Source organism: Streptomyces sp. PKU-EA00015 (assembly GCF_013387495.1).
Classification (GTDB): Bacteria; Actinomycetota; Actinomycetes; order Streptomycetales; family Streptomycetaceae; genus Streptomyces.
Window position 1 is genome coordinate 1 of record NZ_JABZEE010000004.1, and the last position, 57,671, is coordinate 57,671.

The 57,671-nt window shown below is 72.9% G+C and carries 44 protein-coding genes and 1 pseudogene (1 of these 45 running past the window's edge); 28 read left to right on the forward strand and 17 right to left on the reverse strand.

Going from position 1 to position 57,671, the window contains the following annotated elements; translation table 11 throughout:
* Positions 1 to 2,371 (forward strand): ATP-binding protein (locus HW130_RS03845; RefSeq protein WP_177147955.1); only part of this gene is annotated, 2,371 nt, incomplete at its 5' end.
* 111 nt (positions 2,372 to 2,482) lie between these two features.
* On the opposite strand, the gene HW130_RS03850 is transcribed toward HW130_RS03845, so the two are convergent.
* Positions 2,483 to 4,762 carry a PP2C family protein-serine/threonine phosphatase gene (locus tag HW130_RS03850; RefSeq protein WP_177147956.1) on the reverse strand — a complete coding sequence of 760 codons (2,280 nt, stop codon included), beginning with the start codon at positions 4,760 to 4,762 and terminating at the stop codon, positions 2,483 to 2,485.
* Between the two features lie 290 nt (positions 4,763 to 5,052).
* On the opposite strand from HW130_RS03850, the gene HW130_RS03855 reads away from it, so the two are divergent.
* A complete protein-coding gene (locus HW130_RS03855; RefSeq protein ID WP_177147957.1) occupies positions 5,053 to 5,376 on the forward strand; it encodes a plasmid stabilization protein in 324 nt (107 codons plus the stop codon).
* A gap of 104 nt (positions 5,377 to 5,480) precedes the next feature.
* Here the strand turns inward: HW130_RS03855 and HW130_RS03860 are convergent, their stop codons facing one another.
* Together HW130_RS03860 and HW130_RS03865 are read right to left on the reverse strand one after the other, a co-directional pair.
* Entirely contained in the window at positions 5,481 to 6,185 is a 705-nt protein-coding gene (locus tag HW130_RS03860) for an endonuclease (RefSeq protein ID WP_177147958.1), read from the reverse strand.
* Entirely contained in the window at positions 6,182 to 6,328 is a 147-nt protein-coding gene (locus HW130_RS03865; RefSeq protein ID WP_177147959.1) for a hypothetical protein, read from the reverse strand. Before HW130_RS03865 ends, HW130_RS03860 begins: the two co-directional genes overlap by 4 nt.
* 123 nt (positions 6,329 to 6,451) lie before the next feature.
* On the opposite strand from HW130_RS03865, the gene HW130_RS03870 reads away from it, so the two are divergent.
* Positions 6,452 to 6,694, forward strand: a complete 243-nt coding sequence (locus HW130_RS03870; RefSeq protein ID WP_177147960.1) for a DUF6158 family protein — start codon at positions 6,452 to 6,454, stop codon at positions 6,692 to 6,694.
* A gap of 56 nt (positions 6,695 to 6,750) precedes the next feature.
* Here the strand turns inward: HW130_RS03870 and HW130_RS03875 are convergent, their stop codons facing one another.
* The 4 genes from HW130_RS03875 to HW130_RS03890 all read right to left on the reverse strand — a co-directional run bounded on the left by HW130_RS03875 (position 6,751) and on the right by HW130_RS03890 (position 12,581).
* Entirely contained in the window at positions 6,751 to 7,308 is a 558-nt protein-coding gene (locus HW130_RS03875; RefSeq protein WP_177147961.1) for a type 1 glutamine amidotransferase domain-containing protein, read from the reverse strand.
* 191 nt (positions 7,309 to 7,499) lie between these two features.
* Complete coding sequence (gene meaB, locus HW130_RS03880; RefSeq protein ID WP_177147962.1) at positions 7,500 to 8,489, reverse strand: methylmalonyl Co-A mutase-associated GTPase MeaB; 990 nt, start codon at positions 8,487 to 8,489, stop codon at positions 7,500 to 7,502.
* Positions 8,490 to 8,493: 4 nt separating this feature from the next.
* Positions 8,494 to 10,698 (reverse strand): methylmalonyl-CoA mutase, encoded by a 2,205-nt coding sequence (gene scpA / locus HW130_RS03885; protein WP_177147963.1) that lies wholly within the window; start codon positions 10,696 to 10,698, stop codon positions 8,494 to 8,496.
* Positions 10,698 to 12,581, reverse strand: a complete 1,884-nt coding sequence (locus tag HW130_RS03890) for a methylmalonyl-CoA mutase family protein (protein WP_177147964.1) — start codon at positions 12,579 to 12,581, stop codon at positions 10,698 to 10,700. The genes scpA and HW130_RS03890 overlap by 1 nt, the downstream gene beginning before the upstream one ends.
* 205 nt (positions 12,582 to 12,786) lie before the next feature.
* Here HW130_RS03890 and HW130_RS03895 point away from each other — a divergent pair, with 205 nt between their 5' ends.
* The 6 genes from HW130_RS03895 to HW130_RS03920 all read left to right on the forward strand — a co-directional run bounded on the left by HW130_RS03895 (position 12,787) and on the right by HW130_RS03920 (position 21,188).
* The gene (locus tag HW130_RS03895) at positions 12,787 to 13,014 is read left to right on the forward strand and encodes a hypothetical protein (RefSeq protein ID WP_177147965.1); all 228 of its coding nucleotides are present in this window, start codon (positions 12,787 to 12,789) and stop codon (positions 13,012 to 13,014) included.
* A 126-nt stretch (positions 13,015 to 13,140) separates the two neighbouring features.
* Complete coding sequence (locus HW130_RS03900) at positions 13,141 to 15,000, forward strand: transketolase (RefSeq protein ID WP_177147966.1); 1,860 nt, start codon at positions 13,141 to 13,143, stop codon at positions 14,998 to 15,000.
* The gene (gene ligD / locus HW130_RS03905) at positions 14,997 to 15,902 is read left to right on the forward strand and encodes a non-homologous end-joining DNA ligase (protein WP_177147967.1); all 906 of its coding nucleotides are present in this window, start codon (positions 14,997 to 14,999) and stop codon (positions 15,900 to 15,902) included. The genes HW130_RS03900 and ligD overlap by 4 nt, the downstream gene beginning before the upstream one ends.
* Positions 15,903 to 15,990: 88 nt before the next feature.
* A complete protein-coding gene (locus HW130_RS03910; protein ID WP_177147968.1) occupies positions 15,991 to 16,485 on the forward strand; it encodes a DUF6328 family protein in 495 nt (164 codons plus the stop codon).
* Between the two features lie 116 nt (positions 16,486 to 16,601).
* Entirely contained in the window at positions 16,602 to 17,207 is a 606-nt protein-coding gene (locus tag HW130_RS03915; RefSeq protein ID WP_375256505.1) for an LAETG motif-containing sortase-dependent surface protein, read from the forward strand.
* Positions 17,208 to 17,723: 516 nt separating this feature from the next.
* On the forward strand, positions 17,724 to 21,188 hold the full coding sequence (locus HW130_RS03920; protein ID WP_309140314.1) for a phosphodiester glycosidase family protein: 3,465 nt from the start codon (positions 17,724 to 17,726) through the stop codon (positions 21,186 to 21,188).
* Positions 21,189 to 21,407: 219 nt separating this feature from the next.
* Here the strand turns inward: HW130_RS03920 and HW130_RS03925 are convergent, their stop codons facing one another.
* The 3 genes from HW130_RS03925 to HW130_RS03935 all read right to left on the reverse strand — a co-directional run bounded on the left by HW130_RS03925 (position 21,408) and on the right by HW130_RS03935 (position 25,028).
* Positions 21,408 to 22,364, reverse strand: coding sequence for a sigma-70 family RNA polymerase sigma factor (locus HW130_RS03925; protein WP_177147970.1), 957 nt, complete (start codon positions 22,362 to 22,364; stop codon positions 21,408 to 21,410).
* A gap of 29 nt (positions 22,365 to 22,393) precedes the next feature.
* Positions 22,394 to 23,593 (reverse strand): NAD(P)/FAD-dependent oxidoreductase, encoded by a 1,200-nt coding sequence (locus HW130_RS03930; RefSeq protein WP_177147971.1) that lies wholly within the window; start codon positions 23,591 to 23,593, stop codon positions 22,394 to 22,396.
* 382 nt (positions 23,594 to 23,975) lie between these two features.
* The gene (locus HW130_RS03935; protein WP_177147972.1) at positions 23,976 to 25,028 is read right to left on the reverse strand and encodes an enoyl-CoA hydratase/isomerase family protein; all 1,053 of its coding nucleotides are present in this window, start codon (positions 25,026 to 25,028) and stop codon (positions 23,976 to 23,978) included.
* A 177-nt stretch (positions 25,029 to 25,205) separates the two neighbouring features.
* On the opposite strand from HW130_RS03935, the gene HW130_RS03940 reads away from it, so the two are divergent.
* On the forward strand, positions 25,206 to 26,399 hold the full coding sequence (locus HW130_RS03940) for a serine hydrolase domain-containing protein (RefSeq protein WP_177147973.1): 1,194 nt from the start codon (positions 25,206 to 25,208) through the stop codon (positions 26,397 to 26,399).
* Between the two features lie 90 nt (positions 26,400 to 26,489).
* Entirely contained in the window at positions 26,490 to 27,713 is a 1,224-nt protein-coding gene (locus HW130_RS03945) for an acyl-CoA dehydrogenase family protein (protein WP_177147974.1), read from the forward strand.
* A 43-nt stretch (positions 27,714 to 27,756) separates the two neighbouring features.
* On the opposite strand, the gene HW130_RS03950 is transcribed toward HW130_RS03945, so the two are convergent.
* Entirely contained in the window at positions 27,757 to 28,167 is a 411-nt protein-coding gene (locus HW130_RS03950; protein WP_177147975.1) for a nuclear transport factor 2 family protein, read from the reverse strand.
* 124 nt (positions 28,168 to 28,291) lie between these two features.
* Between HW130_RS03950 and HW130_RS03955 the strand changes: the two genes are divergently transcribed.
* The 3 genes from HW130_RS03955 to HW130_RS03965 all read left to right on the forward strand — a co-directional run bounded on the left by HW130_RS03955 (position 28,292) and on the right by HW130_RS03965 (position 32,851).
* A complete protein-coding gene (locus tag HW130_RS03955) occupies positions 28,292 to 28,864 on the forward strand; it encodes a PadR family transcriptional regulator (RefSeq protein WP_177147976.1) in 573 nt (190 codons plus the stop codon).
* 117 nt (positions 28,865 to 28,981) lie between these two features.
* Complete coding sequence (locus HW130_RS03960; RefSeq protein WP_177147977.1) at positions 28,982 to 31,246, forward strand: serine/threonine-protein kinase; 2,265 nt, start codon at positions 28,982 to 28,984, stop codon at positions 31,244 to 31,246.
* Positions 31,247 to 31,318: 72 nt separating this feature from the next.
* Positions 31,319 to 32,851, forward strand: a complete 1,533-nt coding sequence (locus HW130_RS03965; RefSeq protein ID WP_177147978.1) for an NAD(P)/FAD-dependent oxidoreductase — start codon at positions 31,319 to 31,321, stop codon at positions 32,849 to 32,851.
* Positions 32,852 to 32,982: 131 nt separating this feature from the next.
* Here the strand turns inward: HW130_RS03965 and HW130_RS03970 are convergent, their stop codons facing one another.
* Complete coding sequence (locus HW130_RS03970; RefSeq protein WP_177147979.1) at positions 32,983 to 34,803, reverse strand: serine hydrolase; 1,821 nt, start codon at positions 34,801 to 34,803, stop codon at positions 32,983 to 32,985.
* Positions 34,804 to 34,952: 149 nt separating this feature from the next.
* On the opposite strand from HW130_RS03970, the gene HW130_RS03975 reads away from it, so the two are divergent.
* The 3 genes and pseudogenes from HW130_RS03975 to HW130_RS03985 form a co-directional block, all read left to right on the forward strand.
* On the forward strand, positions 34,953 to 36,062 hold the full coding sequence (locus HW130_RS03975; protein WP_177147980.1) for a nitronate monooxygenase family protein: 1,110 nt from the start codon (positions 34,953 to 34,955) through the stop codon (positions 36,060 to 36,062).
* Entirely contained in the window at positions 36,059 to 37,681 is a 1,623-nt protein-coding gene (locus HW130_RS03980) for an acyl-CoA synthetase (protein WP_177147981.1), read from the forward strand. Before HW130_RS03975 ends, HW130_RS03980 begins: the two co-directional genes overlap by 4 nt.
* Positions 37,682 to 38,286: 605 nt before the next feature.
* Positions 38,287 to 38,679: pseudogene (locus tag HW130_RS03985) on the forward strand (ionic transporter y4hA); the annotation flags it as partial.
* Between the two features lie 39 nt (positions 38,680 to 38,718).
* On the opposite strand, the gene HW130_RS03990 reads toward HW130_RS03985, so the two are convergent.
* Positions 38,719 to 41,094, reverse strand: coding sequence for a penicillin acylase family protein (locus tag HW130_RS03990; protein ID WP_177148138.1), 2,376 nt, complete (start codon positions 41,092 to 41,094; stop codon positions 38,719 to 38,721).
* A 145-nt stretch (positions 41,095 to 41,239) separates the two neighbouring features.
* On the opposite strand from HW130_RS03990, the gene HW130_RS03995 reads away from it, so the two are divergent.
* The 4 genes from HW130_RS03995 to HW130_RS04010 all read left to right on the forward strand — a co-directional run bounded on the left by HW130_RS03995 (position 41,240) and on the right by HW130_RS04010 (position 45,712).
* Positions 41,240 to 42,754 carry an acyl-CoA synthetase gene (locus HW130_RS03995; protein WP_177147982.1) on the forward strand — a complete coding sequence of 505 codons (1,515 nt, stop codon included), beginning with the start codon at positions 41,240 to 41,242 and terminating at the stop codon, positions 42,752 to 42,754.
* Positions 42,755 to 42,873: 119 nt separating this feature from the next.
* Entirely contained in the window at positions 42,874 to 43,299 is a 426-nt protein-coding gene (locus tag HW130_RS04000) for a contact-dependent growth inhibition system immunity protein (RefSeq protein ID WP_177147983.1), read from the forward strand.
* Positions 43,300 to 43,484: 185 nt separating this feature from the next.
* Positions 43,485 to 45,005 (forward strand): alpha/beta fold hydrolase, encoded by a 1,521-nt coding sequence (locus HW130_RS04005; protein ID WP_177147984.1) that lies wholly within the window; start codon positions 43,485 to 43,487, stop codon positions 45,003 to 45,005.
* Positions 45,006 to 45,178: 173 nt separating this feature from the next.
* The gene (locus HW130_RS04010) at positions 45,179 to 45,712 is read left to right on the forward strand and encodes a VOC family protein (protein ID WP_177147985.1); all 534 of its coding nucleotides are present in this window, start codon (positions 45,179 to 45,181) and stop codon (positions 45,710 to 45,712) included.
* An 81-nt stretch (positions 45,713 to 45,793) separates the two neighbouring features.
* Here HW130_RS04010 and HW130_RS04015 read toward each other — a convergent pair whose 3' ends face one another.
* Complete coding sequence (locus HW130_RS04015; protein ID WP_177147986.1) at positions 45,794 to 47,449, reverse strand: acyl-CoA synthetase; 1,656 nt, start codon at positions 47,447 to 47,449, stop codon at positions 45,794 to 45,796.
* 165 nt (positions 47,450 to 47,614) lie between these two features.
* Between HW130_RS04015 and HW130_RS04020 the strand changes: the two genes are divergently transcribed.
* The 6 genes from HW130_RS04020 (at position 47,615) to HW130_RS04045 (ending at position 52,759) form a co-directional block, all read left to right on the forward strand.
* Entirely contained in the window at positions 47,615 to 48,424 is an 810-nt protein-coding gene (locus tag HW130_RS04020) for a crotonase/enoyl-CoA hydratase family protein (RefSeq protein WP_177147987.1), read from the forward strand.
* Positions 48,425 to 48,546: 122 nt separating this feature from the next.
* Complete coding sequence (locus HW130_RS04025; protein WP_177147988.1) at positions 48,547 to 49,512, forward strand: Zn-ribbon domain-containing OB-fold protein; 966 nt, start codon at positions 48,547 to 48,549, stop codon at positions 49,510 to 49,512.
* Complete coding sequence (locus tag HW130_RS04030; RefSeq protein ID WP_177147989.1) at positions 49,509 to 50,564, forward strand: thiolase domain-containing protein; 1,056 nt, start codon at positions 49,509 to 49,511, stop codon at positions 50,562 to 50,564. The genes HW130_RS04025 and HW130_RS04030 overlap by 4 nt, the downstream gene beginning before the upstream one ends.
* 1 nt (position 50,565) lies before the next feature.
* Complete coding sequence (locus HW130_RS04035) at positions 50,566 to 51,732, forward strand: thiolase domain-containing protein (protein ID WP_177147990.1); 1,167 nt, start codon at positions 50,566 to 50,568, stop codon at positions 51,730 to 51,732.
* Between the two features lie 121 nt (positions 51,733 to 51,853).
* Positions 51,854 to 52,069 carry a DUF397 domain-containing protein gene (locus HW130_RS04040; protein ID WP_177148139.1) on the forward strand — a complete coding sequence of 72 codons (216 nt, stop codon included), beginning with the start codon at positions 51,854 to 51,856 and terminating at the stop codon, positions 52,067 to 52,069.
* Between the two features lie 48 nt (positions 52,070 to 52,117).
* A complete protein-coding gene (locus tag HW130_RS04045; protein ID WP_177147991.1) occupies positions 52,118 to 52,759 on the forward strand; it encodes an ABATE domain-containing protein in 642 nt (213 codons plus the stop codon).
* Positions 52,760 to 53,062: 303 nt separating this feature from the next.
* On the opposite strand, the gene HW130_RS04050 is transcribed toward HW130_RS04045, so the two are convergent.
* A complete protein-coding gene (locus HW130_RS04050; RefSeq protein ID WP_177147992.1) occupies positions 53,063 to 53,416 on the reverse strand; it encodes a hypothetical protein in 354 nt (117 codons plus the stop codon).
* Between the two features lie 233 nt (positions 53,417 to 53,649).
* On the opposite strand from HW130_RS04050, the gene HW130_RS04055 reads away from it, so the two are divergent.
* Positions 53,650 to 54,150, forward strand: a complete 501-nt coding sequence (locus HW130_RS04055; RefSeq protein ID WP_177147993.1) for a hypothetical protein — start codon at positions 53,650 to 53,652, stop codon at positions 54,148 to 54,150.
* Between the two features lie 72 nt (positions 54,151 to 54,222).
* On the opposite strand, the gene HW130_RS04060 is transcribed toward HW130_RS04055, so the two are convergent.
* Positions 54,223 to 56,421, reverse strand: a complete 2,199-nt coding sequence (locus tag HW130_RS04060) for a terpene synthase family protein (protein WP_177147994.1) — start codon at positions 56,419 to 56,421, stop codon at positions 54,223 to 54,225.
* Between the two features lie 183 nt (positions 56,422 to 56,604).
* A protein-coding gene (locus HW130_RS04065; protein WP_177147995.1) for a peptidoglycan recognition family protein crosses the window boundary here: on the reverse strand, positions 56,605 to 57,671 show its 3' portion. The gene runs 949 nt beyond the window's last position; only the last 1,067 of its 2,016 coding nucleotides appear in the window; the start codon falls outside the window, past its right edge; the stop codon is at positions 56,605 to 56,607.

Sequence of the window (57,671 nt, forward strand, 5' to 3'; positions counted from 1 at the left end):
CGACAACGTCAACTCCATGGCGAACAACCTCACCAACCAGGTGCGCAACATCGCCCAGGTCACCACGGCCGTCGCCCGCGGCGACCTCACCCGCAAGATCGACGTCGACGCGCGCGGCGAGATCCTGGAGCTGAAGACCACCATCAACACGATGGTCGATCAGCTGTCCTCGTTCGCGGCGGAGGTCACCCGCGTGGCCCGCGAGGTCGGCAGCGAAGGCCGGCTCGGCGGCCAGGCGGAGGTGGAGGGCGTCTCCGGCACCTGGAAACGGCTCACCCAGAACGTCAACGAACTCGCCGGCAACCTGACCCGTCAGGTACGCGCCATCGCCGAGGTCACCAGCGCCGTCGCCGAGGGCGACCTCACCCGCTCCATCACCGTCGAGGCCCCGGGCGAGGTCGGCGACCTCAAGGACAACATCAACGCGATGGTGGAGTCCCTGCGCGCCACCATCCGCGCCAACGAGGAGCAGGACTGGCTCAAGAGCAACCTCGCCAGGATGTCCGGCCTGATGCAGGGCACCCGCAACCTCTACGTCGTCGCCGAACGCATCATGGAGGAGGTCCCGCCGCTGGTCCGCGCCCAGTACGGCGGATTCTTCCTGGCCGAGGAGGGGGCCGACGGGCCCGAGCTCGTCATGATCGCCTCGTACGGCTCTCCCGAGGGCCCCGGGGAGCAGCCGCGCCGCTTCCGCTTCGGCCAGTCCCTCGTCGGCCAGGCCGCGCGCAGCCGCCGCCCCGTCGAGGTGCACGACCTGCCGCCCGGCTACGCCACCGTCACGACCGGCACCGGAAGCGCCGACCCGAGCCATCTGCTCGTGCTGCCCGTCGTCCTCGAGGAGCAGGTGCTCGCGGTCATCGAACTCGCCGCCGTCCGCCCGCTCACCGTCGTCCACCGCCACTTCCTCGACCAGTTCATCGAGACCGTCGGCGTCAATGTCAGCACCCTCCTCGCCAACAGCCGCACCGACGAACTCCTGGAGCAGTCGCAGCGGCTCACCGCCGAACTCAGCACCCGTTCCAGGGAACTGACGGCACGCCAGGAGGAGCTCCAGCGTTCCAACGCCGAGCTCAAGGAGAAGGCGGCTCTGCTGGCCGACCGCAACCGCGACATCGAGCGCAAGAACCTGGAGATCGAGCAGGCCCGACAGGAACTGGAGGCGCGAGCCCAGCAGTTGTCGCGGACGTCGATGTACAAGTCCGAGTTCCTCGCCAACATGAGCCACGAACTGCGCACCCCGCTCAACAGCCTGCTCATCCTGGCCCAGCTCCTCGCGCAGAACGTCGAAGGCAACCTGACCGAGAAGCAGGTCGACTACGCGCAGGTCATCCACTCGGCCGGCTCCGACCTGCTCCAGCTCATCAACGACATCCTGGACCTGTCGAAGGTCGAGGCGGGCAAGATGCCCGTCCACCCGGCCCCGTTCGCCCTCTCCGACCTCATGGAGTACGTCGAGGCCACGTTCCGTCCCGTCGCCGGCGAGCACGACCTCGCCTTCGAGGTGATCGCGGAGCCCGGCACCCCCGACCGCCTGACCACCGACGAGTCGCGGCTGCGCCAGGTACTGCGCAACCTGCTGTCCAACGCCCTGAAGTTCACCGAGCGGGGCCGGGTCGAACTGCGCGTCGCGAACGTCCCCGACGACGAGGTGCCCGCCCCGCTGCGCGGGACCGGAGCCGTCGTCGCCTTCCACGTCCGCGACACCGGCATCGGCATCCCCGCCGACCGGCTGGAGAGCATGTTCGGCGCCTTCCAGCAGGGCGACGGCACCACCTCACGCCACTACGGCGGCACCGGCCTCGGCCTGTCCATCAGCCGGGAGGTCGCCAGTCTGCTGGGCGGTGTGATCGAGGTGGACAGCAGCCCCGGACGCGGCAGCTGCTTCACCCTCTTCCTGCCGGTCCACGGGCGCGGCGGCGTCCTTGACGCGTCGGAGACCGGCATCGCTGCGCAGGAGACGGACGAGCCCGCCCGGGACACGTCCGCCACCGGCCACACCGTCCTCGTCGTGGACGACGACAGACGCAATGTGTTCGCCCTCACCGAGATCCTCGAGAGCGAGGGCATCAGCGTGCTGGCGGCCGACAACGGCAGGGACGGCATCGAACTGCTGCGGACGCACGACGAGATCGGGCTCGTCATGATGGACGTGATGATGGCCGGCATGGACGGATACGCGACCATGGCCGCCATGCGGGACCTCCCGCGTGCCGGGCACGTGCCGGTCATCGTCGTCACCGCCAAGGCCATGCCGGGCGACCGGGCCGACGCCCTCGCCGCCGGCGCCGACGACTACGTGGCCAAGCCCGTGGACGCCCTGCGGCTGCTGGCGAAGATCCGGGGCCTGTTGGGAGAGACACACAGCCCCTGACCGCCGGGCGGCGCGACGGACCGATCCTGTGCGGGGCGCCCACGTGTACGCGCAGGAGCCGCGGACAGGAGCGGGAGGCGGTGCCCGAGCGGCGCCACGGTCCGCCCGGTGTCAGGAGGGACGGATGGCGATCAGGCTGGTGTCGTCGTCCGTGTCGCCGGTGGCCTCGCGGAGGAGCCGGTCCACCTGCTCCTCGACGGAGCACGGACCGAGCTCCTCCGCGGTCAGGCGCAGGGCGTCCAGCCCCTTGTCCAGGCCGTCGTGGCGCCGCTCGATGAGACCGTCCGTGAACAGCAGCAACGTGTCACCGGGGACCAGGCGGGTCGTCCTCTCGCCGTACGAGGTCGTCGGCAGGGCGCCCAGCAGGATGTCGTGCGGCGGCTCCAGCAGCCGGGCCCTGCCCTCGCGGACCAGCAGGAGGGGCAGATGGCCTGCGCTCGCCCAGTGCAGGACGCGGTCCGACGGGTCGTACAGCGCGCACACGGCCGTGGCCGTGGGGTGCCCCGGCGCGTGCAGCGTCACCTCGTTGAGCCAGTCCATGAGCCGGCCGGGCGGATGCCCCGTGAAGGCAAGCCCCCGCAGGGCGTTGCGCAGGGCCACCATTCCCGTGGCCGAGTCGATCCCGTGTCCGGCGACGTCCCCGACCGCCACCAGCACCTGCCCGTCCGGCAGCGGCAGGATGTCGTACCAGTCACCGCCGACCCGGTACTCGGCCGCCGCAGGCCGGTAGCGGGCCGCCGCGCTCAGCCCCGGCAGCAGGGCCGGCGGCGGGATCTCCGGCACGATGGCCTGCTGCAGCTGGAGAACCAGCCGGTGCCGCAGAACGGCCTGCGCGCGCACCGCGTTGAGCTGGTCGAACGTCGCGGTGAGCGCGACCTCCGTGTGGTACTCGGCGGAGATGTCCTGGTAGACGCCGGTGATCCCGGTGAGCGTGGACTCGCGCAGCAGCGGCTCGGCGGCGATCCGCACATGACGGGGACCGCCGTCCTGCCGTACCACCCGGACCACGGCCGACGCGCCCTTGCGGCGCTCCATCACATCGGTGAGCAGCTCCGCGAGATCGTCCGTGTCCTCGGGATGCACGCGGGAACGCAGTTCGGGAAGGGGGACCGGCACCGCGTCCCGGGGCATGCCGAAGATCGCGTACGTCTGCTCGGTCCACGTCGTCCGGCCCGTCGTCAGGTCGTCCTCGAAGAGCGCGAGGCCCTGCAGACGCCCCACCGCGCGGCCGACCGCCGTGCGGCGGTCGCTCGCCGTGTGCCACAGGACGACGGCGCGGTCCCTGCCCGCCGGAAGGACCCGCACGTCCAGGAGCGGAGCCGGGGACTCGTCGCCGTGGTGCTCGGCGGGCAGCCGTGCCGCCCGCTGGAGGAAGCCCGCGTACTGTGCGCGCCGGGCCATCGCCGACAGGTCCCTGTGCACCAGGGGGAACGCCACCTCGATCGGGCGGCCCGCCACCCGGTGGGCCCCGCCGAGGGCCTCGGCCGCCTGCGCGTTCACGTGCTCGACCGTCAGGGCATAGTCGCCCGGGTCGCGGTGCAGCGTCATCGCGGGGCCGACCAGACAGTCCAGCAGGTCGTCGAGCGCGGGCAGTTCGGCGAGCGGCTCGGCCGCCGCCCCCAGCAGCCGGCCCGCGACCTCGACGAGCGCCGGCAGCGCGACACGCACCTGCTCGTCCAGCTCGGTGCTGTCCGGCCAGACGGCCAGGGCAAGACCCACCGCGGAGCCGCGCACGCGCAGCGGGACGACCGCCCGTGCGGCCCGCGCGAAGGGGCCGGGCAGCACGTCCCCGTCCGCAGGGCCGGACGGCAGCCAGACCGGCTCGCCCTCGGTGAGCGCCCTGCGCAGGGGCAACGGCGCGGCGGGCGGGATCCACCGCCACTGAGACGCCTCCAGGGCGCCGGCCCCCGCATGCCCCATGAGCTCCAAGCAGCCGGACTCCGTCTGCCGCCACAACCACAGCGCCTCCACCCCGAGCGGACGCAGGCCGCCCTCCAGCAGCGTGGCGGCACCCCTGGAGACGGACTCCTCGGCCTCCGCCGCGGCCGTGACCTGACGCAGCCGGCGGGCGTCGGTCCACAGGGTGCTTCCCTGCTCGCGGTCAGGGGCAGGAGGCGCGGAGACGGTGAGGGACCCGGCCACGCCGTTGACGATGTCGGCGGCGATGTCCTCCGGGCTCGACGCGGCGGCCCGCGCCAGCCGCGCCAGATGTTCCGCCGCCTCGGACGGCGAGGTCTGCAGCTGTGCGGCGAGGATGCCGGTGGCCACGTCGGTCAGATGCCGTCGGGTGATGTCGTCCCGCAGCGCGGCGTTCTCCGCGGTGAGCCGCTGGAGGACCGCCGGCGTGTGGTTCTGCCCGCCGCCGCCTTCGAAGGGCCCGTGCGCAGGCATGTGTCTCGACCACTCCCTCTCGGGCAGCGCGGGCGACCGGGAACGATCGCCGCCCCGCTGTGGAGTTTACGCGCGGCGGGGAGCGGCGGCACATGTGCGCATCGGCGGGTGTCCGGCGTGGCCCTGATCCGCCGGACACGCCCCGCAAGGACCGCCGGCGCCGGATTGTCGGCGGCGGGCGCGGGTACCCGCAGTACCCGATCGCCGCAGCGCTCGGCAGCGCGATTGCGGCACCGTCCGGTGCGACGCACGGTGGACGGGTCGGATCCGTCCCGGTCGAAGGAGTAGACATGCCCCGCGGTTCCAGCCCCAAGAGGGAACGGCAGTACGAGCACATCAAGGAGAGCGCCGAGCAGCGCGGCGAGAGCGACAAGCGCGCCAAGGAGATCGCGGCGCGGACGGTCAACAAGGAACGGGCCCGCTCGGGCGAGTCCCGTACGGCGAGCAAGACGTCCAAGCAGGACATGTCCTCTTCGAGCCGCGGCGGGAAGCGTTCGGGGAAGGGCTCCGAGGGTCCCACGTACGACCAGCTGTACGCGGAGGCGCAGCGTCGCAACGTGCACGGCCGCTCCTCCATGAACAAGGCCGAACTGAAGCGTTCCCTCGGCAAGTGACGGCCTTTCGGTCCGGTCCCTGCCAGCGGTCCGGCCGGCCGGGCGCACCCTCGTCACCCGGTCGGCCGAACCATGTTCCGGAGCCGTCGGTGACCGCGCGCCGTTCAGCTCTTCGCCGCCGCCTCGCCGGCCCCCGCCGCCACCGCATCGGCGACCTCCGTGTCCACCGCGGCCCGGACGAGCGCCGCCGCGAGATGGACCGGGTCGTTGTTCGGCGCGGACTTCAGGCCGCGGGCGGACTTCAGAAGGGTCTGCGCGTCGGCGGGCAGGCCCAGCCTGCGGGCACCGTCCAGGGCCTTGTCGTCCAGCAGCGGACCCGCCTCCGGCCACACGCCCTGCACCTCGCGCAGGAAGATCTCGACCCCGGCCGGTCCGAGACCGGGCACCTCCCGCAACAGCTTCCGCAGCTCCCCGGCGTCCCTGCCGGCCGCCTCGCGCATGCGGCGCAGGTCTCCGCCGTACTTGTCGAGCACCAGCTCAGCCGCCTTGCCCAGCTGCGTCGCCGTGCTCTCGTCGTAACGCCGGTAGCCGCCCCTGCCGAGGGCGTCGACCCTGTCCTGCCAGGACGCGTCGGCCATGGCGCGTGCGCTGCGCATGCCCGCACCGCTGAGCTCCCGCGCGGAGGCGACCGCGGCCGAGCTGCGGATGCGGGCGCTCAGCAGACAGGTGAGCACGAGCAGCCGGTACAGCGGCTGCGGGGTGTCCCGCAGCCGGATGCCCGCCTCCTCGGCGTAGGTGCTGCCGTGCTCGTCGAGCAGCGCCCGCAGGACCTCGCGCTGCTTCGCGGGGGACGCGGTCCGCGCGGTCATGTCCGCTCACCGTTCCCGTACGGCCGGTGCAGCGGCGCGTCGCGCCGGCCGCCGACGGACTCGTCCGTCCAGGCCGTGTCGACCTGCAGGCTCCCCCGCGGTCCGGGACGCTCGGGGAGAGGGGTGGGAATCGCCGGCTCCATGGTCTTCCTCCCTCGGAGGCCGGATATCGCGTCACGAGCGGGTACCCGCTGGGTGGGCGGCGACACGCCGTCCCGCGCCGAGGCGGCGCGGGACACAGCGACGAACGGAAGGGACGGTCGGCCGTGAACGAGACCGAGCGCCAGGGCATCGACCCGGCACGCCTGGACGAGCAGGATCTGCTGCGCGAGCTGGAGAGCATCCACCGCAGCCGTCACGACACGCTGCTGTACGGGTCGGCGGCCGCGTTCACGGCGCACGACGCGCGCATGAAGGAGCTGGAGGCCGAGTACCTGCGCCGCCACCCCGAGCGCCCGGTCGCCCCGGGCCGCACGCGCGAGGGCGCCCGCGCCCGCGGGCACAGCTGACCGAGGGCAGGGCCTCGCGGCACCGGGGCCGGCGCCCGGCCCCGGTGCCGCATCGATCAGCGGCCGGCGGCGACGCCGGAGCTGCGCGCGAACTCGGCCGTGAACGCCGCGCAGAACGCCTTGAGATCTGCCGGCTTGCGGCTCGTGATCAGAGTGCTCGGCGCCGCCTGGCAGACCTGCACCTGCTCGTCCACCCAGTCGCCGCCCGCGTTGCGGATGTCGGTGCGCAGGCTGGGCCAGGACGTCAGGGTGCGCCCGCGGACGACGTCTGCCTCCACCAGCGTCCACGGGCCGTGGCAGATCGAGGCGACCGGCTTGCCCGCATCGAAGAAGGACTTGATGAAGGCCACCGCCTTCTTGTCCATGCGCAGGGCGTCCGGGTTGGCCAGCCCGCCCGGCAGCACCAGGGCGCCGTAGTCGTCCGCGGACGCCTCGGAGACCACTTGGTCCACCGGGAAGGTGTCCGCCTTGTCGAGATGGTTGAAGGCCTGGACCCGGCCCGGCCGTGTCGAGATCAGCCGGGGCTCGTGGCCCGCGTCCTTCGCCGCCTGCCACGGGTCGGTGAGTTCGATCTGCTCCACGCCCTCGTGGGCCGTCACAAACGCGATCAGCATGATGAACGCTCCTTGCTGTGTCCCCTCGCTGCTTCGCCCCGCCGGGTACCCGGAGCCCCCGGCGCCGACACCATCGCCCTCGGCAGGTTTGGAGCGGACACAGCGGGGGACCCGGCCGTCCGGTCGAGCGGCCGATGGGATGAGGCCGGGTGCGGACGGCGGACCGCACCCGGCTCGCCTCTCGCGCGGGCCTACTGCGGCCGTGCGAACGCTTCGAGCAGGCGTTCCGCCGCCAGCGTCGCGGTCAGCGTGCCCTCCCGGACCCGGCGTTCGACATCCGGCGCGAGTTCCCGTACGGCCGGGTGCCGGTGCAGCCGCTCCGCCAGCGCGTCGCGGACCATGGCCCAGGTCCAGTCGATCTGCTGGTCACGCCGTTTGGCCGCCAGCCGCCCCGTCGACTCCAGCACCGTCCGGTGCTGCTCCAGCCGCTCCCACAGCGTGTCGAGCCCGGTGCCCTCGCGGGCGCTGCACGACAGCACCGGAGGGGTCCACGCGGCGTCGGCCGGATGCATGAGCCGCAAGGCGCCGGCCAGTTCCCGGGCGGCGGACCGGGCGTCGCGCTCGTGCGGGCCGTCCGCCTTGTTCACGGCGATCACATCGGCGAGTTCCAGAACGCCCTTCTTGATGCCCTGGAGCTGGTCCCCGGTCCGGGCGAGGCTCAGCAGCAGGAACGAGTCGACCATGTCCGCCACCGCGGTCTCGGACTGGCCGACACCGACCGTCTCGACCAGTACGACGTCGTACCCGGCGGCCTCCATCACGATGATCGTCTCGCGGGTCGCCTTCGCCACACCGCCGAGCGTGCCCGCGCTGGGGGAGGGCCGCACGAAAGCGGCCGGATCCGTCGCGAGCCGCTCCATCCGGGTCTTGTCGCCCAGGATGGAGCCGCCGGTACGCGTGGACGACGGGTCGACCGCGAGGACGGCGACCCGGTGGCCCAGGCCTGTGAGCATCGACCCGAGCGCGTCGATGAACGTGGACTTGCCGACGCCGGGCACACCGCTGATGCCCACCCGCCGGGCCGCGCCCGCGTACGGCAGCAGCTCGGTGAGCAACTGCTGCGCGAGCACCTTGTGGTCGGCGCGCGTGGACTCGACGAGCGTGACGGCGCGGGCGACGTAGGCCCGCGACCCGCCCCGCACGCCCTTGACGTAGGCGTCGATGTCGATCTTCGGCGGCATGGGCCTACAACTCGTGGCCGAGGGAGCCCGCGAGCGTGTGCACCAGGTCCCTCGCCGCGTCCGGGATCACCGTCCCCGGCGGGAAGACCGCCGCGGCGCCCGCGTCGTGAAGTGCCTGGACGTCCTGGGGCGGGATCACACCACCGACGACGATCATGATGTCCTCGCGGCCCTCGGCCGCCAGCTCCTCGCGGAGCGCGGGCACCAGCGTCAGATGCCCCGCGGCCAGCGACGAGACGCCCACGATGTGCACGTCCGCCTCGACCGCCTGCCGGGCCACCTCGGCCGGCGTCTGGAACAGCGGGCCGACGTCCACGTCGAAACCGAGGTCGGCGAAGGCGGTCGCGATCACCTTCTGGCCGCGGTCGTGACCGTCCTGCCCCATCTTGGCGACCAGGATGCGCGGCCTGCGGCCCTCGGCCTCCTCGAACGCGTCCACCAGGGCACGGGTGCGGTCCACCGCGGGTGACATGCCTGCCTCGTTCCGGTACACGCCCGAGATCGTACGGATCTGGCCCGAGTGCCGGCCGTAGACCTTCTCCAGGGCGTCGGAGATCTCCCCGACGCTCGCCCTGGCGCGCGCCGCGTCCACGGCCAGCGCCAGCAGATTGCCCTCCAGGCCTCCGCCCTGCGCGGGCCCGGCCTCCGCGGCCGCCGTCAGCGCGCGCAGCGCGTCCTGGCAGGCCGCCTCGTCACGCTCGGCGCGCAGCCGGCGCAGCTTCTCCACCTGCTGCGCCCGCACCTGGGAGTTCTCGACCTTGAGGACGTCGATCTGCTCGTCGGACTCCACCCGGTACTTGTTGACGCCGATCACCGGCTGGCGGCCGGAGTCGATCCGGGCCTGGGTGCGCGCCGCCGCTTCCTCCACCCGCAGCTTGGGGATGCCCGCGTCGATGGCCTTCGCCATGCCGCCCGCCGCCTCGACCTCCTCGATGTGCTGCCAGGCCCGGCGCGCCAGATCATGGGTGAGCTTCTCCACGTACGCGCTGCCGCCCCACGGGTCGATGACCCGGCAGGTGCCCGACTCCTGCTGGAGCAGGAGCTGGGTGTTGCGGGCGATGCGGGCGGAGAAGTCGGTCGGCAGGGCCAGCGCCTCGTCCAGGGCGTTGGTGTGGAGCGACTGCGTGTGCCCCTGCGTGGCGGCCATCGCCTCGACGCAAGTGCGCGTGACGTTGTTGAACACGTCCTGAGCGGTGAGCGACCAGCCCGACGTCTGCGAATGCGTACGCAGCGAGAGCGACTTGGGGCTCTTCGGGTCGAACTTCTTCACCAGCTTCGCCCACAGCAGGCGCGCCGCGCGCAGCTTGGCGACCTCCATGAAGAAGTTCATGCCGATCGCCCAGAAGAACGAGAGCCGCGGCGCGAACGAGTCCACGTCCAGTCCCGCCGCGATACCGGCCCGCAGGTACTCCAGGCCGTCGGCCAGCGTGTACGCGAGCTCCAGGTCGGCCGTCGCCCCGGCCTCCTGGATGTGGTAGCCGGAGATGGAGATCGAGTTGTAGCGGGGCATCTTCTGCGAGGTGTACGCGAAGATGTCCGAGATGATCCGCATCGAGGGAGCCGGCGGGTAGATGTAGGTGTTGCGGACCATGAACTCCTTGAGGATGTCGTTCTGGATGGTCCCGGCCAGCTTCTCGGGCGGTACGCCCTGCTCCTCGGCGGCCACGATGTACAGCGCCAGCACGGGCAGCACCGCGCCGTTCATCGTCATCGACACGCTCATGCGGTCCAGCGGGATGCCGTCGAACAGCTGCCGCATGTCGAGGATCGAGTCGATCGCCACACCCGCCATGCCGACGTCGCCGGTCACCCGCGGGTGGTCGCTGTCGTAACCGCGGTGCGTCGGCAGGTCGAAGGCCACCGACAGGCCCTTCTGCCCGGCGGCCAGATTGCGCCGGTAGAAGGCGTTCGACTCCTCGGCCGTGGAGAAACCGGCGTACTGACGGATCGTCCAGGGCTGGTTGACGTACATCGTCGGGTACGGACCGCGCAGGAACGGAGCGATGCCCGGATACGTGCCGAGGAAGTCGACACCCTCCAGATCGCCGTCCGTGTACAGCGGCTTGACCGCAATGCCCTCCGGCGTCTCCCACACCAGCTCGTCCGCGTCCTTGCCGGTGGCCGCCTCGACGGCCGCACGCCACCGGTCCGCACCGGCCGTGCCCACGGCGGACCCCAGCTCGATCCCCGCGAAATCCGGGATTCCCATCACGCCACTCCGATCCGGTCGAGCACCGAGGTCAGGACGGCGACCGCGTCACCGCCCGCGACGACGAACTCGTCGACCCCGGCCTTCTCGTACATCTCACGCTGCTCACCGGGGCGGCCGGCGAGGAACACCCGCCGCGCGCCCGCCGACTTGAGGGCCTCGGCGACCGGCCCGGCCTGCTCCGCGTACCCGGCGTCGCTGGAGCAGAGGCACGCCACCTGCGCACCGCTGTTGGTGAACGCCGACGCGGCCGACCCCGCATCGACGCTCACCGGCTCGTGGACCGGCTCGATGCCGCCGGCCTGGAACAGGTTGGCGGCGAACGCCGCCCGCGCGGTGTGCGCGGAAGCCGGCCCGAGGGCCGCGAGGAACACCTTCGGCCGCGCGCCCGTGGCCGCCAGGTGCGCGTCCGAACGGGCCCGCAGTGCCTCGAACGCCTCGTCGCGGCGCACCACCGGCAGGCCGCCCGACGGCCGCGCCGGAGCGGCGTCGCGCTCCACCGGCGCCTCGGCGAGCAGCGGGAACTCGCTGACCCCGGTGACCGGTTCGCGGCGCGTGGCGAGCCGGCGGCTGCGGCTCTCCCACGCGGCGCCGATCCGCTCGCCGACCAGGCCGCCGCGGAGTGCGGCCGCCTGGCCGCCGGCACGCTCGATCTCCTGGAACCACGCCCACGCGGCCTGTGCCAGCTCGTCCGTGAGCCGCTCCACGTACCAGGAGCCGCCCGCCGGGTCGATCACCCGGCCCAGGTGCGACTCCTCCAGCAGGATGGTGGAGGTGTTGCGCGCGATCCGGCGTGCGAACGCGTCCGGCAGGCCCAGCGCGTGGTCGAAGGGGAGCACGGTCACCGAGTCGGCGCCGCCCGCACCGGCGGCCAGCGAGGCCACGGTCGTGCGCAGCATGTTCACCCACGGATCGCGGCGCGTCATCATCACCGACGACGTCACCGCGTGCTGGCGCTGCGCCCCGGCGCCGTCGGCACCGCCGCACACCTCGGCGACACGGGACCACAGCCTGCGCGCGGCCCGCAGCTTCGCGATCGTCAGGAACTGGTCGGCGGTGGCCGCGTACCGGAACTCCAGCTGCCCGCAGGCTGCGTCCACGCCCAGCCCCGCGCCCGTCAGCTCACGCAGCCACGCGACACCGGTCGCCAGGGAGCAGCCCAGCTCCTGCGCAGTCGTCGCGCCGGCCTCGTGGTACGGCAGGGCGTCCACGGTCACCGCACGCAGGCCCGGGTACGACGCGTCGCACCGGACGGCGAGAGCGGCGGCCGCGGCCATCCGGGCGTCGAGACCGTCGTACCGGCCGGTGCGGGCGGCGAGACCGAGCGGATCGGCGCCGAGGTTGCCGAGCGCCGCCGCGGGGGCCACGCCGCGCTCCTCGTACAGCCGCAGCAACGCCTCGGCCGCGGCCTCGAAGTCCTCGCCCGCCTCGATGACGACCGGAGCGAGATCGAGGAGCACACCGTCCAGCGCCGCGCCCAGCGCGTCGACCGGCAGCCCGGACGCGCCGACGGTCAGCCACAGCGAGGTGACGCCGTTCTCCAGGTCGGTGAGCACCGCCTCGTTGGCCACCGCCGGGTCGGGCGGGTCGTGGCGCTGGCGCACGTCCCAGCCGGACACCACGCCGCCCTCGGGCCTGCCGCCCCGGGTGAAGGGGGCGAAGCCGGGAAGACCGGAGCCGTCGGCACCGCCGCCCGCCGTGTACAGGGGACGGGTGGTGATCCCGTCCTCGAGGGCCGTGGACAGAGCTTCCTCGGCCGCCGTGCCCTGGGCGTCCTTGCCTGCCTTGCGCAGCACGCCTTCGACCAGGTGCTGCCACTGCTCATGGGTGGCATCCGGGAACTCGGCGGCCAGTGAGAACCCGTCATCGGGGAGGACCGTCATGCTCGGATGTTAGGACAGCGGCGCAAAGGTGCAGCAGGGGAGAAGGCTGTGACCTTGCCCTCTCCGGTCCGCTCTTGATCCTTTGCACAGTGTGAACTATCCGGCGCATGTCCGTACCGCGGTCGGGTACCCGCATCGGACCAGTGAATCAGCGCGAAACGGAACAGAAGACGCGCGCAACGCAAGAACGGAAGAGGTGAGTCACATGGGTCTGGGCGGGTGCATCATCCTGATCGCCGCCGGGGCAATACTCACGTTCGCCACCGACTGGGAGGTCAAGGGCGCGAATCTCGACGTCATCGGCGTGATCCTCATGGCCGTCGGCTTCATCGGCGTGGCCACCTTCACGAGCATCGCCAAGCGCCGCCGCGTCGTCGTACCCCCCTCGACACCGGTCGTCGAGGACAGGCCGAACCCCCGCACCTACGAGTGACCTGCCCTTTTCGCCCCCGCAGGGGAAGGGTGCCCCAGCCGGTACCGGTTTGACCGCCGGACCAGCGGGCACCCGCACAGCGCTCGCCACGTCCGCGTCCGCGGCCCCCTCCCAAGGAGCGAAGAGATGCGTGTCTCATCAGCCCAAGCCGAACAACTGGCCGAACTCGGACAGCAGTTGCGCGTCGACGCGGTACGCGCGGCCGACGCCGCGGGCTCCGGACACCCCACGTCCTCCATGTCCGCGGCCGACATCGGCGCCGTGCTCCTCGCGAGCCATCTGCGCTACGACTTCACCCGGCCCGAGCATCCCGGCAACGACCGGCTCGTGCTCTCCAAGGGCCATGCGTCGCCCCTGCTGTACGCCCTCTTCCGGGCCGCCGGGGCGATCGACGAGGACGAGCTGCTGACCTTCCGCAAACGGGACAGCCGTCTCGAAGGGCATCCGACACCACGCCTGCCCTGGGTCGACGTGGCCACCGGGTCCCTCGGGCAGGGGTTGCCGGTCGGCGTCGGCATGGCGCTCGCCGGAAAGAGGCTCGACCAGATCCCCTACCGGGTCTGGGTCCTCTCCGGTGACAGCGAGATGGCGGAGGGGTCCGTGTGGGAGGCCGTCGCGCACGCGGCGTACGAGGAACTCGACAACCTGACCCTGATCGTCGACGTCAACCGGCTCGGGCAGCGGGGCCCCACCCGGTTCGGCTGGGACCTCGAGGCCTACGCCCGCAGGCTGGAGGCGTTCGGCTGGCACACGCTGCGCATCGACGGGCACGACGTCGCGGCGATCGACGCCGCGCTCACCGACGCGGCCGCCACGACCGGCCGCCCCACCGCCGTGCTCGCCCGGACCCACAAGGGACACGGGGTGGCCGCCGTGCAGGACCAGGAGGGCAAGCACGGCAAGCCGCTCCCGGACGCGGAAGAGGCCATCAGGGAACTCGGCGGCGTCCGCGACGCCCGGATCGAAGTGGCGCGCCCGCCCGAGGTGCGTGTTCTCCACCGGCGCGGCGGCGGACTGACCCTGCCGGTGTACGAGATCGGTGACCAGGTCGCCACCCGCACCGCCTACGGGCAGGCCCTCGCCGCCCTCGGCTCCGCGCGGACCGACGTCGTCGCCCTCGACGCCGAGGTCGGCGACTCCACCCGCACCGAGCTGTTCGCCAAGGAGCACCCGGGTCGCTACTTCCAGTGCTACATCGCCGAACAGCAACTGGTCGCCGCCGCCGTCGGCATGGCCGCCCGCGGCTACGTTCCCTTCGCCTGCACCTTCGCCGCCTTCCTCACCCGCGCGCACGACTTCGTCCGCATGGCCGCCGTCAGCCGCGCCTCGATCAACCTCGTCGGCTCGCACGCCGGTGTCGCCATCGGCGAGGACGGTCCCTCGCAGATGGGCCTCGAGGACCTGGCCATGTTCCGCGCGGTGCCGGGCAGCACCGTGCTGTATCCCTGCGACGGCCCGCAGACCGCCCGGCTCGTCGCCGCCATGGCCGACCTGCCGAACATCAGCTACCTGCGCACCAGCCGCTCCGACATGCCGGTGCTCTACGGCCGGGACGAGGAGTTCCCCGTCGGCGGCTCCAAGACGCTGCGCTCCTCCGGCCGCGACCGAGCCTGCGTCATCGCCGCCGGCGTGACCGTGCACGAGGCGCTGGCCGCCGCCCACGCACTCGAACGGGAGGGGATCGCGGTCCGAGTCGTGGACGCGTACAGCGTCAAGCCCGTCGACACCGCGACCCTGCAGACGGCCGCCGACGACACCGGCTGCCTGATCACCGTCGAGGACCACCACCTCGAGGGCGGTCTCGGCGACGCGGTGGCCGAGGCGTTCGCCGACGGGCGCCCCTCGCCCCGGCTCGTACGCCTCGGGGTACGCGGAGTGCCCGCGTCCGCCACGTCCCGCCAGCAGTTGCACGCGGCGGGCATCGACGCCGAGTCGATCGCCGCCGCCGTGCGGCTGCTCGTCGCGGAGGCGATGGTGAGCCCATGAGCACGCACCGGGTGGCGGCGGGCGGCCGCAGCGTCGAGATCAAGCGCCCCGACAAGCTGCTGTTCCCCGACGACGGGATCAGCAAGGCGGATCTCGCCGCCTACTACCGTGCCATCGCGCCGTACATGCTTCCCCACCTGCGCGGCAGGCCGCTGATGCTGGAGCGGCATCCGGACGGTGTCGGCGGCCCCCGGTTCATGCAGAAGCACACCCCGGAGCACTACCCCGACTGGGTGGGCAGGGCGGAGGTCGAGAAGGAGGGCGGCACCGTCGTGCACACCGTGTGCGACACCACCGCCACACTCATGTACCTCGTCGACCAGGCGTGCGTCACCTTCCACCGCTGGCAGTCCCGGGTGAAGCGGCCGGGCCACCCCGACCGGCTCGTCTTCGACCTCGATCCGCCCGGCGACGACTTCGAGGCGGTGCGCAGGGCCGCCCGCGGGCTCGGGGAACTGCTCGGCGAACTGCGGCTGCCCGCCCGGCTGATGACCACCGGGTCCCGCGGACTGCATGTCGTCGTTCCGCTGTCCGGCACCTCCGGCTTCGACGAGACCCGGGCCTTCGCGCAGGAGGTGGCCGAGACGCTCGCCGCCCGCGACCCCCGGCACCTCACCACCGCGGTGCGCAAACAGGCGCGGGGGGACCGGCTCTACCTGGACGTGCAGCGCAACGGATACGCGCAGACCGCCGTGGCCCCGTTCTCGGTGCGGGCGAAACCCGGCGCCCCGGTGGCCGTGCCCATCGGCTGGGACCAGCTGGACGACCCCGGACTCACCGCACGGCGCTGGACGATCGCCGACGCGCCGGACCAGGCGCGCGCCGAGCCGTGGAAGGCGACCGCGGACGGCAGCAGGTCACTCGGCCCGGCCGGCCGCCGGCTTGCGTCGTTGCGCCGCTGATCCGTTTCGTGGGCGGTTTGCCGGTCACCCCGGCCCGGCAGGTGCTGTGCAGGCGCGAGCACACCGCCCGACCCGAAGGGAGCCCGTGATGGAAGAGACCAGCGGAGGCGGCCGGCGGGGCCGTGACGAGACGGAGGAGGAGCGGGCGGACCGCCGGTTCGGCGAACTGCTCCAGGAGTTGCGCGTCGCGCAGACCGGCGTACAGATCCTCTTCGGTTTCCTGCTCACGGTCGCCTTTCAGCCACGCTTCACGGAGCTCACGAGCACCGACCGCATCATCTACACCGTGACCGTCCTGCTGGGCGCCGCGACCACCGGGGTCCTCGTCGGGCCGGTCTCCTTCCACCGCCTGCTGACCGGCAAGCGTCTCAAGCCGCAGACGGTGGCCTGGGCGTCCCGGCTGACCATGCTGGGCCTGGTGCTGCTGCTGTGCACGATGGCGTCGGCGCTTCTGCTCATCCTGCGTGTCGTGGTCGACGACGCGCACGCCGCCTGGCTCGTCGTCGGCATGGTGGTCTGGTTCGTCGTGTGCTGGTTCGTCCTGCCCGTCTGGACGCGCATGAAGGAACGGCCCAAGGGCTGACACGAATTCAGCCGTCTTCCTCCACAGGGTTTTCGGGCGCGTGCGATTCTCCGGTGCCCCGGCTGTACTCTGCGCCCACACGCCGGCAGTGGAGGCGTGTCACCCATGGAGGAACAGTGACAGAAATCAGCAGAACGCGGTGGCGTTCCGGGGCTCTCATAGCCGCCGCCGCGGTCGGCGCGCTCGGGGTCGGGCTCGCTGCCGCCCCCGCGGTCGCCCACACCCCCACGTGGTCGGTGACCTGCGACGAGGTCAGCCTCGAACTGACCAACTACGGCCACAACGCCCGGAACACGGTGACCGTCACGGTCGACGGCAAGGACCTGCTGCCGACCGAGACGTTCACGAACGACTTCAGCAGGACGCTGAAGCTCCCCGAGCACGACAAGGAAGTCTCCGTCCGCCTCGTCATCACGGCGAGCGACGGCGACCAGTACGGGCGCGACGAGACGAAGACGGCGCCCGTGTGCGAGGACGAGTCCCCCACCCCCACCCCCACCCCGACGCCTCCTTCGCCGACGCCGAGCGACACGCCCAGTGAGACGCCGAGCACCTCGGCGCCCGCCACGCCGGCGCCCGCGCCGAGCACCTCCTCGCCCGGCCTGGCCGAGACCGGTTCGTCGAGCTCGACGCCGCTGATTGCGGCGGCGGCCGCCGTGGTCATCGCGGCCGGCGGTGGCATCACGTGGGCGGCGCGCAGGCGCCGCGGCGTCCAGGACTGACGCACCGCGACCCGCAGGGGCTGCCGGGCCGGCAACGGCCCGGCAGCCCCCGCTCTTTCCCCGGACGGACGACCGCCTGCCCCCACGGGCGCGCCTCGCCGCCCTCGCTCGCGTAACCACTCCCGCCGTCGACGCACACCCGGGGCGAACTCACCTATGAACAGGCGGCGTTGACGGGCCACCGTCCGCGCCGACTCCCTCGCCGTCGTCCACCGGCCCGCCACGGCGCTGTTCCGGACAGGGCGACAACCGACCCCCAACCGGTGCAACGCCTCGCGCCGCATCGCGTGGTGACGACCCGTCGGCGTGCCCGTCGGGGCGAAGGCGCCCCGGTGAAGGCCCGCTCCGCCGCCTCGTCGACGATCACGACAGCCACCGTTCTCCCGCGCGTTGCCCGCACACTCTGGTGCGCACGCCCGCGCGCCGCGATGCTGTGCGCCGACAGCGCTTACTACGAGCTCAACCAGCCTGACTCCGGGAGAAGTTGTGGGCCTTGGCAGAGCAAGACACACCGTCGTGCTCCTCGCGACGCTGTCCGCACTGGTGGCCGGGGCGAGCGTCCCCGCCGCCGCCGACCCGACACCTGACCCGCCGCCCCGCGAGACTGCCGAGATACTGCGGCCCATCGCCCCGCCGCCCGCCAGCAACCCCGGCGGAACGCATGCCGCGGTGGCCGACGAGGACGGCATCGAGACCGCCCGCAGCCGGCGGCCGGTCGCGCCCGGCGTCGAACTCACCTCCTACGACCGGCTCGGGGCGGCCAAGTGGCTGCGCGTCGACGAACTCTCCGTCGACCTCGGCGGCGCCGACGTCCGGGCCGACTACCTCTCCTCCGGCAAGGTCGCGGACCGCAACAGCGTCTCCGATCTCGCCGCGCGGCACGACCCCGGCCCGGGCAGGCGCACCGTCGCCGCCATCAACGCCGACTTCTTCGACATCAACCAGACCGGCGCGCCCCAGGGCGCCGGCATCCGCGACGGGCAGCTCACCCACTCGCCCGCACCGGGCGCGCACCGTGCCGTCGGCATCGGGCCCGGGGGCGCGGGACGGGTCCTCCAGCTGTACTTCGACGGCACCCTGACCGTCCCCGGCGGCGCCCACCCCCTCGGCGCCTACAACGCCGCCAACGTCCCGGCAGGCGGCATCGGCGCGTACACCGCCGCCTGGGGCGAGGCGGACCGGGCCCTCACCGTCGACGCCGCGACCCCCGTCGCCGAGGCCGTCGTCCGCGAGGGCAAGGTCGTCGCTGTGCACGACCGGCCCGGCAGCGGGCCCGTCCCCGACGACACCACCGTCCTCGTCGGCCGCGAGGCAGGGGCCGCCGTACTCGCGGCGCTGCGGCCCGGCGACCCGGTGTCGGTGGCATACCGGCCACGCACCGACAGCGGACCCGTACCGCGCACGGCCGTCGGAGGCCGCGAACTCCTCGTCGTCGACGGCGTACCCCAGAACCACGACGGCGCGGGCAACAACGCCACCGCGCCCCGTACCGCCGTCGGGTTCTCGCGGGACGGCCGGTCGATGCACGTCGTCACCGTCGACGGGCGGCAGGCCGACAGCGGCGGCGTCACCCTCACCGAACTCGGCCTGATGATGAAGAAGGCCGGCGCGCACAACGCCCTCAACCTCGACGGCGGCGGCTCCTCCACCCTCGTCGCCCGCGAACCCGGCAGCGACGCCCTCCAGGTGGAGAACAGCCCCTCCGACGGCAGCGAACGCGACGTCCCCAACGGACTCGCCCTCACCGCCCCCGACGGCAGCGGAAAGCTGCGAGGCTACTGGGTGGAGACCGCGATGCCCGCGGCCGGCGCTCCCACCGCCGACCCCGTCAAGGGCGGTCACCCGGAGCGGGTGTTCCCCGGCCTGACCCGCCGCCTCGCCGCCGCCGGGTACGACGAGACGTACGGACCCGCCGCCGGCACGCCCCACTGGCTCTCGGTCGACGCGTCCGTCGGGCGCGTCGACGACCAGGGCGTCTTCCACGCCCGTGACAGCGGCGACACCGAGATCCGCGCCGCACGCGCGGGCATCCACGGCAGCATCCGCCTGACCGTCCTCGACGATCTGGCACGCATCGAACCGACCGTCCGGCGTGTCGGACTCGCCGACGCCTCCGCCACCGGCACGTTCGGCATCGTCGGGTACGACGCCCAGGGCAACAGCGCCCCCGTCGAACCGGACGACGTCCGACTCGACTACGACCGCGAACGGTTCACCGTCCGCGCCGAGCGCAGCGGCTCCTTCACCGTCAGTTCCCGTACGGGCGGCGACGCCGCGGGGCGGATCACCGCGACCGCAGGCGGCGTCACCACCGTGCTCGCGGTGAGCGTCGGCCTCGCCGAGCAGGCCGTCAGCTCCTTCGACGACGCCGCGCAATGGAAGTTCAGCCACGCCCGTGCGGGCGGCTCCCTCGCCCCCACGCCCGACGGGCACAGCGGAACCGGACTGGAGATCCGCTACGACTTCACCCGGTCGACCGCGACGCGCGCCGCCTACGCCGCCCCGCCGCAGCCGATCGCCGTCCCCGGGCAGCCGCAGACCTTCACGCTCTGGATCAAGGGCGACGGCAACGGTGCATGGCCGACCCTGCATGTGAAGGACGCCGCCGGGTCCGACCAGCTGCTGCGCGGCCCCTACGTCACCTGGACCGGCTGGCGGCAGGTCACCTTCGCCGTGCCGCCCGGCGCCGCCACGCCGTTGTCCGTGTACCGCTTCTATCTCGCCGAGACCGCCGCGAACCGGCAGTACACCGGCCGGATCGTGATCGACGGACTCGACGCCCAGGTACCGCCCGGCGTGGACCTGCCCGACCCGCCGCGCGTCGCCGACCCTCTCGTCGACTCGGCGGCCGTGACCGGCGCACGGGACTGGCGCTTCGCCGTCATGTCGGACGCGCAGTTCGTCGCCCGGGACCCCGACAGCCCCATCGTCGGCCAGGCACGCAGGACGCTCAGGGAGATCAGGGCCGCCCGTCCCGACTTCCTCGTCGTCAACGGCGACCTCGTGGACGAGGGCTCCCCGGCCGACCTCGCCTTCGCACGCCGCGTGCTGACCGAGGAACTCGGGGACGCCCTGCCCTGGTACTACGTACCGGGCAACCACGAGGTGATGGGCGGGAGGATCGACAACTTCGTGACCGAATTCGGCCCCGCGCACCGGGTGTTCGACCACCGCGGCACGCGCTTCGTCACGCTCGACACCTCCAGTCTGAGCCTGCGCGGCGGCGGCCTCGCCCAGATCAAGGCACTGCGCGCCCAGCTCGACGCCGCGGCCGCCGACCCCGGCATCGGGTCGGTCATGGTCATCGAGCACGTGCCGCCGCGGGACCCGACCGTCCAGAAGGGCAGCCAGCTCGGCGATCGCAAGGAGGCCGCGCTGGTCGAGGACTGGCTCGCCCGGTTCCGGCGTACGACCGGCAAGGGGGCCGGACTGATCGGCAGCCACGTCGGGGTCTTCCACGCCGCGCACGTCGACGGCGTTCCCTACCTGGTCAACGGCAACTCCGGAAAGGCCCCTGCCGGTCCGGTGGACGAGGGCGGCTTCACCGGCTGGTCCCTCGTCGGTGTCGACGAGGTCTCCCGAGCCGACCAGGCTGCGGGCCGCCGCGCCCCGTGGGGCCCGCGCCCCGACTGGGTCTCGGTCCAGACGCGGGCCCACGCGGACGCGGTGACGCTCGACGCGCCCGCCGTGCTGCAGCCCGGGGAGAGCGGCGACGCGCGGGCGACGGTGCAGCAGGGCGCGCGCCGCGTACCGGCGGCGTGGCCGATGAGCGTGGACTGGTCCGGCTCGCCGAACCTGCACATCGGCCGCACGCAGGACGCCCGGCCCCGGCACGCGGCGTCGTTCGACCCGTCGACGGGCCGGCTCACGGCGCTGCGCCAGGGCAGCGTCACGCTGGCGGTGACGGTGAACGGCGTGACGCACACGGTCCCGGTCACGGTGACGACCGCGGCGGAATCCCGCCACCGCGACGCGGCGTGACGCCCGGCCCGCCCGGGGCCGACAGGGCCCCGGGCGGGCCCAGGCTGCAGGGGGTGGGGGCGGGTTCACCGTCGAGACCGCCCCAGCCATGGGTGGCTCCTCCGTCTTCTAGGGCTCCGCCTCAAGTCACCGCACAACCGGCAGTTGTGACAGCACGTCAGCCGGCTCGCCCCCTCGGCGGTGACCGGCGTGCTGCGCCTGGCAGCGGCCGGCGTCGGGTCACCACTGGGCGATGAGCGGCGTGTCCGGTTCGTGCTGCCGCCAGGCTTCGGTGAGGCGGACGAGGCGGGTGCGGGCGGCGATGCCGCGCACGGTTGCGATCTTGCCGTCGGTGATGTCGAACGTCACGGCGCCGACGACCTGGTCGCCGATCACGAAGAGGATGGCGGGGGCGCCGTTGACGGGCGCGTAGTGGATGGCGGGCGTGCCGCCGGCAAGTCGCCGTTTCGCGGGTGTGGGTCTGAAGCCGGCCCGTGCGACGGCGGCGATGCGCTGCGGAGTGTCGAACTGCAGCAGCCTCTCTCTCAGGCCGGCGCCGTCGGAGATCGCGGTCGCGTCGTCGGTGAGCAGCGCCACCAGCCGTTCGGTGCGGCCCGAGGAGGCAGCGGCGAGGAATTCCTCGACGATCCTGCGGGCGGATGCCGGGTCGACTTCGCCGCCGCCGCGGTGGCCCGCGGCAGTGATGCGGCGCCGGGCCCGGTGAAGGTGCTGCTGGCTCGCGGACTCGGTGATGTCGAGGATCTCGGCGATCTCGGCGTGGCTGTAGGAGAACGCTTCGCGCAGGACGTAGACGGCCCGCTCGAGGGGGGAGAGGCGCTCCATGAGAGTCAGCACGGCGAGGGAGACCGATTCGCGCTGCTCGAAAGTGTCGGCCGGGCCGAGCATCGGGTCGCCGTCGAGGAGCGGTTCGGGCAGCCAGGCGCCGGCGGTGCGTTCGCGGCGGGCCTGTGCCGAGCGGAGCCGGTCGAGGCACAGGTTGGTGACGACCTTGGTCAGCCATGCTTCCGGCACCTTGATCCGCTGCCGGTCCGCGGCCTGCCAGTGCAGGAACGCGTCCTGTACGGCGTCCTCGGCGTCGGTGGCGGAGCCCAACAGCCGGTACGCCAGCGAGGCCAGCCGGTTCCGGCTGGCCTCGAACCGACTGGTGTCGAAGCGATCAGTGGCGGTGCTGTCCACGCGAATCACCCTAGGCGGCTACGAGGCGGCTACGCGACCGCCTTCTCGGCGGACGTGTCCGGCGCGGCGGCCAGGCGGTGCTTGCGCTTGGGCAGCCCGAAGGTCGGGTGGGAGCTGGCCCACAGCGACATCCTGAGGATGCCCGCCTTGATCCGCGCGGCCTTCCGGCCGCCCACGTACTTCGGCCTTGCGTGCGCTTCGTCGTCGACCATCTGCAGGATCCCGTCCCGCCGCCCGAGGCTGATGTGGTTGCCCAGGTACTCCAGCTTGGTGTTCGCGACCTTGCGGCCGGTCAGGCGTCCCACGATCGCGGCCGTGGCCTGCATGCCGGTGTAGCCGGCCGAAGCGCAGGACATCGGCAGCGGCCGGCCGTTGTCGCCGATGGCGTAGGCGCTGTCGCCGGCGGCATAGACGTTCGGGTGCGAGACCGACCGCATGGTGCGATCGACGACGATCCGACCGTTCTCGGTGACCTCCAGCCCGCCGGCGGCGGCGATCGGGCTGACCGCGAACCCGGCCGTCCACACGGTTGCGTCGGACGCCAGGGCGGTGCCGTCGGCGCACAGCACCCGCGTCGCTTCGACGGCTTCGACGCTGGTGTGCTCCAAGGCGGTGATGCCCAGCCGGTCGCAGGCCTGGCGCAGGTGGCTGCGGGCTCCTGCGGAGAGCTGGGCGCCCAACTCGCCGCGGGCGACCAGCGTCACCGACAGGCCGGGCCGGGACTCGGCGATCTCGGTGGCGGTTTCGATGCCGGTCAACCCGTCGCCGACGACCAGCACACTCCCGCCTTCGTCCCGCCTGCTCAGGCTGTCCAGGCGCTCGCGCAGGCGCAGCGCGGAGGGCCGGCCGGTGACGTCGAAGGCGTGCTCGGCCACCCCGGGGACGCCGTGGTCGGCGACGTGGCTGCCGAGCGCGTAGAGAAGCGTGTCGTAGCCGAGCTCGCCGCCGCCGTCGGCGTCGGCCACGGCGACGACCTGGCGCTCGGGGTCGACGGCGGTGACACGGGCCAGGCGCAGCCGTATCCCCGTGCCCGCGAAGACGTCGGCGAGCTGTGGAGTCTCGATCTCCTGGCCGGCCGCGAGCTGGTGCAGCCGCAGCCGCTGGACGAAGTCCGGCTCGGCGTTGACCACGGTGATCTCGATGTCCGCCGGGGACAGCCGGCGGTCCAGGGTCCCGGCCACGTAGGCCCCGGCGTAGCCGGCGCCGAGGACGACGATGCGGTGCTTCATGTGATGCTCCTGTCGGTTCGCTTGCTGCTGCCGGTGACTTGAGCGGAACAGCGCCCCGATTGCTGACAGGAACCGCATGTGGCATGGGTCACATAGCGGCAGGAGCGCGCTCGACGCTGCCCAGTCGCCGCGCACCGGCGTCCAGCACGCCACCACGTCCTCGGACGACCACTCCCGGCGCATGCCAACTCCCACCCCTCCGCCGACGATCCGTCCGGCCTGACGAAGGGGCGACCCCGGAGCAACGGGCCGTCAGGAGCCGTGGTGGCTGCTGTGCGCCGTGGGTCACGGACAGGAGGCCGTTACGGGAAGGGGCGAGGGGAAAGCGCCCCGCCCCACCCCGTCGTGCGGGACGCCCCCGCCGCGACCCCGCCCGGCCGCGTCAGCGCGCGAGCCCGAGGCCCTCGACCGCCGGTGGGGCGAAATGGCGTTCCACCTCCGACCGCGTCACCCCGCTCAGCTCCGGCGGGGACCAGCGCGGGCAGCGGTCCTTGTCGACGACCTGTGCCCGGATGCCCTCCACCAGGTCGGGCGAGGACAGGGCCGCGCACGAGACACGGAACTCCTGCTCCAGCACCGGCTCCAGCTCGCCCAGCACCCGCGCCCGGCGGATCGACTCCAGCGTCACCTTCAGGGACCGCGGCGAGCGGCCGAGGATCGTCTCGGCGGTCTCCTTCGCCTCGCTCTCCCCGGACGCGAGGAGGCGATCGACGATGTCCTCCACCGTGTCCGCCGCGTAGCAGTGGTCGATCCACGCGCGCGCCCCGGCGAGCCGGCCGGCCGGGGCGGGCTCCGCGTACCGCCGCACCGCCGCGGTCACGTCCTCGGACGCGACCGCCGCCGCGAGGTCCGCCAGCCGGGCGGACGGGACGAAGTGGTCGACGAGACCGAGCAGGAGCGCGTCGCCCGCGCCGACCGCCTCTCCGGTGAGAGCCAGGTGCGTGCCCAGTTCGCCCGGCGCCCGCGCCAGCAGGTGGGTGCCGCCCACGTCGGGGACGAAGCCGATGCCCGTCTCCGGCATCGCGATCCTGGAGCGCTCGGTGACGACGCGGACGCTGCCGTGGGCCGACACCCCGACGCCGCCGCCCATCACGATGCCGTCCATGAGGGCCACGTACGGCTTGGGGAAGCGGGCGATACGGGCGTTGAGCCGGTACTCGTCGCGCCAGAAGCCGACCGACGCCCGGCCGCCCGCTCGCGCGTCGTCGTGGATGGCGCGGATGTCGCCGCCCGCGCACAGTCCCCGTTCGCCGGCTCCGGAGACCACCACGGTCGCGACGGCGTCGTCGCTCTCCCAGCCGGCGAGCGCGGCGTCGATCGTGCGGACCATGGGGTGGGTCAGGGCGTTGATCGCGCGCGGGCGGTTCAGCGTGATGTACGCGGCACGGCCCTCGGTGCGCAGCAGTACGGGGGCGTCGTGCTCTTCGGGGGCCATCCGGTCGTCCTTCCAGGGCGGAACGTGTGCGGCGCTGCGGGCGTCCCGCCCATCCTCGCTCACCCGCCGGCCCGCTCCGCACGACCCCTTCCCCTTCAGTCCGACCGGTCGGTATGTTGCCTCTGGGCTGGGCACGGCGGCCCTCCCGCGACAGGATCCAGGCGACGGAGGTTTCCCATGGCGGTTCGCGGCGACGACGGCGCACTCGGGGACGACGCATCCCGGGTCGAGGGCCACTGCGACGAGCGCTTCGCGGCCGTGCGCGCCGCCTTCGAGGACAACTTCCGTGAACGCGGCGAGCTGGGCGCCGCCGTGACCGTGCTGGTCGGCGGTGAGACGGTCGTCGACCTGTGGGGCGGCTGGGCGGACCCCGCCCGCACCAGGCCCTGGGAGCGCGACACGCTGGTCAACGTGTGGTCGACCACCAAGGGCCCGACGGCCCTGTGCGCGCATCTGCTCGCCGACCGGGGGCAGCTCGACCTGGACGCGCCGGTGGCCTCGTACTGGCCGGAGTTCGCCGCGGCGGGCAAGGAGAAGGTGCTCGTGCGCCACCTGCTGTCCCATCGGGCCGGGCTCGCGGGCTTTCGCGCGCCGCACTCGCTCGACGAGCTGTGCGACTGGGAGCTGACCTGTGACCGGCTGGCCGCGACCGAGCCCTGGTGGGAGCCGGGCACCCGTTCCGGCTACCACGCGCTGACGTACGGCCATCTGGTCGGCGAGGTCGTCCGGCGGATCACGGGAGTGCTGCCGGGTGACTTCCTCCGCCAGGAGATCACCGGGCCGCTCGGCATCGACTTCACCCTCGGGGTGCCCGGGGAGGAGACCGGCCGCGTCGCGGAACTGGAGCATCCGCGCGTCCCGCCCACGGCGGAACAGGCCGCGGTCTTCCAGCAGCTGTCGCCGCTCGCGCTCGCCGCCCTGCTCAACCCCGTGGTCGGCGCGGACGGGGCCAACTCGCCGCAGTGGCGCGCCGCCCAGGTGCCCGCGGCCAACGGACACGCAACCGCACGCGCCGTCGCCGCGCTGTACGGGATCTTCGCCGGGCGCGGAGTGCTCGGCGGCCACCGGGTGCTGAGCGCGGAGGCCGCGGAACGGGTCCGCGAGGGGCAGGGAAGCTGCCGCGACCTGGTGCTCGGTCCGGGATTCGCGCACGACACGGAGGTCGGGCTCGGCCTGTGGCTGAGCGGCGCCAACGGCTCGTACGGGCCCAACCCCCGCGCGTTCGGCCACGACGGCTTCGGCGGCTCGTGCGGCCTCGCCGACCCCGAGGCCGGACTCAGCCTCGGGTACGTCATGAACCGCATGGGCCCGCGCGTCGCCGACGACCCGCGCAAGATGGCGCTCGTCGACGCGGTGTACCGCTCGCTGTAGGCCGCGCACGGCCCTTCCGGATTCCTGCAACACGTTCTACTGTGTGCGCGCCGCCGCGCAAGGGACGACCGCGAGACGCCTGGAGGGGCCGTGCACCTTCGCTACACCCCGCAGCAACAGCAGTTGCGCGCCGAACTGCGCACCTACTTCGCCGAACTGGTCCCCGACCACGCCCACACCCTCCCCCGTGGCCCCCAGGGCACGGGAGGTGCCCCCACCGCCGATCCGGCCGCGCGCAAACGCTTCTACCGCGAGACGATCCGCCGCCTCGGCGCGGACGGCTGGCTCGGCGTGGGCTGGCCGAAGGAGTACGGCGGCCGCGGCCTGAGCCCGATGGAACAGTTCATCTTCTTCGACGAGGCGGCCCAGGCGGGCGTACCGCTGCCGCTGATGGCACTGAACACCGTCGGCCCGACGATCATGCAGTTCGGCAGCGACGAACAGAAGGCACGCTTCCTGCCGGGGATCCTCTCCGGCGAGATCGACTTCGCCATCGGCTACAGCGAACCCGAGGCGGGCACCGACCTCGCCTCCCTCAGGACCCGCGCGGTGCGCGAGGGCGACGAGGCCACCGGCCACTACACGGTGAACGGCCAGAAGATCTGGACCACGAACGGCGACACCGCCGACTGGGTGTGGCTCGCCGTGCGCACCGACCCCGAGGCCCCGCCCCACAAGGGCATCACCATGCTCCTCGTTCCGACGTCCGACCCCGGCTACTCGTGCACGCTGATCAACACCCTTGCCTCCCACGACACCACCGCCAGTTACTACGAGAACGTCCGTGTCCCCGTCTCCCACCGCGTCGGCGAGGAGAACAAGGGCTGGCGGCTGATCACCAATCAGCTCAACCACGAACGCGTCACCCTCGCCGCGCACGGGACCACGGCCATCCGCGCCCTGCACGACGTCCAGCGCTGGGCCGCGGACACCAAGCTCGCCGACGGCCGCCGCGTCATCGACCTGGGCTGGGTGCGGGGCCGGCTCGCCCGTACCCACACCCGCCTCGACGCCATGAAACTGCTCAACTGGCAGATGGTGAACGCCGTCCAGGACGGCACCCTCACCCCGCAGGACGCCTCCGCCGTCAAGGTCTACGGCTCCGAGGCCCGGCGCGACGCCTACGCCTGGCTGATGGAGGTCGTGGGAGCCGCCGGCCCCCTCAAGGAGGGCTCCGCGGGAGCCGTCCTGCACGGCGAACTCGAACGCGGCTACCGCTCCGCGGTCATCTTCACCTTCGGCGGCGGCAACAACGAGATCCAGCGCGAGATCATCTCCTGGATCGGACTGGGGATGCCGCGGGTACGCCGCTGAAAGGCATGACAGCCGGCGCCGGCCACGATCGCGTCGTAGCCGCTCAGACCTGTTCCGCCTCCGCCGTGCCGGTGGCCTCGCGGGTGATCCGGTCGAACTGTGCTCCCATGGCCTCTGCCAGCGCCTGTGCGGCGGAAAGGGGGCGGACCATCACCGTGAAGTCGTCGATGAGTCCCTGCTCGTCGAGGTGCAGGAAGTCGCAGCCGGTGATCTCCCGGTCGCCGACCTTGGCCCGGAAGACCAGGGCATGGTCGCGTCCGCCCTGACCGGTGATCTCCCGCACGTAGTGGAAGTCGGTGAACACGCGGGACACCCCGCGCAGGACGGCTGCCGTGATCGCCTTTCCCGCGTAGGGCTTGAAGGCCACAGGGCTGGTGAAGACGACCTCCTCGGCGAGGAGCGCCTCGATCGCGGCGTGGTCGTTCGCCTCGACGGCTCGGCGGAATGACTTCATGGTCGCCTCCACGAATAGTCAACAAAGTGAGTAGGTGCGAGGAGGCTAGTGGTCGCACGCGTGGCGCGTCCAGGCTTGAGTACTCACTTTTTTGATTACTCACGCGTGCTGCTAGCGTCAGGCCATGGCACTGCGCAACGCCGTTCTCGCGGCCCTGCTGGAAGGCGAAGCGTCCGGCTACGACCTGGCCAAGGGCTTCGACGCGACCGTGGCCAATTTCTGGGCCACCACCCCGCAGCAGCTCTACCGCGAGCTGGAACGCATGGAGACCGAGGGCCTGATCGCCGCCCGTGTGGTGGTTCAGGAGCGACGCCCCAACAAGCGGGTGTACTCGCTCACCGAGGCGGGCCGGGTGGCCCTCAGACGGTTCACCTCCCAGGTCCCGAAGCCCAGCGCGATCCGTGACGAACTCCTTGTCCAGGTCCAGGCCGTCGACGACGGCGACCTCGAAGCCGTGCACGCATCCGTCGGCGACCTGCTCGACCGGTCGCGAGGCAAGCTCGCCCGCTACGAGCGCCTCCGTGACCGGCTGCTCCGTGGCGCGGACGAGACCGATCACCTCACGCATGCCGAGCGCGTGGGGCCTTACCTCACCCTGTTGCGCGGCATGGCCTTCGAGCGCGAGAACATCCGCTGGGCCGAGGAGGTGCTCGATGTGCTCGCGAGACGATCGGGCGGTTCCGCCTCACGGGAGTGAGGCGGAACGACGACTCGAGCCCGCATCGCGCCCCACCCCGTACAAACTCCGCAGACAGGCCGCCATACTGGACGGGCCGGGGAGGGCGCAGGACAGCGACGGGGGCGACAGCACGAGATGGCGGAAACCAGGCTGATCCACGGCCGGTACCGACTGCTCGATCTCATCGGGCGCGGCGGCATGGGCGAGGTGTGGCGGGCCCGTGACGAGTCGCTCGGCAGGCGGGTGGCGGTCAAGTGCCTGAAACCGATGGGCACCCACCACGACCAGTCCTTCTCCGACGTCCTGCGGGAGCGGTTCCGCCGCGAGGCCCGGGTCGCGGCCGCGCTCCAGCACCGCGGCGTGACCGTCGTCCACGACTTCGGCGAACACGACGGCGTCCTCTACCTCGTGATGGAGCTCCTGGAGGGCCGCAACCTCAGCCAGCTGATGGAGGACAACAAGCAGCAGCCGCTGCCCGTCGGCGACGTCATCGACATCGCCGACCAGATCGCCGACGCCCTCGCCTACACCCACGACCAGGGCATCGTGCACCGCGACCTCAAGCCCGCCAACATCATGCGGCTGAGCGGCGGAGCGGTGAAGATCTGCGACTTCGGCATCGCGCGCCTGGGGGAGGACATCGGTTTCACCGCCAAGCTGACCGGCACCGGCATCGCCATGGGCACGCCGCACTACATGTCGCCGGAGCAGATCGGCGGCAGCGCCGTGGACCACCGCAGCGACCTGTACTCGCTCGGCTGTGTCCTGTACGAACTGGCCACCGGCGCGCCGCCGTTCGACCTCGAAGACACCTGGTCGATCCTCGTCGGCCACCGGGACACCGCGCCGAGACCGCTGCGCGAGGTACGGGAGGAGGTCCCCGGCTTCCTGGAGCGGATCGTGCTCGACCTGCTCGCCAAGACGCCCGAGGAAAGGCCCCGGGACGCGGGCGACCTGCGCCGCCGCATCGGCGCCGCCCGCCGCCCGGGTGACGGCGGCCCCCCGGCCGTCCCGGTCCCGCGCCTGCCGGAGGCGTCCGCAGGCGGCGAGCCCTCGCTGCCCGACTGGACAAGGGGTATGACGACCGGTCACAAAGCCGTGGGCACGACCGCCGTGCGGCCGCCCCTGCCCGACCACACCGCCGCGCTGACCGGGGCCTGGACCAACCCGCCCGCGATCCCCCGTGTGCCCGCGCAGGCCGGCCCGCCCTCCGTCACCTTCCACGGCGGCGGCGAGCGCCCCACTCCGCAGCCCGAACTCCTCGCCGTCCTCGCCAGCCGCCACAGCGCGGGCCTGAGCCTCGGCCGGCTCGGCCGCTGGGACGAGGCCGGCGAGGTGCACCGCGCGGTCGCCGAGGAACGGGCCGCGCTGCTCGGCCCGGACCATCCCGACGCCCTCGCCAGCCGGTACGAGATCGCCTTCACCCTCAGCAGGACCGGCCGGGCGGCCGAGGCGCTGACCGAGTTCGCGTACGTCGGCGAGGGCCGGGAGCGCGCACTCGGCCCGGACCACCCCGACACGCTCGCCGCCCGTCAGGAGACCGCGTACGTGCTGGGCCGGCTCGGCCGGTACGCGCAGGCGCGCGACGTGTACGAGGCGGTCCTCGCCTCCCGCGAGCGGACCATGGGCCCCGACCACCCCGACACCCTGCGCTGCCGGCACAACCTGGCGTTCAATCTGAGCCGCCTCGGCCTGATCGAGGAGGCGTACCGCATGGCCGACGACGTGGCGACGGCGCGCGCCCGCGTCCTCGGGGCCGGTCACCCCGACACGCTCGTCACCCGCTACGAGGTCGCCCATGCGCTCGGCCGGCTCGGCCGCTGGGCCGAGGCGCTCGCCACCTACCGGGACGTCGCCGCCGCCCGTGCGCAGGCGCTCGGTCCCGACCACCCGGACACGCTCGCCGCGCGCTACGAGGCCGGTATAAGCCTCGGCCGCCTCGGGCGCAGCGCCGAAGCCCTGGACCTGTTCCGGGCGCTCGTCGACGACCGCACCCGGGCCCAGGGCCCCACCGACCCCGAGACGCTGCGCGCCCGGCACACCCTCGGGGTCAACCTGGGCCGCCTCGCCCGCTGGCCGGAGGCGCTGGGGGAGGCGCGCGAGGTGTGCGCGCTGCGCGAGCGGGTCCTCGGCGCGGACCACCCCGACACGCTCGTCAGCCGCCGCGAGGTGGCCGTCGCCCTCGGCTGGCTGGGCCGCTGGCACGACGCGTACGCCGTCTACCGGCACGTCGCCGAAGCGCGCGAGCGGGTCCTCGGCCCCGGCCATCCCGACGCCCTGGCCAGCCGCAACGACGAGGCGCACTGCCTCGAACAGCTCGGCCGCCACGCGGAGGCCGTGGAGGTGTACCGGCGGGTCGCGGCGCTCCGGCAGCAGCGGAGCGGCGCACCCGGAGGCTGACCTGGGCGTCGTCACAGGATCATGCCGACAGCAGGGGGCGCGCCGGGGGCCGGGAGGGGTTAGGGTCCGGCCATGCCCGCACACGCCTCGTACGACGCCGTCATCGTCGGCGGCGGCCACAACGGCCTGGTCGCCGCCGCCTACCTCGCCCGCGCCGGACGCTCGGTCCTGCTGCTGGAACGCAGCGGGACCACCGGAGGAGCGGCCGTCTCGACCCGTCCCTTCCCGGGCGTCGACGCGCGCCTGTCCCGGTTCTCGTACCTCGTCTCGCTGCTGCCCGACAAGATCGTCCGCGATCTCGAACTGGACTTCGCCGTCCGCAAGCGCACCGTGTCCTCGTACACCCCACGCGGCAGCGGCGGACTGCTGGTCGGCGGGCCCGGAACGGCGCAGTCGTTCGCCGGCACCACCCGCGGCGAGCGGGAGTACGCGGCCTGGCAGGAGTTCTACGGCCTCACGCGCGAGGTCGCCGGGCGCGTGTTCCCGACGCTCACCGAGCCGCTTCCCTCACGGCAGGAACTGCGCGAGCGCGTCGGCGACGAGACCGCGTGGCGGATGCTGTTCGAGGAGCCGATCGGCGTCGCGATCGAGAAGCGGTTCGCCGACGACCTCGTCCGGGGCGTGGTGCTCACGGACGCGCTGATCGGCACGTTCGCCGACGCCCACGACCCGTCCCTGCCGCAGAACCGCTGCTTCCTGTACCACGTGATCGGCGGCGGCACGGGCGACTGGGACGTGCCCGTCGGTGGCATGGGGGCGCTGACCGACGCGCTGGCCGCCGCGGCCCGCGCGGCCGGCGCGGAGATCGCCGTCGCGCACGAGGTCACCGGTGTCGAGACGGACGGCGCACGGGCGGAGGTCACCTTCCGCACCCCCGACGCGGAAGGGACGGTCGCCGCCCGGCACGTACTGGTGAACGCCTCCCCGCAAGAACTCGCCGCCCTGCTCGGCGAGGAACCGCCGGCAGCCCCGGAGGGCGCCCAGCTGAAGGTGAACATGCTGCTGCGCCGGCTGCCGCGGCTGCGCGACCGCGGCGTGGACCCGAAGGACGCGTTCGCCGGGACCTTCCATGTCTCCGAGGGCTACGAGCAGTTGGCGACGGCCTACCGGGAGGCGGCGGCGGGCCGGCTGCCCAGTGCCCCTCCCTCCGAGATCTACTGCCATTCGCTGACCGACCCGTCGATCCTCGGACCGGAGCTGGTGGCCGAGGGCCACCAGACGCTGACCCTGTTCGGACTGCACACCCCGGCGCGGCTGTTCGCCGCCGACAACGACGCCGTGCGCGCCGAACTGCTGGCCGCCACGCTCGCCGAGCTCGACTCGTACCTGGAGGAGCCGATCTCCGACTGCCTCGCCCTCGACGCGAACGGCGAGCCGTGCATCGAGGCGAAGACCCCGCTCGACCTGGAGCACGAGCTGCGGCTGCCCGGCGGGCACATCTTCCACCGGGACCTGTCGTTCCCCTACGCGACGGACGAGACGGGACGCTGGGGTGTGGAGACGGCGCACGCCAACGTCCTGCTGTGCGGCGCGGGCGCGGTACGCGGCGGCGGGGTCAGCGGCGTGCCCGGCCACAACGCCGCGATGGCGGCACTGGGCCGGTGAAAGCCTGACGCCGGGTTCCGGGACGGAGCGCGGCCTGTTACCGGCCCGGGACGGTTCGCGGCCGGGATCTCGGTCCCGGGACGCCCGCCGCCCCGGGGATGGGCGCGCGCGGCCCGTCGCGATGCCGTCGCTCAGTCGCGGGACGGCGCCCAGCCGACCGCCTCGAGCCGCGCGGCGTCCGAGGGGCGCGCCTCGTCGAAGAGCGCGCGGCCGTGCTCGTCGTCCACGCGCATCGCGTCCACGTACACCCCGCGCCCGACGTAGAGACGGTCGGTGGTGTACCGCCAGCGCAGGCGCACCTCCGCGCCGCGCCACGCCGACAGGTCCGCCGACAACCGGTGCCAGACGCGCCCCGACCAGCCGGTCGCCGTGCCCGCGGGATGCTGCTGCTCCCCTTCGTCGGGGTGCGTGGTCGTGAACGGCACCGGCTGCCAGCTCGCCCCGCCGTCCGCCGACGCCTCCAGGAACACCCGGTCCGCGCCGGGCTCGGTGTCCCACCACAGGAAGCAGCCGAGCCGTCCGGCCGCGGGCCCGAGCGGTGGCAGGGTGAGGGTGGCGGTCGTGGCGCCCGCCATGCCGCCGAACCAGGCGGTGCGCCCGTGCGCCGGACGTACGGCGACGGCGCGCGCGAGGTTGTTGGCGGCCGCCACGCGGGGCGCACTGCCCGAACGCCAACTGCGCACGGGGTGGACGGAGTTCCCGAGGACGACCAGGAACGAGTCGGTGGTCGGGTCGAGAACCAGGCTGGTGCCGGTGAATCCGGTGTGACCGGCGGTCCGGGGCGTGGCCATGGCGCCCATGTACCAGTGCTGGTGCAACTCGAAGCCGAGGCCGTGCTCGTCGCCGGGGAACGCCGTGTTGAAGTCGGTGAACATCAGCTCGACGGATTCCGGCGCGAGGATGCGGGAGCGGCCGTAGCCGCCGCCGTTGAGCAGGGTGCGGGCGAGGATCGCGAGATCCCACGCGCGGGAGAAGACACCGGCGTGGCCCGCGACACCGCCGAAGCTGTACGCGTTCTCGTCGTGGACCTCCCCCCACACCAGTCCGCGCTCCAGCCCCGACCAGGGCAGCCGGGCGTCCTCGGTCGCGGCGATCTGCGGCTTCCACTCGGCGGGCGGGTTGAAGCGGGTGCGGTCCATGCCGAGCGGAGCGGTGATCTCGTCGTGGAGCAGGGTGTCCAGAGTGTGACCGGTGATCTTCTCCAGGACGAGCTGGAGCGCGATCAGATTCAGGTCGGAGTAGAGGTATCGCGTGCCCGGGGCGTTCGCCGGGGCCTCGTTCCACAGCAGGCGCAGCCGACCCTCCTGCGTGGGCTCCTTGAAGAGCGGGATCCAGGCCCGCAGGCCGGAGGTGTGGGTGAGCACCTGCCGCACGGTGATGTCCTGCTTGCCCGCGCCGCCGAACTCGGGCACGTACGAGGCGACGGCCGACTCCAGTGCCAGGGCGCCGCGTTCGATCTGCTGCACGGCGAGGATCGAGGTGAACAGCTTGGAGACGGACGCCAGGTCGAAGACGGTGTCCTCGGCCATAGGGATCTGCTGGTCCGCGGGCAGCTCCACGGCCGTGTCGGTCACCTCGTCGTACGAGGAGTAGCGCAGCGCCTTCCCGATGGCCCGGTGCAGGGCGACCGTGCCGCCCCGCCCGGCGAGCAGCACCGCCCCGGCGTACCAGGGATGCTTGGGGGACGGGCGCAGGAACGACTCGGCGTCGGTGACGAGACGGTCGAGATGCGGGGCGAGCAGCCCGGCGCGATCCGGGGTGCCGCGCCGCAGTGTCGGCCGGTGGGCGGGCCCTCCGCCGCCACCGGAAGCGGGGCCCAGGGGCGCACCCGTGGCCGGCGCCGCGAAGGGGACGGATGCCAGGGTGAGCGCTCCCCCCAGCGCCAGCAGGCCGCTGCCCAGTCTCCTCCGGCTGATCGCCCTGCTCCCTCTGTCCGCTGCGTCCTCGGTCATACGGAATCCTTCCTGAAAGTATCTTTCGGATCTTCCGCGCCACGTGAAACTTTCTTGCCGGACGGGTGGAGTGTCAACCACCCCAAGGAATCTGACGATCCATCAGAAAATGTCTTCCCTCGTCCGGCGGCCTGCGGCATCCTGCGCCCATGGAGACGGAGCTGAGCAGACAACTGGGCATCGAGCACGCCATCTTCGGCTTCACACCGTTCCCCGCGGTGGCTGCCGCCATCTCCCGAGCGGGAGGCTTCGGCGTCCTCGGCGCCGTCCGTTACACGGCGCCCGACGACCTCGCACGCGACCTCGACTGGCTCCACGGCCACGCCGACGGCAAGCCGTACGGCCTCGACGTCGTCATGCCCGCCAGGAAAGTCGAGGGCGTGAGCGAGGCCGATGTGGAGGCGATGATCCCCGAAGCGCACCGGCAGTTCGTCCGCGACACCCTCGCCGAGCACGGCGTCCCCGAACTCGCCGAGGGCGAGAGGTCCGGCTGGCGCATCACCGGCTGGATGGAGGAGGTGGCCCGCCGTCAGCTCGACGTCGCCTTCGACCGCCCCGTCCGTCTGCTCGCGAACGCCCTCGGCTCCCCGCCCGCCGACGTCGTGGAACGCGCCCACGACCACGGCGTCCTCGTCGCCGCGCTCGCGGGCAGCGCCCGGCACGCCCGCCACCACGCCGAGGCGGGGATCGACGTCGTCGTCGCCCAGGGATACGAGGCAGGCGGACACACCGGCGAGATCGCCTCCATGGTGCTCACCCCCGAAGTCGCGGACGCCGTCGCTCCGTTGCCCGTGCTCGCCGCCGGCGGCATCGGCAGCGGCGAACAGATCGCCGCCGGTCTCGCGCTCGGCGCGCAGGGCGTGTGGCTCGGCTCGCTGTGGCTCACCACCACCGAAGCCCGGCTCGGTTCCCGGGCGCTGACGGCCAAACTGCTGGCCGCGGGCTCCGGCGACACCGTGCGCTCGCGCGCTCTGACCGGCAAGCCGGCCCGCCAGTTGCGCACCGCGTGGACCGACGCCTGGGACGACCCGGCCGGTCCCGGCCCGTTGCCCATGCCGTTGCAGGGCCTCCTCGTCGCCGAGGCCGTCTCCCGCATCCAGCGGTACGAGGTCGAGCCGCTGCTCGGCACGCCGGTCGGCCAGATCGTCGGCCGCATGAACGCCGAACGCCCCGTCCAGGAGGTCTTCGACGACCTCACCCGCGGCTTCGAGCGTGCCGTCGACCGCATCAACCGCATCGCAGGAAGGAACTGGTCATGACCCACCTCGCAGGCGGACCGGGCGGGACGCAGGAGCCGGGCCTCCCGGGCGCGCCCCACCACCCTGGCCCGCTCCGGACCCCGGGCGGCTTCTGGGCACAGGCCGCCGCCGACCCCGGCCGCACTGTCCTCACCTGCCCGGACGGCGAGCAGTGGGAGGCGGGACGGCTGCACGCCGCCGCCAACCGGCTCGTCCACGGACTGCGGGCGGCCGGGCTGCGGCGCGGCGACGCCTTCGCCGTGGTCCTGCCCAACGGGGCCGAACTGGTCACCGCGGCCCTCGCCGCGGCCCAGGCCGGGCTCTACCTCGTCCCCGTCAACCACCATCTGGTCGGCCCGGAGATCGCCTGGATCGTGTCCGACTCCGGTGCCGAAGTCCTCATCGCGCACGAACGCTTCGCCGACGCGGCGACGGCCGCCGCCGACGAGGCGAAGCTGCCCGCGGGCCGCCGCTACGCCGTGGGTGAGGTGGCCGGATTCCGCCCCTACGCCGACCTGCTCGACGGGCAGCCGGAGACCCCGCCCGCGGACCGCACGCTCGGCTGGGTCATGAACTACACCTCCGGCACGACGGGCCGCCCCCGGGGGATCCGCCGGCCGCTGCCCGGAAAGACGCCCGAGGAGACGCACCTCGGCGGGTTCCTCGGCATCTTCGGGATCAAGCCGTACGACGGGAACGTCCATCTCGTCTGCTCGCCGCTCTACCACACGGCCGTGCTGCAGTTCGCGACGGCGGCCCTGCACATCGGGCATCCGCTCGTCCTGATGGACAAGTGGGCACCCGAGGAGATGCTGCGGCTCATCGACGCCTGCCGCTGCACGCACACCCACATGGTGCCCACCCAGTTCCACCGGCTCCTCGCGCTGCCGGACGAGGTCAGGAAGCGCTACGACGTCTCCTCCATGCGACACGCCGTCCACGGCGCCGCCCCCTGCCCCGACCACATCAAACGAGCCATGATCGACTGGTGGGGGAACTGCGTCGAGGAGTACTACGCGGCGAGTGAGGGCGGCGGAGCCTTCGCGACAGCCGAGGACTGGCTGAGGAAGCCCGGCACCGTGGGAAGGGCGTGGCCCATCAGCGAGCTGGCCGTGCTCGACGACGACGGGAGGCACCTGCCGCCGGGGGAGGTCGGCACGGTCTACATGAAGATGACGACGGGGGGCTTCAGTTACCACAAGGACGAGGCGAAGACGGCGAGAAACCGCGTCGGCGATTTCTTCACCGTCGGCGATCTCGGGTACCTCGACGAGGACGGCTACCTCTTCCTGCGCGACCGCAAGATCGACATGATCATCTCCGGCGGGGTCAACATCTACCCGGCCGAGATCGAGTCGGTGCTGCTCACGCACCCGGCTGTGGCCGACGCCGCCGTGTTCGGCATCCCGCACGCGGACTGGGGCGAGGAGGTCAAGGCCGTCGTGGAAGCGGCGGACGGCCACGCCCCGGACGCGTCCCTCGCCGCGGACATCCTCGCCCACTGCGCGAGCGGACTGGCCGCCTACAAGCGCCCCAGGTCCGTCGACTTCGTGACGACGATGCCCCGCGACCCGAACGGCAAGCTCTACAAGCGCCGGCTCCGCGAGCCGTACTGGCGGGGCCACGACCGCCCGGTGTGACGAGCCCCGGGGCCTCGCGCGCCGCCGCGCCGCCGGCGCAGTCTGCGGTGCCCGTGCGGCTGTGCGTACCGCCGGTGCGGCTGTGCTGTCTCCGCCGCCGGTGCCCGTCTGTACCGCCGGTACTGCCCGTGCCGCCGGTGCAGCCTGCGGAGCGGCGTGGGCCGAGCGCCCCGCCCTTCGCCGTCGCCGTGGCCGCAGGCCCGCCCGCACGGGCCGATGCCTCCCCGCCCCGCACTGCCCAGCCGCGCGGGGCCCGTGGGCGCCCCAGCGGGTCGCGCCGCAGCGGGCGCGGCCGCGGATGCCGGCGTACCGCGCCGAGCGCGTCCGGTGCAGGCCCGGGCCGAGCGGCCTGCACCGAGCGGAGCGCGTGTCTGGGGAGCGGCGTGCCGCGCGGGCCCCGTCCGCTCCGCGCGAAGCGCGAGGATGCTCACCGCTGCACGGGGCACGTGCGGGCCCGAGGACGCGACCGCCGCGAAGCGTGAGCCCGAGCGGCACCCGGCCGGGTCGCGCGCAGCAGGCTCTGTGCGACCGCACGGTCTGTGCCGACCGGGCATCGGCGGGGCATGCGCCCCGGGGCGGCTGCGCGCACCGCATCGACCAGCGACGCCAAGGCGGTGTCGCCCACCATCGAGTCCGGCGTCGCGTCCGCCGGCCTGCCGCAGGCCGTCGTCGGCGTGGTCATCGCGCTGCTCGTCCTGCTGCCCGAGACGCTCGCCGCCGTACGGGCGGCCCGCCGCGACCGCGTCCAGACGAGCCTGAACCTGGCGCTCGGCTCCGCCGTGGCCAGCATCGGGCTGACCATCCCCGCCATCGCCCTCGCCACTGTCTGGCTCGAGGGACCGCTGCTGCTCGGCCTGAGCGCCACCCATATGGTGCTGCTCGCGCTCACCGTGGTCGTCGGCGCGCTGACCGTGGTGCCGGGCCGGGCGACGCTGCTGCAGGGCGAGGTGCACCTGGCGATCCTCGCCGCCTACGTGTTCCTCGCCGTCAGCCCGTAGGCCGCCGGGACACCGCGACGCCCCGGCGGCCAAGGCGGCTCACCCGCGCTCGCGCACCCGCACCACCTCCAGCTCGGGCGACCGCATGATGTCGCGCTCGCAGAAGCGTGACGTCACCCACCGCTCGTCCGTGAACAGCTCCGTCTGGTCCCGGTGGTGCGCGGAGAGCGGATTCGACGACTGCGAGTACGTCAGCAGCGTCCGCGCCACCGGGCAGCGCCCGCCGTCCCAGCCCACCGCCTGGACGTGGCTGGACCCGTGCACCACCTCGGAGTAACCGCCGGCCGCCGCGTTCCACCCGGCCTCGATCTTGTTCCACACGCCGAGCGCCTCCGTGCCGCCGTGGACCGGGAACCGCTTCCCGCCCCGTACGACGAACTGGTGCTGCCCGAGCGGCGCGTCCAGCGCCATGCCCGCCGCCCGCAGCTCGGCCACCGCGCCCGACAGCGCCTTCGCGAAAGGGGGGGCATCGGTGTTCAGCGTGTTCGGCGTCGCGACCGGGTCGGCCGCGGAGAACGGGACCTTCCACAGCTCGGGCGCCGGCACCGACGCGGTCAGCGCCCGCCAGAACCGGTCGAAGAGAAGCGCGCCCCGGCTGCCGGTGTCCGCCGCCCCGTTCCAGCGGTCGAGCACGTCGCACGCCTCAGACAGCGACAGGTCGGCCGACAGCCGTCGGCAGGCGCGCACGATGTCGTCGAGGGCGAGCGAGGCCGCGGGCACCCGGTTCGCGAACTGCTGCCGCTGGAGATCGGCCACCGTGAGCCCGCCCCGGCCGGCCATCGCGGCCACGTCCTCCACCGCGCCGCGCGTCCGCAGCGACCGAGGCGTCCCCACGTTCCCGAAGACCCGCTCGTAGCCGGTCAGCGGATGGTCCGCGTTGGCGAGCCAGGCGCTGTCGTTCGAGTTCTCGGCGTACGCCGCGTCCCGCAGCAGCGGCATCCGCGAGGGGCCGAAGACGCCCGGCTGCACCGCGCCCGCGTCCTTGCCCAGCCCGCACTCGCCCCGCGACCCGTCCAGCACGGCCAGACCCGACGCCGGATACGTCACCCGCCCGAGCGGGGTGGAACACCGCTGCGCCAGGTCGTCCGTGATGCGGGGGAGGACCTGGGACTGGGTGAACAGCGAATGTCCGGCCGAGTCGGCGGCGATCGTGTTCACCCACGGCAGGCCCTGCGTCCGCCGCAGGCCCTCGGCCATGTCGTCGGTCGAGCGGGCCCTGCCGAACGCGAGCGCGGTGTCGGAGCCGCGCAGATTCCGTGCGTTCGGGTCGTGGAGCGCGTACGCGGTCGTCCGCGACCACGGCAGCGGCACCGACGCCCCCAGCGACGTGAGGACCGGTCCGTACCGTGTCCAGTACTGCGTGCGGATGACCGGATCGCCGCTGCGGACAGGCACGGTGACCGTCCGTCTCGTCATCCGTTCCGGCTTCCCGTCCACCAGGTAGACGGTGGGGTCGGCCGGATCGAGGCTCAGCTGGTGCAGATTCAGCGGGACGCCCGTCGCGACGGTGTGGCTCCACGCCACCCTGTCGTTGAAGCCGATGTTGACGACCGACGTGCCGAGCAGCGACGCGCCCGAGACGTTCAGTTCGCCGGGGATCGTCTGCTGCGACTGCCAGAAGCGCCGGCCGCCCTGCCAGGGGTAGTGCGGGTTGCCGAGCAGCAGGCCCCGCCCGTTCGCGGTCACCTTTCCGCTGAAGGCGACCGCGTTGGAGCCCATGTCGGCGTTCTCGGCGGCGAAGAGCTCCCGGGCCGCCCCCGCCGTGTCCTCGGCGCCGGGCGCGGCCGATGCCAGGCCCGCCGTCCGGCCCGGCGGCTGCGCCGCCGTGATGCCCTCGATGCCGCGGCCCTGACCACCGAGCACCGCGACGGCGAAGCCGCGCCGGGCGACGTCCAGCGTGGTCACCGGACCCACCCAGTCCGCGTCGCGGCACGCGGGATCGGTGACGCGGTTCTGCTCCAGCCAGGCGTTGTAGCCGGCCGCCCAGCCGCGCATCAGCTCCTTCACCTCACGACTGGGCCCGGCCGGTGCCGGCGTGGCGAGCAGGTTCTCGACCGTGCCGGCGTCACGTACGCCGCGGAAGTACAGGTCGCTGGAGAGGTTCTTCGTCGCGGACGACAGCGAGCCGTCCGGTGCCGCGTCGGGGCCGAAGTGGCGCGAGCGTTCGCCGCGCACCGTGACGAAGCCGTCGGCGAGGACGCACACCTGGTCGGCGGCCTGCGCCCAGCCGGTGCCGAAGCCGAGGTCCGCGTAGTCCTTCGCCACGATGTGCGGGATGCCGTGCTCGGTGTAGCGGATGACGGCGGACAGACCGCCGCCCGAAGGGCGCCGGTCACGGTCGTCGGCCGCCGCAGGAGGCGGCAGCGCGGCCGCGGCGGTCAACAGGGCGACACCGGTCAGGGCGAGCCGTCCCATGCGGGTGCGGAAGAGCAAGGTCCCTCCCGACGGAGCTGCGGATCAAGCGGGTTGGTCCATGCAGTCAGTCCCCGGGGTAACTGTCAACCGGCCGGTCGGTATCCGCACTCTTGACGTACCGTCACCGGCCGCACACGATCGCGTCATGACAGGGGCACACAACAACACGGTCGACTCCCTCGTACGGCGCAGCGCCCGCCGCACCCCCGGCCGCACGGCCGTCCGCTACGCCGCACGCACCTGGACCTACGCCGAACTCGACGCCGCCGTCTCCACCGCCGCGGCGGTCCTGGCCGGCCACGGGCTGCGCCCGGGCGACCGGGTCGCGACCTACGGGCACAACTCCGACGCCTACCTGATCGCCTTCCTCGCCTGCGCGCGGGCCGGGCTCGTCCATGTGCCGGTCAACCAGAACCTCACCGGGGACGACCTCGCCTACATCGTGCGGCAGTCGGGCAGCTCCCTCGTCCTCGCCGACCCGGATCTCGCGCCCCGCCTGCCCGCCGGGCCCCCGGTCCGGCCGCTGCGCGACGCCGACAACTCCCTCCTCGCCGAACTGGCCGAGCCGCGGCCCTACCGGCATGCCGGACCGGAGCCACAGGCCGAGGACCTGGTGCAGCTGCTCTACACCTCGGGGACCACCGCCCTGCCCAAGGGCGCGATGATGACCCACCGGGCGCTCGTCCACGAGTACGTCAGCGCCATCGCCGCGCTCGACCTCGAGCCCGGCGACCGGCCCCTGCACACGCTGCCGCTCTACCACTCCGCACAGATGCACGTCTTCCTGCTGCCCTACCTCGCGGTCGGCGCGGAGAACACCATCCTCGACGCGCCCGACGCCGCACAGATCTTCGACCTCGTCGAAGCCGGGCGCGCCGACAGCCTGTTCGCCCCGCCGACCGTCTGGATCGGCCTGTCCCACCACCCCGACTTCGCCACCCGCGACCTCGGCGCACTGCGCAAGGCGTACTACGGGGCGTCGATCATGCCCGTGCCCGTCCTGGAACGGCTGCGTGACCACCTGCCCTCACTCGCCTTCTACAACTGCTTCGGGCAGTCGGAGATCGGGCCGCTCGCCACCGTCCTCGGCCCTGACGAGCACGAGGGCCGGATGGACTCCTGCGGCCGTCCGGTGCTGTTCGTCGAGGCGAAGGTCGTCGACGAGGACGGCAAGGAGGCCGCGGACGGCACGCCGGGTGAGGTCGTGTACCGCTCTCCGCAGCTGTGCGAGGGGTACTGGGACAAGCCCGAGGAGACCGCGGAGGCCTTCCGCGACGGCTGGTTCCGCTCCGGGGATCTCGCCGTGCGCGACAGCGAGGGCTACTTCACCGTCGTCGACAGGGTGAAGGACGTCATCAACTCCGGGGGAGTGCTCGTCGCTTCGCGCCAGGTGGAGGACGTCCTCTACACCCACCCCGCGGTCGCCGAGGCCGCGGTCGTCGGGCTGCCCGACGACCGTTGGATCGAGGCGGTAACGGCCGTCGTCGTGGCACGCGAGACGGTCGCCGAGGCCGAACTGATCGCCCACGCGCGCGAGAAGCTCCCCCATTTCAAGGCGCCCAAGAGGGTCCTCTTCGTGGACGGCCTCCCGCGCAACGCCAGCGGCAAGATCCTCAAGCGCGAACTGCGCGACCGGTTCAGTGCGGCCCCGGAGGCGTAGCTCCGCGGCCGGCTCGGCCTCGACGCCGAGCCGGCCCGGCTTCGGCGGCCGGTGCGCTGTGAACAACGACGACCTCGCGGACAGCCTTGCCGCGCGCTTGTCCGGTGAGAATGAACCCCATGGACCATCTGCTGCACCTCGATCGCACGCTCGATGAGCTGGACCCACCCCGCTGGACGCCTCCTGCCGCTGACGCGACCCACTTGGTACGCAAAGTGCATGAGTTGCGGCGTGTGCGCCTGGGCGACCTCGGTCCGGCGGATCTGCGCACCCTCGTCTCGCAGCAGGTGGCACTGCCGTACGTCCTTCCCCTCGCAGTGCGCCTGCTGCTCGATGAGCCGCTGATTGACGCCTACTTCTACGAGGGCGACCTGCTGCTCGCTGCCGTCAATGCCCCCGCATCGGCCTGGGCCCTGCTGCCAGACCTGGACGCGCGGCTGCGCACCGTGATCACGACATTGCCGGAGGCAGCGGTCGCCGACCTGCCGGGCGGCGCCGCCGAGGAACTTGCCCGCTTCGTCGCGCGGCCCGAATCGCTTCGCTGACCTGATGAAGGCGTGGGTGAAGGGATCCGCAAGGGTTCAACGATCCAGCCCCGCGCCGCAGCCCCGTCATGGCATGTGCACGGACCCGTATGACCCGCACGGACCCGTATGACGCCGCGCGGACGCGGCTGCGCTCTCCGCGTAAGTCCGTTGCGGCCGCCCGGCCACCTGGCGATGATCACGCCATGGGGATCTTCCGCACGTACGACGGGACAGAGCTGGCCTACGAGACCACGGGGGACGGGGAGCCGCTGATCTGCCTGCCCGGCGGGCCGATGCGGGCCGCCGCCTACCTCGGCGACCTGGGCGGGCTCGGGGCACACCGCCGGCTGGTGCTGCTGCACCCGCGCGGCACCGGTGACTCCGCCGTCCCGGCCGATCCGGCGAGCTACCGCCGGGACCGTCAGGCCGACGACGTGGAGGCGCTGCGCGAGCACCTGGGCCTCGACCGCATCGATCTGCTCGGCCACTCGGCGGGCGCCGGCCCGGCCCTGTACTACGCCACCCGCCGTCCCGGGCGCGTCCGCTCCCTCACCCTGGTCACACCCGACACGAGTGCCGTCGGCATCACGGCAACCCCCGACGACCGCCGGGAAGCGGCTCTGCTGCGGTCGGACGAACCCTGGTACGAGGCCGGGATCGCCGCACTCGACGCGCTGCGGAGCGGACAGGATTCCCCCGAGATCTGGGACGCGGTCCGGCCCTTCGCCTACGGGCGGTGGGACGAGGCAGCCCGGGCCCATGCCGCCGCCAGGGAGAGCCAGTTCAACTTCGGGGCCATCGAGCACTTCTACGCCGAAGGCGCCGACGATCCCGCCTCGGTCAGGGCCGCGCTCGCCGGTGTGCGGGCCCCGGTGCTCGTCCTCGCGGGCGAACTGGACGGCGGCCCCCGCCCCGCCCGCGCCGCCGAACTCGCCGCGCTCTTCCCGGACGGCCGCTGCGTCGTCCAGGCGGGTGCCGCGCACTTCCCGTGGCTGGACGACCCGGGCGCCTTCACCCGCGCCGTCGCCGCCTTCCTCGACCCGGACGTGCACAGCGTGCAGGCGGGCGGTGTGCGGCTGGCCTACCGCGTGTGGGGCCACGAGGACGCCCCGCCGGTCGTCCTGGCCCACGGCCGATGCGGCAACAGCGGCCAGTGGACGCACGTCGCCGAGCGGCTCGCCGCCACCCGCCGCGTGTACGCCGTCGACCTGCGGGGCCACGGCCTGAGCGAGTGGCCCGGCAGCTACGGATTCGCCGCCTTCCGTGACGACCTCGCCGCCTTCGTCACGGCCCTCGGCCTCGGGCCCGTCGACCTGGTGGGCCACTCGATGGGCGGCGCCGCCGCCCTGCTGCTCGCCGAGGAGAGGCCGGAGCTCGTACGCCGCCTGGTGGTCGAAGAGCCCCCGCCGCTGCTGCCGCTCGACCCGCCGAGGCCGCCCGCGGTCCGCCCCGACGGGCCACTGGACTTCGACTGGCCGCTCGTGCCCGCCACGGACGCCGAGCTGAACGAGCCCGATCCCGCCTGGTGGGACCGCCTCCCGACGGTCAAGGCCCCGACCCTGGTGATCGCCGGCGGACCGGCCGGCGGCATCCCCCAGGACCGGCTCGCCGCGCTCGCCGCCCGGATACCGGGCGCGCGCCTGGTCACCGTGGAGGCGGGGCATCTCGTCCACGAGAGCAGGCCGGCGCAGTTCCTGGCCGCGCTGGAGGAATTCGGCATCTGACGCAGGCGCACGCGCCGGCGCCGGTCACGCACCGCACCGGCGCGTGACCGGTTGGTACGTACGGACTCAATGCGGCGGTACCGGCCGGGCGCGGGGCGGTATTCGCGCGTATACGGGGAACATGGCGAGGAGAAGTTGAATCCCGCAATCACCCCGAGGTGAAGGAGTCCGCGATGCCTCAGCCAGAGGGAGCCGCACTCGAGGCCGTCCGAGCCCGCCGCGAAGAGCTGCGGCAGCGCTACCTGCGGGCCCCGGGCGACCGGCCCACGACCACCGCACGCGGAGTCCACCACGTGGCGTTCATCTGTCGCGACGTGGAGGAGACGATCCGCTTCTACCAGGAGTTCCTGGGTTTTCCGCTCGTGGAGATCGTGGAGAACCGTGACTACCGCGGTTCGACCCACTTCTTCTTCGACATCGGCAACAACAACCTGCTGGGGTTCTTCGACTTCCCCGGCCACGAACACCCTCCGGCCACGGAGACGATCGGCGGCGTGCAGCACATGGCCCTGTCGGTGGACGCGCAGCACTATACGGCCGCGCGCAAGAAGCTCGACGAGGCCGGGGTCGAGTACGCCGGGCCCGACCGGGGAGTCGAGGAGAGCCTCTACCTGCACGACCCCAACGGGGTACCGCTGGAGCTGTACCAGGAGCGGCTCGGCATCTTCAACGGGGAGCAGATCCTCGACAGCGTCGCCGACGACTGAACGAATCGGGACCCACGCGCCCCCCTTCCCGCCCGCCGGCCACCCTCCGGTCTGCGCCGCTCCTGGGCCGGTCCGGCAGGCTCAGTCCCGGGGCGTGGGCTCCGGGTCCGCGTCCCGGCCCGGCCCCGGCCCCGATGCCACTGCCCGTGCCCAGCGGTAGTCCGCCTTGCCGCTGGGCGAGCGCTGGATCTCCTCGGTGATCACCAGCCGCCGGGGGATCTTGTAGCCCGCGAGACGTCCGCGGCAGTGCGACCGCAGGTCCTCCAACGTCGGCGCGGCGGCTCCCGCGCGCGGTTGGACCACCGCCGCCACACGGTTGCCCCACCTCCGGTCCGCAACCCCCGCGACCAGCGCGTCGTACACGTCCGGATGGGACTTGAGGGCCTGCTCGACCTCCTCGGGATACACCTTCTCGCCGCCCGTGTTGATGCACTGCGAGCCGCGCCCGAGGACCGTGACGATGCCGTCCTCGTCGACCGTCGCCATGTCGCCGAGCAGCACCCACCGCTCGCCGTCGCGGCGGAAGAAGGTCTCCGCCGTCTTCACGGGGTCGTTGTAGTAGCCCAGGGGCACATGGCCGCGCTGGGCGATGCGACCCGGCTCACCCGGCTTCACCGGCTCGTGGGTCGCCGGGTCGACCACCGCCGTACGGGAGTTGACCCGCAGCCGGAAGCCCTTGTCCGGGCCGGAGTCCTCGGTCGCGGTGCCGTTGAACCCGGACTCGGACGAGCCGAAGTTGTTCAGCAGCAGCACGTTCGGGGCCAGAGCGGCGAACTGGGCGCGCACCGTCTCCGACATGATCGCGCCCGAGCTGGAGACGCTGAACACCGACGACAGGTCGCAGCCCTTCAGCGGACCGCTCAGCGCGTCGATCAACGGCCTCAGCATCGCGTCCCCGACCAGGGACACACTGGTGACCTTCTCCCGCTCGATCGTGCGCAGCACCTCGTGCGGCACGAACTTGCGGTGCAGGACGACCCGCTGGCCGAAGTTGAACCCTATGAACGCCGTGAGCGTCGACGTGCCGTGCATCAGCGGGGGAGTGGGGAAGAAGGTGATGCCGTCGCCGCCCGCGGCGACCCGCTCGGCCAGTTCCCCGGGCGACGACACCGGCTCCCCGGTCGGCGCGCCGCCTCCGAGACCCGAGAAGAACAGGTCCTCCTGGCGCCACATCACCCCCTTGGGCATGCCGGTCGTCCCGCCCGTGTAGATGATGAACTGGTCGTCGCCCGAGCGCGGCGCGAACCCCCGCCCTGACGACGCGGCCGCCTCGGCGTCGGCGAAGGGCACCGCGTCCAGCCGGGGCGCGCCCTCGGGCGGTGTGCCGACCCGCACCAGGTGGCGGAGCCCCTCCGTACGGGGCAGCGCCCCGGCGACCCGCTCGGTGAACTCGGCGTCGAAGACGAGCGCCGCCAGGTCCGCGTCGCGGTAGAGGTGGACCAGTTCCTCCTCCACATAGCGGTAGTTGACGTTCACCGGCACGATGCGCGCCTTGAGGCAGCCGAGCACGGTCTGCAGGTACTCGACGCCGTTGTACAGGTGCAGGCCCAGGTGCTCGCCCGGCTCAAGGCCCGCGTCGAGCAGGTGGTGGGCGATGCGGTTGGCCGCCGCGTCGAGTCCGGCGTAGGTGAGGCGGCGTTCCGCGCCCGTGCCGGGGTGGTCGACGTACACCAGGGCCTCGCGGTCGGGAACCACGTCGACGACCGACTCGAACAGATCGGCAAGGTTGTACTCCACCGCTCCTCCTGTCCCCGGCGAACTGGGCCCGGCCGTCATTAGAGCGCCGTGCGGCACAAGGGGGAAGGCCCACCGCACAACAAATCTGACTGGTTGTCAGAAAACTCTTGAACTGGCACTCGGCCTGCTGCAACCTGTTCCAGGTCACCGGACGGGAGGCCCGAGATGGGACGAGACGGCGGTACCGAACACCTCACCGTGCGGCGCGAAGGCGCCACACTGGTGCTCACTCTCAACAGGCCCGAGGCGAGGAACGCCCTGTCGATGGGGATGCTCGTCGGCCTCTACGACGGCTGGCTGCGCGCGGACGAGGACGACACCGTGCGCTCCGTCGTCCTCACCGGCGCAGGCGGCAGTTTCTGCGCCGGCATGGACCTCAAGGCGCTGGCCGGACAAGGCATGGAAGGACAGCGGTACCGGGACCGGATGAAGGCCGATCCCGATCTGCACTGGAAGGCGATGCTCCGCCACCACCGCCCCCGCAAACCGGTGATCGCCGCCGTGGAGGGCCACTGCGTGGCCGGCGGCACCGAGATCCTTCAGGGCACCGACATCCGCGTCGCGGGCGAAGGGGCGACCTTCGGACTCTTCGAGGTCCGCCGCGGACTGTTCCCGATCGGGGGCTCGACCGTACGGCTCCCGCGCCAGATCCCGCACACTCACGCCCTGGAGATGCTGCTCACCGGCCGCCCCTACAGCGCCGGCGAGGCCCTGCGGATCGGACTCGTCGGCCGGGTCGTACCGGACGGCACCGCACTGGAGGCCGCGCTCGGCATCGCCGAACAGATCAACGCCTGCGGCCCGCTCGCCGTGGAAGCCGTCAAGGCGTCCGTCTACGAGACGGCCCACATGACCGAGGCGGAGGGCCTGGCCGCCGAACTGAAGAGAGGCTGGCCGGTCTTCGACACGGCCGATGCGAAGGAGGGCGCGCGGGCCTTCGCGGAGAAGCGCGCGCCGGTGTACCGCCGGACGTGACGCCTCCCCGCCCCGCCCTCCCCCTACGGCCGCCAGGCCGTAGGGGGAGGGCGGGGTGGGAAAACGGCCCCGCGCAGCGGCCCTGCCCGAACCGCCACCCCCGCAACAAGGAGCCCGCCCCCATGACCGCCACCCCCGCGCTCACCGCGCCCCTCGTCGTCGAGTTCCCCTTCACGCGTTCCCTCGGCCCCGTCCAGAGCGCCTTCCTCACCGGCCTGCGCGAGACGACCGTCCTCGGCGTGCGCACCGGCGACGGCAAGGTCCTCGTCCCGCCCGTCGAGTACGACCCCGTCACCGCCGACGAGCTGCGCGACCTGGTCGAGGTCGGAGCCACCGGCACCGTCACGACCTGGGCCTGGAACCCGGACCCCCGACGCGGTCAGCCCCTCGCCACCCCCTTCGCCTGGGTGCTCGTCCGCCTCGACGGCGCCGACACCGCCCTGCTGCACGCGCTCGACGCCCCCGGTCCCGACGCCGTACGCACCGGCTTGCGGGTGCGCATCCGCTGGGCCGCGCAGCGCACCGGCGCCATCACGGACATCGCCTGCTTCGAGCCGCACGCCGGGGAGCCGCACGCCCCCGCGGCCGCCCGCACGCACAGCGGCGTCTTCCCCGACCCTGTCACCGGCATCGTCGCGCCCGCCCGGCTCGACTACACCTACGCGCCCGGCCGCGCGCAGAGCGCCCACCTCACCGCGCTCGCCGAGCGCAGGATCGTCGGCGAACGCTGCCCGCGCTGCCGCAAGGTGTACGTCCCGCCCCGCGGCGCATGCCCGACCTGCGGAGTGGCGACCTCCGAACAGGTCGAGGTCGGCCCCCGGGGCACAGTGACCACCTTCTGCGTCGTCAACATCAAGGCCACGCACACGGCGAACCTCGACATCGACGTTCCCTACGTCTACGCGCACATCGCCCTCGACGGCGCCGACCTGGCGCTGCACGGGCGCATCGGAGGCATCCCCTACGACCAGGTGCGCATGGGCCTGCGCGTCGAACCGGTGTGGCGGGACGGCGCGCGGCACCCCGACCACTACCGGCCGGCCGGCGAACCCGACGCCGACTACGACACGTACAAGGAGCTGCTGTGACGCGGTACGCCAGGGACGTGGCCATCGTCGCCTTCGCGCAGACCGACCACCGGCGTCGCACGGACGACGTCTCCGAGGTCGAGATGCTGATGCCGGTCCTCCACGACGTCCTCACCCGCACGGGCCTGACGACGGGGGACATCGGCTTCACCTGCTCCGGTTCCAGCGACTACCTCGCCGGACGCGCCTTCTCCTTCACGATGGCCCTCGACGGAGTCGGCGCCTGGCCGCCGATCAGCGAGTCGCACGTCGAGACCGATGGCGCCTGGGCGCTGTACGAGGCGTGGGTGAAGCTCCTGACCGGCGAGGCCGACACCGCGCTCGTCTACGCGTACGGCAAGTCCTCGCCCGGCGACGTACGCGCGGTGCTGAGCCGTCAGCTCGACCCGTACTACCTCGCCCCGCTGTGGCCCGACTCCGTCGCCCTCGCCGCCCTGCAGGCGCAGGCGGTCGTGGACGCGGGCATCGCCGACGAGTCCGCCTTCGCCGCGGTGGCGACGCGCAGCCGTGCCGACGCGGCCGCCAACCCTCACGCTCAGCTCAAGGGCGAGCTTCCCGCCGGCGGGCACCTCGTGCGGCCGCTCAGGGCCGCCGACTGCCCGCCGGTCGGCGACGGCGCGGCCGCGGTGATCCTCGCCGCCGGCGACACAGCCCGTCGGCTGTGCCCCCGGCCTGCGTGGATACGCGGCATCGACCACCGTGTCGAGGCCCACGCGCTCGGAGTGCGCGACCTCACCGACTCGCCGTCCACGCGCCTGGCCGCCCGGCACGCGGGTGCGTTCGAGCGGCCCCTCGACACCGCCGAACTGCATGCCCCGTTCAGTTCGCAGGAGATCGTCCTGCGGCGAAGTCTCGACCTCGACGACAGCGTGAGGGTCAACCCGTCCGGCGGAGCGCTCGCCGCCAATCCCGTGATGGCCGCGGGCCTGATCAGGCTCGGCGAGGCCGCCGCCCGCATCCATCGCGGCGCGTCGGACCGGGCCCTCGCCCACGCCACGTCCGGCCCGTGCCTGCAGCAGAACCTGGTCGCCGTCCTCGAAGGAGAGACCTGACATGCCCCATGAGCCCGTGGCCGTCGTCGGCATCGGCCAGACCAAGCACGTCGCCGCCCGCCGTGACGTGTCCATCGCCGGACTCGTCCGCGAAGCCGCCCAGCGCGCGCTCGACGACGCCCAGCTGACCTGGGCCGGCATCGACGCCGTGGTCATCGGCAAGGCCCCGGACTTCTTCGAGGGCGTGATGATGCCCGAGCTGTACCTCGCCGACGCCCTCGGCGCCGTCGGCAAGCCCCTGCTCCGCGTCCACACCGCCGGATCGGTCGGCGGATCCACCGCGCTCGTCGCCGCCGACCTGGTCGCCGCCCGTGTCCACCGCACGGTCCTCACGGTCGCCTTCGAGAAGCAGTCCGAGTCGAACGCCATGTGGGGCCTCTCGCTCCCGATCCCCTTCCAGCAGCCCCTCCTCGCCGGGGCCGGCGGCTTCTTCGCCCCGCACGTACGCGCCTACATGCGGCGCAGCGGCGCACCGGACACCATCGGCTCGCTCGTCGCCTACAAGGACCGCCGCAACGCGCTGAAGAACCCGTACGCCCATCTGCACGAACACGGCATCACCCTGGAGAGGGTCCAGGCGTCGCCCATGCTCTGGGACCCCGTGCGCTACTCCGAGACCTGCCCCTCCTCCGACGGGGCCTGCGCCATGGTCCTGACCGACCGCGCGGGCGCGGCCCGTTCCCCCGCGCCTCCCGCCTGGATGCACGGCGGCGCCATGCGCAGCGAGCCGACGATGTTCGCGGGCAAGGACTTCGTCTCCCCCCGGGCCGGCAAGGACTGCGCCGCCGACGTCTACCGGCAGGCGGGCATCACCGACCCGCGCCGCGAGATCGACGCCGTCGAGATGTACGTCCCGTTCTCCTGGTACGAGCCGATGTGGCTGGAGAACCTGGGCTTCGCCGCCGAGGGCGAGGGCTGGAAGCTCACGGAGTCCGGTGCGACCGAGATCGACGGCGATCTGCCGGTGAACCCGTCGGGCGGAGTGCTGTCCGCCAATCCCATCGGCGCCTCCGGAATGATCCGCTTCGCCGAGGCGGCGCTGCAGGTGCGCGGCCGGGCCGGGGAGCACCAGGTCGACGGCGCCCGCACGGCGCTCGGCCACGCCTACGGCGGCGGGTCCCAGTTCTTCTCCATGTGGCTCGTGGGAGCGGAACCGCCCGCCGGCTGACGCGGCGCGCGGCGCGTGCCCCGCACCCTGTCCGTGACCGGGCGCCGTCGCTAGTCTGGCCCGGAGCCGATGCGGGAGGAGCAGGGACGTGGCCGAGAGCACCACCACCACTACCACGCAGATGTTTTCGGGCTGGGACAAGCCGGAGCTCGATCTCAGCGGCGCCGACTGGCAGTCGGGCAGCCAGGGAGTGGGCGACGTCCAGATCGCCTTCGTCGAGGGCTTCATCGCGATGCGCAACGGCCGACGGCCCGAGAACCCGTCACTGATCTTCACCCCCGCCGAATGGCGCGCCTTTGTGCTGAACGCACGCGAGGGCGAGTTCGACCTGACCTGAGGCACCGGGCGGCGTGGGCCGTCCGGCAGCGGGGTTACGGTGGTCGGCATGGCCGCGCACGCTCACCCGCTCGTACTCGACCTCGCCCTCACGATCCGCCACGACGGACGCGGGGGCGTGGCCGACGATCTGGCGGAGACGGCGGGGCTGACCGAGTGGGTCCGCCGGCACGCGGAGGAACTCGACGGTGCGGGGGCGGCCGGGGCGCCGGTCCCTGAGCCGTTCCGCGCGGCGGCCTTCGTCGCCGACGAGGCGAGCCTGACCGCCGTGCGCGATCTGCGGACCGCCGTCCGGTCGCTGTTCGCCCGTGCCGTGCGGCCGGGTCCTCCGAGTCCCGCCGACGCACGGTGGCTGCTCCCCGAAGGCGACGCCCTGGAGCGGCTCAACGGCGCCGCGGCGACCGTGCCCGTCGTGCCGCGGCTCGAGTGGGCCGACGGCACCGCTCCCGTCGTCGTGTCGCGCTCGACCGGGACGGTTCCGGCGCACGAGGCGCTGACCGCCGCCCTCGCCCGCGCCGCGATCGCCTTCCTCGCGAGCCCCGACCGCGAGCGGCTGCGAGCCTGCCTCGCACCGCGCTGCGTGCGGTACTTCCTCAAGGAGCACCCGCGCCAGGAGTGGTGCAAGCCCTCGTGCGGCAACCGCGCGCGCGTCGCCCGCCACCACGAACGGCACCGCACGCCCACGTCCTGACCGCCCGGCCCGGAGCGTCCGCAGGACGCCCGCTCCGCGGGCCGAGCCGCAGCGATGCCCGCGAGCCCCGCCGGTTCACGCGGCGCCCGGCGCGCCGGCCGCAGGACGAGCCGGACCCGGCGCGGCTCCGTGCGGCGGCCGCGGCCGCGGCGATCCGGCCGGAGGACGCTCCGCAGGGTGGTCCAGCCGCCGTTGGGTCCGGGGACCGGGCACGATGCCCCGTGCGACGCGCGGGGAGACGACGACGCCCCGGAGTCGTGACCCGCCCTTCCGGGCTCCCGGCCTCCGCCCCCCGCTCCCGCGTCACGCGGACGTGTGCGTCGCGTCGCGGGACGGGCCCGCGGAGCCGTTGATCTTCTCGATGGCCTGGCGGGCGTGCTCACCCGGCGTGCGGGCCGCCAGCGACGAGACGGGCGACGCCACCGGCGGCAGGGGCGGGGCGGGATCCGTGGCCGGCTTGGGGCGCATCGCGGACCGGGTGCGCAGCCGGTGCCCCGCGGCCTCGTCCAGGCTCACCGGCCGCTGCATCCGGGCGGCGAGCCTGCCCGCCTCCTGACCGAGTGCCGCCACGTCCTCCCATGCCAGCCGGATCACGAGACGGAGCTCCGCCTCGCCGTCGGGGAGAGCTTGCAGGTCGGGACTGATGCTGTCGTTCATGGGCTGATCCCTCACTGTCGGTACGGATCTCGTCGTCGCTGTGCCGGTCATGGACAACGGGTGCGCCCAGGGATACGGGCCCGAGGCCGTGCGCGTTCAAGGCCGCCCAGGGCGGAGGGACCGGCCCGGCGGCGACACGCGGCTCGCCCGCGGGCGAACGCCTCCCCGACCGCGCGTGACAGGGCCCCCGCCCCGACTCGGCCGACCCCGTGCGGACACGTACCATGGCGGTTATGTCGTTTCTCCGCCGCCGCAGCGCCGCCACACCCGCGGGTCCGGACTTCGATGTCCTGGCCATGGACCCGGGCGACTGGCCCGGAAATCTCGGCGCCGGTCTGCTGCCCGCCCCCGACGGCAGCTGTCAGGGCGTGTTCCTGCGCTACGACCTGTTCGGCGGCCGCGGACCCGCGATGATCATCGGCAATCTCCCCGAGGGATCACCCGCCCGCGAGGTCGAGGAGGGCGAGATCCCCTTCGAGGTCGCCCAGCTGCTCATCGCCCTGGAGAACGACGAGCCCGTCGAGGTCGTCGACGTCGAGGACACGCCCGTGATGCAGGGCGACAACCTTCTGATCGTCCGGCGCGTCAAGCTCTCCGAAAGCCGCATCTCGTGCGTGCAGTTCGACCGCAGCGACAACGTGCTCGTCACGATCGCCAGCTGGGACCGCCCGATCACCGACGATCTGTACGCGCTGCTCAAGCCGCTCCCCGCGGAGCTCTTCCAGCAGGGCTGACACGCCCTCCACCGAACTGCCCCGGGCGGCGCGCCCCGGGCAGTTCCGTCTCCGCGGCGCCCGCGCCCGCGGCTACACGCGTACCTCCGCGCGCTGCTCGGGCAGACCCAGCCGGAAGGCCGACGTACCGAGCCCGGTGGGAGTGCCCAGCCGCCACGGCGCCGCGCCCCCGCGCAAGTCCTCCTCACGGTAACGCCGCGCTCTGCGATGCCAGTTGAGAATGCCGGCGATCCAGTCCTCCAGTTCGCGCACGTAGGCGCCCAGCGCCGCACGGGCCTGCGCGTCCAAGGCCAAGTCCTCGCACAGCAGAGGCAGTTCGTGCTCCTTGACGTGCAGGAACTCACGCAGCCGCGAGCGCATCAGCTCGTCCGTCATCGCGGCGGCCGTCGGGTAGTCGCAGTCGAAGAACTTCTGTACGACCAGGACGGCGTTGTGGACCTCGCCCTCGTACTCGATCTCCTTCTGGTACGAGAACAGGTCGTTGAGCAGACAGGCGTAGTCCGCGGCGGAGTTCTCCAGGCTGCGCAGCGGGCCGCTCGCACAGACCTCCAGTGGGAGCTCGCCCTCGTGGCGCAGCCGGGCGAGGCTCATCGTCAGGTCCGACCCGAACGTCAGCCGGCGCATCTCCATGTAGTCGACGGGGTCGGGCACGCGGTGCTGCGCCTGGTTGTGCAACTCCCACAGCCAGCTGTCCAGCATGACGTCGACCGCCCCGCGCAGGGTCTGCCGGGCACCGGGCGACATCCGCCCCGCCGTGCGCGCCCACAGGTCGGCGAGACTGCGCTCCATCGGGGCGACCGCGAGGGCGGCGCCCGCCTCCGGTTCGTCGACCGGCATGCACGCCTTCAGTCTCTCGTTCGACAGCCTCGCCCCCACGAGGTCACGCGCCCTGCCGTAGACCAGCGGGTAGTAGTCGTCGCCGTACGTCCCCCACGTCAGCCATTCGGCGCTGAGCTCCAGCTCCTCCGGCGTGGCGTCCGGGTCGAGGCCGGCCGAGCACAGCGCGAAGTCGAAACCGGAGAGCTTCGCCTCGTCCCAGATGTCGTTCAGCAGCCCCATGCGACCCGCCCAGGCCAGCGACCTGCCGCGCGCCTCGTGCAGGTGAGGGCTGAGCGTGAGCGGGAACGGCAGGTCGAACTCCGGCAGCCACGACGGCCCCACCTGCTCGGGACGGTGCGTGAGCGTGCGCAGCCGGGCCGTCGCCGGGCGGCCGAACAGCGTCCTGATGTCGAGAGCCGACATGCCGAGCACCCCGTCGAGCGGCCCCGGCCCGGTGTCCACGCCCTCGTTCATGTAGCGGCTGGAGCGCATGTGCCACTCATGGCCGCCGGACTGCCAGTCCTGGAGCCCCTTGGCATAGGCGGCGATCGCCGCGCACTCCGCCGGGCTCAGCCCCTTCTCCACGCACAGGGCGGGCACCTCGGTGAGCGCGGTGTTCTCGAACTGCTGGACGCGGGAGGTCAGCAGGTCGTTGACCACCTCCGCCGCCTCCTGTGTCGTGCAGCCGAGGAAGGTCTCCAGGACCAGCACCCCGTTGCTGTTCTCGCCCTCCACCTCCACCTCGCGCTGGTACGAGAACAGGTCGTTGCGCAGGTGCACCGCGTCCGAGAACGTGTCGCGCAGGACCCGCAGCGGGCGCGAGTGCGCGACGGACTCGGGGACCTCGGCGCCGGCCGCGTACTCCACGAGGCCGGCCGACCAGGGGGCGCCGCCCACCTTGCGGCGCATCTCGATGTACTCGAGAGGGTTCGCGATCCGGCCCTCGTTGATGTTGGAGAGCTCCCACATCGACTCGTTGAGCAGGTTCTCGGTGGCGCGTGCGAAACGGGCGCGCCAGGCGGGCGACATGGCGGGCACGGTGCGTGCCCACAGATCGGCGAGGCCCGACTCGACCGGGTTCGTCGGCTCGGGCGTCCCACGGGACGGGTCCATCGGCATGAACGCCGGCAGCCGGTCGAGGTACGCCTTGCCGCCCGCCCTGTCCTGAGTGCGCTTGAAGACCTCCAGGAAGTGGTCGTCGAAGAAGAAGACCCACACGTACCAGTCGGTGATCAGACTCAGCGCCTCCGCGGTGCAGTCAGGATGCGTGAAGGCGCACAGCAGCGCGTAGTCGTGGGCCGCGAGGTCGCTCTCCTCCCAGATGCCGGACCCCTCCAGCATCCCCATGTCCCGTGCCCACCGCGTCGTGTGCTGCCGTGCCTCCTCCACGTGCGGGTTGAGCCGTGCCGGATGGGGCACGTAGAAGTCCGGCAGTTCGAAGGGCTGTGCCATAGGAGTCCGGGGCCTTTCGGTGAACAGCCGCGCACGGGGCGCGGACCGGCGTGGTCGGCCCAGCTCTACCCCCCGCTCAATGGGTGCACGCGCCCGGGCGATTAGTCGTACAAGCCCTCAAAACGGGAGCGGGGTGTCGCCGGACCCCACGACCGGTGACACCCCGCAGTCCGCCACCCGGTGCTACCGGGCCGTCACCTCCACGTCGGAGGCCTTGACGAACGCCACCCGGTGCCCGAACTGGACCTCGTAGTACATCTCCTGGCCCCGCACCACCCGGTGCCCGGCCGTGTCGAACGTCGTCGCGTACAGGTACTCGCCCGGCAGCCGGTCGCCGACCACGTACTCCTGCCCCGCGCGCAGCTTGTACGGCAGGGGCGAGACCGGCTGCACCGGCACGCCCGCCGGATAGGCCGACGCCTCCGGGTACGCACGCCCGTACACCGGCACCTCGGCGAGCCCGTCCCTCGGTGTCAGCACCTGAGCCCGCGCGGGCACCGCCGTCGGCTCCGTGCGCGGATTGTGGAACCACGCCTTCTGGCCCAGGTACCAGATCGCCGTCCAGTCGCCGTCGCGGCCCGCCACCGCGTACTGCTGTCCGGTCGAGGCCCGCGCACCGGTGTCGTTCACCCCGGTCGTCGAGTCCTGACCGCCCGGCCGCAGCCCGATGTCCTTGACCAGCGGTGCGCTCTCGCTCGGCGCGGTGTGCAGCCGGACCGCGCCCGAACCGTGCGGCGTGCACGCCTCTCCTCCAGCCTCCGGCCGGGGGGACCCCCATCTCGCTTCGCTCGCCTTCGTGCAGCCCGTGTAGAGCGGCCGGTTGGCGTCGTAGTCGGGCCGGATGGTGACCACCGGGCTGCCCGGACCCGCCTCGGGCGTGAACGGCCGGCCCAGCAGCGTGAAGTAGTGCGCCCAGTCCCAGTACGGCCCGGGGTCGGTGTGCATCCCCCTGATGGTGGCCGTCGTCGTCCCCGGCACGTTGTCGTGGCCCAGGATGTGCTGACGGTCCAGCGGCACGTCGAACCGGTGGGCGAGGTAGCGCACCAGCCGCGCCGAGGTGCGGTACATCGCCTCCGTGTACCAGGCATCGGGGGACACCAGGAAGCCCTCGTGCTCCAGACCCACCGACTTGGCGTTCACGAACCAGTTCCCGGCGTGCCAGGCCACGTCCTTGAGCGGCACGTGCTGGGCGATGTGCCCGTCCGAGGAGCGCAGCGAGTACTGCCACGACACGTACTGCGGGTTCTGCA

What these genes read in the sequence shown, in the direction of transcription:
- HW130_RS03850 (WP_177147956.1), bottom strand. Translation starts at nt 4,762, where the DNA reads ATGCCTGCGCACGGGCCCTTCGAAGGCGGCGGCGGGCAGAACCACACG.
- HW130_RS03855 (WP_177147957.1), top strand. Translation starts at nt 5,053, where the DNA reads ATGCCCCGCGGTTCCAGCCCCAAGAGGGAACGGCAGTACGAGCACATC.
- HW130_RS03860 (WP_177147958.1), bottom strand. Translation starts at nt 6,185, where the DNA reads ATGACCGCGCGGACCGCGTCCCCCGCGAAGCAGCGCGAGGTCCTGCGG.
- HW130_RS03865 (WP_177147959.1), bottom strand. Translation starts at nt 6,328, where the DNA reads ATGGAGCCGGCGATTCCCACCCCTCTCCCCGAGCGTCCCGGACCGCGG.
- HW130_RS03875 (WP_177147961.1), bottom strand. Translation starts at nt 7,308, where the DNA reads ATGCTGATCGCGTTTGTGACGGCCCACGAGGGCGTGGAGCAGATCGAA.
- meaB (WP_177147962.1), bottom strand. Translation starts at nt 8,489, where the DNA reads ATGCCGCCGAAGATCGACATCGACGCCTACGTCAAGGGCGTGCGGGGC.
- scpA (WP_177147963.1), bottom strand. Translation starts at nt 10,698, where the DNA reads ATGGGAATCCCGGATTTCGCGGGGATCGAGCTGGGGTCCGCCGTGGGC.
- HW130_RS03890 (WP_177147964.1), bottom strand. Translation starts at nt 12,581, where the DNA reads ATGACGGTCCTCCCCGATGACGGGTTCTCACTGGCCGCCGAGTTCCCG.
- HW130_RS03895 (WP_177147965.1), top strand. Translation starts at nt 12,787, where the DNA reads ATGGGTCTGGGCGGGTGCATCATCCTGATCGCCGCCGGGGCAATACTC.
- HW130_RS03900 (WP_177147966.1), top strand. Translation starts at nt 13,141, where the DNA reads ATGCGTGTCTCATCAGCCCAAGCCGAACAACTGGCCGAACTCGGACAG.
- ligD (WP_177147967.1), top strand. Translation starts at nt 14,997, where the DNA reads ATGAGCACGCACCGGGTGGCGGCGGGCGGCCGCAGCGTCGAGATCAAG.
- HW130_RS03910 (WP_177147968.1), top strand. Translation starts at nt 15,991, where the DNA reads ATGGAAGAGACCAGCGGAGGCGGCCGGCGGGGCCGTGACGAGACGGAG.
- HW130_RS03930 (WP_177147971.1), bottom strand. Translation starts at nt 23,593, where the DNA reads ATGAAGCACCGCATCGTCGTCCTCGGCGCCGGCTACGCCGGGGCCTAC.
- HW130_RS03935 (WP_177147972.1), bottom strand. Translation starts at nt 25,028, where the DNA reads ATGGCCCCCGAAGAGCACGACGCCCCCGTACTGCTGCGCACCGAGGGC.
- HW130_RS03940 (WP_177147973.1), top strand. Translation starts at nt 25,206, where the DNA reads ATGGCGGTTCGCGGCGACGACGGCGCACTCGGGGACGACGCATCCCGG.
- HW130_RS03950 (WP_177147975.1), bottom strand. Translation starts at nt 28,167, where the DNA reads ATGAAGTCATTCCGCCGAGCCGTCGAGGCGAACGACCACGCCGCGATC.
- HW130_RS03955 (WP_177147976.1), top strand. Translation starts at nt 28,292, where the DNA reads ATGGCACTGCGCAACGCCGTTCTCGCGGCCCTGCTGGAAGGCGAAGCG.
- HW130_RS03960 (WP_177147977.1), top strand. Translation starts at nt 28,982, where the DNA reads ATGGCGGAAACCAGGCTGATCCACGGCCGGTACCGACTGCTCGATCTC.
- HW130_RS03965 (WP_177147978.1), top strand. Translation starts at nt 31,319, where the DNA reads ATGCCCGCACACGCCTCGTACGACGCCGTCATCGTCGGCGGCGGCCAC.
- HW130_RS03970 (WP_177147979.1), bottom strand. Translation starts at nt 34,803, where the DNA reads ATGACCGAGGACGCAGCGGACAGAGGGAGCAGGGCGATCAGCCGGAGG.
- HW130_RS03975 (WP_177147980.1), top strand. Translation starts at nt 34,953, where the DNA reads ATGGAGACGGAGCTGAGCAGACAACTGGGCATCGAGCACGCCATCTTC.
- HW130_RS03980 (WP_177147981.1), top strand. Translation starts at nt 36,059, where the DNA reads ATGACCCACCTCGCAGGCGGACCGGGCGGGACGCAGGAGCCGGGCCTC.
- HW130_RS03990 (WP_177148138.1), bottom strand. Translation starts at nt 41,094, where the DNA reads ATGGGACGGCTCGCCCTGACCGGTGTCGCCCTGTTGACCGCCGCGGCC.
- HW130_RS03995 (WP_177147982.1), top strand. Translation starts at nt 41,240, where the DNA reads ATGACAGGGGCACACAACAACACGGTCGACTCCCTCGTACGGCGCAGC.
- HW130_RS04000 (WP_177147983.1), top strand. Translation starts at nt 42,874, where the DNA reads ATGGACCATCTGCTGCACCTCGATCGCACGCTCGATGAGCTGGACCCA.
- HW130_RS04005 (WP_177147984.1), top strand. Translation starts at nt 43,485, where the DNA reads ATGGGGATCTTCCGCACGTACGACGGGACAGAGCTGGCCTACGAGACC.
- HW130_RS04010 (WP_177147985.1), top strand. Translation starts at nt 45,179, where the DNA reads ATGCCTCAGCCAGAGGGAGCCGCACTCGAGGCCGTCCGAGCCCGCCGC.
- HW130_RS04020 (WP_177147987.1), top strand. Translation starts at nt 47,615, where the DNA reads ATGGGACGAGACGGCGGTACCGAACACCTCACCGTGCGGCGCGAAGGC.
- HW130_RS04025 (WP_177147988.1), top strand. Translation starts at nt 48,547, where the DNA reads ATGACCGCCACCCCCGCGCTCACCGCGCCCCTCGTCGTCGAGTTCCCC.
- HW130_RS04035 (WP_177147990.1), top strand. Translation starts at nt 50,566, where the DNA reads ATGCCCCATGAGCCCGTGGCCGTCGTCGGCATCGGCCAGACCAAGCAC.
- HW130_RS04040 (WP_177148139.1), top strand. Translation starts at nt 51,854, where the DNA reads ATGTTTTCGGGCTGGGACAAGCCGGAGCTCGATCTCAGCGGCGCCGAC.
- HW130_RS04045 (WP_177147991.1), top strand. Translation starts at nt 52,118, where the DNA reads ATGGCCGCGCACGCTCACCCGCTCGTACTCGACCTCGCCCTCACGATC.
- HW130_RS04050 (WP_177147992.1), bottom strand. Translation starts at nt 53,416, where the DNA reads ATGAACGACAGCATCAGTCCCGACCTGCAAGCTCTCCCCGACGGCGAG.
- HW130_RS04055 (WP_177147993.1), top strand. Translation starts at nt 53,650, where the DNA reads ATGTCGTTTCTCCGCCGCCGCAGCGCCGCCACACCCGCGGGTCCGGAC.
- HW130_RS04060 (WP_177147994.1), bottom strand. Translation starts at nt 56,421, where the DNA reads ATGGCACAGCCCTTCGAACTGCCGGACTTCTACGTGCCCCATCCGGCA.